Genomic DNA, 57,671 nt, shown 5'->3' with positions numbered 1-57,671 from the left:
AGCCGGTCACCGGTGCGCGCGTAGACGCGGGTCATCAGCTCCAGGTCGCCCACGCCGTCCTTGAAGCCGACGAAGTTGGGGCAGCTCTCCGCGAGTTCGGCGACCGTGGTCTCGTCGTAGACGGCGTTGGCGCGGCTGTAGACGATCACGCCGAGGCTCGTGGCGCGGCAGACCGCCTTCACATGCGCGGCCAGGCCCTCCTGGCCCGCCTCCGTCAGATACGGCGGGAAGAGCAGCAGCCCGTGCGCGCCCGCGCGCTCGGCGGCGCGGGCGAGTTCGATCGCGGTGGCCGTGCCGTAACCGGCCGGTGCGATCACCGGCATCCCCTCGGGCGCCTCGCGCACGGCGGCGGTCACGACCCGCTCGACCTCCTCGCCCGTCAGCGAGAAGAACTCGCCCGTCCCGCCTGCGGCGAACAGCCCGGCGGGGGAGAACTCGCCGAGGCGCGCGATGTTCTCGCGGTAGGCGGCCTCGTCGAAGGAGAGGTCCTCGCGGAAGTGCGTGACGGGGAAGGAGAGCAGGCCGGAGCCCAGCTTCCTGGCGACCTCTTCGGGTGAGAACTGCGGCATGGCTTCAGGGCTCCTCGGCGCGAAGGCGGATGAGGACGGGATGCGGGAGGGGCGCAGCCGCGTCGCTGGCCCGCTCGTCACCGCCTCGGTGGACGCACTGTGAGGTTAGGATCACCCATCGATCCACGTCCAACACAAATTTGGCATTCACTGATACCGGGAGAGCATCGTTGTTCACCCTCACCCAGCTCACCAACTTCGTGGCGGTCGCCGAGGAGCTGCACTTCGGCCGGGCGGCCGAGCGGCTCCAGATGACGCAGCCGCCCCTCAGCCGTCAGATCCAGTTGCTGGAGAACGATCTCCGCGTCCAGCTCCTCGACCGCACCAACCGCTCCGTGCGCCTCACCCACGCGGGGCGCGCCTTCCTCAACGAGGCCCGCCGCATCCTGCGCCAGGCCCAGCACGCCACCCTCGCCGTGCGCCAGGTCTCCACGGGCGAGGCGGGCAGCATCGCCATCGGCTTCACCGCTGCCAGCGCGTACTCGATGCTCGACACCCTCCTGGACACCGCCCGCACCGCCATGCCCGGTGTGGAGATCGTGCTGCGCGAGATGGTCACCCGCGACCAACTGGAGGCCCTCACCGAGCACAGCCTCGACCTGGGACTCGTGCGCCCGCCCGTCACCGGCTCCGATCTGCACTCGCGCCCGGCCCTGCGGGAACGGCTCCTCGCGGCCCTGCCCGCAGGGCACGCCCTCGCCTCGCGTGAAGGGCCGCTGTCCATCGCGGACTTCGACGGGCAGGACCTGCTGATGTACTCGCCGATCGAGGCCCGCTACTTCCACGAACTGCTCATCAGCGTCTTCCGCGCCGCCCGCGTCGCGCCCGTCTTCACCCAGTACCTCAGCCAGGTCCACAGCATCCTCGCGCTGGTCAACGGCGGCTGGGGTGTGGCGCTGGTGCCCGAGGCGGCGGCGCGGCTGCGCTACGAGGGGGTCGTCTTCCGGCAGGTCGAGCTGGTCGACCCCGAACCCGTCGAGCTGGCCCTGGCCTGGCGCAAGAACAACGACAACCCCGCTCTGCACGCCCTCCTCGACCGCCTCTGACGCCCCTCTGACGCTCGTCCGGCACTGCCGATGCCGCAGCGCGATGCGGGAAAGGTATCGACGCATACAAAAATCGTCATGGACGGGAATCAAAAGCGAACCTACGGTCTCTCCCAGCAACCGGCCGGTGTGGTCTGCACCACAAGCTCCAGGAGACCGATCCGTATGACAGCTCTCAACCGGCAGGACGAGCCGGTTACCGACCCGGGCCCCGCACCCGGCACCACCGCCGCCCCCACGAAGGCCGCGAAGGCCGCCAAACCCGGCCGGGTCCGGTATCTGATCCTGGCCATGCTGTTCGTGGTCACCACGGTCAACTTCGCCGACCGCTCGACCCTCTCCATCGCGGGCGACTCGATGCAGAAGGACCTGGGCATCAGCTCCGGCGAGCTGGGCATCCTCTTCTCCGCCTTCTCCTGGTCCTATCTCCTCGCCCAGATCCCCGGCGGCTGGCTGCTGGACCGGTTCGGCTCCAAGAAGGTCTACGGCGCCGCCATCTTCCTGTGGTCCGTCTTCACCATGCTCCAGGGCGCCATCGGGTTCTTCAGCGGAGCGGCCGTCGTCCTGCTCTTCCTCCTGCGCTTCATGGTCGGGCTCGCCGAGGCGCCCTCCTTCCCCGGCAACTCCCGCATCGTCGCCGCCTGGTTCCCCACCAAGGAGCGCGGCACGGCGGCGGCGCTGTTCAACTCCGCCCAGTACTTCGCGACGGTCGCCTTCGCGCCGCTCATGGGCTGGCTCGTCGTCTCCCTGGGCTGGGAGCACGTCTTCACCATCGTGGGCGGCGTCGGCGTCGTCCTCGCCCTCATCTGGACGCGGGTCATCCACCCGCCCCGCAGCCACCCCCGCGTCCAGCGGGCCGAGCTGGACCACATCGCGGCGGGCGGCGCCCTGGTCGACATGGACCGGCCGGCGGACGAGAAGGACGGGAAGGACGGAAGCGGGAGCAGCGGCCCCGCTGAGGCCACCAGCGCGCGCCAGAACGTGCGTTACGTGAAGAAGCTGCTGACCAACCGCACGATGCTCGGCGTCTTCGTCGGCCAGTACTTCATCAACACCATCACCTGGTTCTTCCTGACCTGGTTCCCCGTCTACCTGGTCCAGGAGCGCGGGATGTCCATCCTGGAGGCGGGCTTCGTCGCCTCGCTGCCCGCGCTGTGCGGGTTCGCCGGGGGCGTGCTGGGCGGCTTCCTCTCCGACTGGCTCAACCGCCGGGGCATGACCCTCACCGCCGCGCGCAAGACCCCGATCGTGGTGGGGCTGCTGCTGTCCACGTCCATCCTGGTCTGCAACTACGTGACCGCCTCATGGCTGGTCGTCGCCATCATGGCCCTTTCCTTCTTCGGCAAGGGGCTCGGGGCGCTGGGCTGGGCGGTCATGGCCGACATCTCGCCGCGCCAGATAGCGGGGCTCGCCGGAGGGGTCTTCAACGCCTTCGGTGCCGTCGCGGGCATCGTCACACCCATCGTCATCGGCTACCTCATCGACGCCACAGGATCCTTCGACCTGGCGCTCGTCTTCGTGGGCGCCTGCGCCGCCATGGCCGTCGTCAGCTACCTCGTCATCGTCAAGGACATCGTGCGCCTCGACCTGGAGGACATCGACGAGGAGGCCCGCGCCGCCGAGGCGGCACGGGCCTGAACGAAGCGGGGCGCCCGACGGACACCGGGTGCCGGGCGCCCCGCGAAGCGGTGCCTCAGCCGACCGGTGCCTCGGCGCCGACCGGTGCAGCCGTCATCCGCTCGCGCGCCGCCGCCAGCGCCTGCTCCAGGGACCGGGTACCGGTAGTGACGCACAGCGTGTACGCGACGTCCTCGAGCTGGCGGAGCAACTGCGCCGTGGGCGGCTCGGTTCCGGCCCCGGCTCGGAGGGTCTCGTAACGGGTGACAAGGTCGCGCAGGACGGCGGGGTGTGCCAGCAGCATCGTTCTGTACTCCTTGGTGAGGGCGGGTGTGGGCACGGGTGAGGCGTCTGGGCGCGCGCGACCGCTCGCTGCTCGCCGTGTGGCGGGCCACGACTGTGTGACCTTTCGGGAGAGGGGGAGGGGCCCGGGGCGTTCGGCACACGACGGCACACCGCCCGGCGGGTTCCCTCCGCTTCACGGTAAGGCAGCGCCGGGGCCCCGGCATCTCGTTGTGGCGTGCATGTACCTCGGTCGGGCGTGTGCGCGGGGCCGCACGGGTGCATGGAGCCCTGGCGGGGCAGGCCCGCGCAGCGTGCGCGGATGCGAAGTGCGCGGGTTGCCCCGACCCTGGAGGTGCGGGGGAGATGTGCCGAGGAGGGAAAGACCATGGCCATGATGGACAAGATCAAGCAGATGCTGAAGGGCCACGAGGGCCAGGCGTCGAAGGGTGTCGACAAGGCCGGGAACATGGCCGACGACAAGACCCACGGCAAGCACAGCGGCCGGATCGACTCGGCCCAGGACAAGATGAAGGACCAGTTGGGCGGAGACCAGGACAAGGGCAACCGTTAGCGCTTCGCCCCTGCGCCCGTCCCTGCCCCCTGCCCCTGCCCTGCCCCGGACCCCGGGCCGGCTCCGCGCCCGGCCGCACGGCCCGGGGTGCGGCGGCCCTGTGCGTACGCGAGACGTGCGGAGCCGCCGCACACCGGACCCCCTGGCGGGGCGCTCAGCAGCGGGCGACCCGGCCGCCGTCCTTCAGCGCGCGCAGCGCTTCGACCGCGCCGTCGAGCGTGCCGACCGGGACCAGCCGCAGCCCCCGCGGGAGTTCGGCCCGCGCCTCGGCGCAGTTGCTCTCCGGCACGAGGAAGACCCGGGCCCCGTCACGCGCGACGGCCTGCGCCTTGAGCGCGGCGCCGCTGATGGGGCCCACCGTGCCGTCGGCGGCGATCGTCCCCGTCGCGGCGACACTGCGCCCGCCGGTGAGTTCACCGCCGCCGCCGTCCCCGTCGAGCTTGTCGACGATGCCGAGCGCGAGCGGCAGTCCGGCGCTCGGGCCGCCGATGCCGGCGAGGTCCAGGGTGACCTTCACCCGCTCCGGATCCCTCTTGAGATACGCGAGGGCGGCGTCGACGGCCGTGTGCTGGGACTTCTCCATCTCGCGGAGGTTGTGGCGCTCGGCCTCCCGCACGGAGCCCCCGCCGGGGTAGACGGCGTCCGTCGGCATCACCGTGCGGTCCGTGCGGAACCAGCCGTCGAGCAGGTCGCCCAGGCCGTGCCGGACGTCGGGCGCCGTCGCGGCGATGGCCGCCATCCGCAGCTCGCCCTCGGTCTCGCGGACCGGCGCACCGCTGATGTCGACGACCTGCTGTCCGTCCCTGTCGCCCAGCACGTTCGCCGTCGGCCCCGGCCGGGCGACGGTGAAGGGGAGGGGCACGAGCAGCGCGACGAGCAGCAGGGCCACGACGGGCACGGCGCAGAGCCCGAGCGTGGCGGAACGGGAGAGGCGGACGGGGCGAGGGAGGCGGAGGGAACGGGTGGGCACGCCGTCAACCTATAGGACGCCCGCCCCACGCCGACCGGCCCCTACGTGCCCGGCCGTCCCGATCCGGCCCGTCACGGTATGTGCGGGCGCCGGACCCCGTCGCGCGGTGCCCGGCGCCCGTACCGCTGTCACGCCGTCATGCCGTCACCGCTGGGGCACCAACTGGACGAGGACGTCCTGCGGCGGGACGCCCAGTGACGGCCGGCGCTGTCCGATGACCGTCCAGCCCCAGGCCCGGTACACGGACTGGGCCATGGAGTTGTCGGGGGACACGAGTGCCGTCGCCAGGATGGAACCGCAGTTGGCGAGCAGCTCCTTGAGGATCTTCGTCGCGACGCCGGCCCGCCGGTAAGGCGGCAGGACCATCAGCTCCGTCAGCGCGTACACGCCGCCGCGCGCCGTGAGTTCGACGAGCGCGCCTGGAAGCGTGCCGACGAACCCGTCCCACCAGGCGCCGTCCCGGCTCACCCGGAACCCGTAGCCGTAGCCCTGAGCCGTGTTGCCCTCGGCCATGACGAGGTCGAACCCGGGCTCCTGGGTGTCGCGGACGAGGCGGTCGAGGAACGTCAGCCTCGCGCCGAAGTCGTTCCCGCTGTGCGTGGTGTACGCGGCGACGTGCAGATCAGCGAGGTTTTCCCGGTCGCGCTCCGCCTGCCACCGGGTCACCCTGCGCAGAAATACCTCACGCCGGTCCCCTGCGCCGAACGGCACGGCGACCGTCGACTGCAACGCCAATTCCCATGCGGCTTTCGTGGTAACTCTGTTCTCCGGGGGCTCCCCTTCGGGGAGTGGAAGAATTACTGAGGTCATGCGGGTTCTCCCCCCAATAAGGCACATCACCGAACGGTTCCGCGCAGGGCGAGCGGTGTGCGTAACGGCTTTGGATTTCATTTCGCATCCCGGCCGGACGCACCGGCGGCCGTGCCGCCCCGCGCCCGCCCAGCCGTCCGGCCCCCGGACAAGCCCCTGTTCCGCGACTTGCCCCTTGACCCCGCTCCTCGGTACTGCTCTGCCGCTGCTCCGTCCCCCCAGGGACATCGCCCGAAGCCCTCGCCACCCGCCGGGAATTCCCCCGCGAGCGCCGGAATCGTCAGCGGCAACCGTCCTCGGACCGCGTACTCACGCGGCTCCACTTCTCGCCCTGCCCGGTATTCCTTACCCCTATATTCCCTCCAATCGGGGAAAGGTGCGGCCTCTTGCTGTTGCCAGGGCATATTGGCAACACGGGCGAACGACGGACCGTGGGGGGACCATGGAGCCACAACCGGGCGGATTCGGGGCCGAGTTGCGCAGAAGGCGGCAGGCCGGAGGGCACTCGCTCAACTATCTGGCGGGCCTCGTCCACTGTAGCCGCAGCTACCTCAGCCGGATCGAGACCGGTCAGCGACGGGTGACGTACGAACTGGCCGAGCTGTGCGACATCGCGCTGGACGCCCAGGGCGAACTGCTCGCCCTCGCGCCCCCTCCCCGCACGCCGTCCCCGCCCCGGCGCGCCGGATCCGGAACCGGAACCGGCACGGGCGCCGGTGTGCGCGGGCCCCGGATGTGGGAGCCCTCGCGCGTACCGGGGGCGCACGCGGCCGACGGCGGCTCGGGCCACGGCGCCGAGTTCGACCGGCTGGTGCGGCGCGGCGACGTCCACTACATGGCGGGACGGATGGCAGAGGCGGACGACTCCTACCGCTGGGCGCACCGGCTCGGCGCCGGAAGCCCCCGGGCCCAGGCCGTGGCCGTGACGCGGCAGGCCCGGCACTGGTCCGATCCGGGGCAGGTCGACCGCGAGCTGCTGCACCTGCTCCGCGGCGCCCTCGCGGCGCTGCGGGACGACGAGGGCGCGGAGGCCGCGGGACTGCGGCTGCGGCTCGGCGCGCACCTCGCCAAGAAGCTTTCCCTGGCGGTCAGCCGGGACACCGCCCTCCCGGAGGCGGGCCCTCGGCACGGCGCCGACCTCGCCCACCGCGTCCTCACCGCGCTCGACGCGGGTGACCACGGCGACGAGGTCCGCTGCGAGGTCCTCACCGAGTGCCGCTGGGGCCTCTACGACTACGAGCCGCCCTCCGAACTGCTGCGCCTTTCCCAGCAGTTGCTGGAGGCAGCCGTCCGGCTCGGCGACCCCTATTTCCGCGGCGAGGCGCTGGTCGCCCTCGCCATCGACCAGCTCAGAGTGGGCAGGGTGCACAGCGCGTGGTCGACCGTCGATCTGCACAGGAAGCACGCGGCGCGCTCCGGCAGCGCCCTGGCCCGCTGGCAGCAGTGCACGCTGGACACCCTCTTCGACCTGTGGGGCGGGAAGTTCGAGTCGGCCGCCGACTGGATCTTCGGCGAGTCGCGGGAGGTCGTGGGAGCGCTGGAGGCGGATCTCGCCGTCCCGGCCGACACCCTCCAGCAGACCCGGCTGGGGCAGGCGTACTGGCTGCTGCGGGAGGAGGGCAGGATGGACGAGCTGTTCAGCTCGGGGCTGGCCGAGAACGTCGAGCGGCACGGCTTCTTCCCCGTATGGCGCGCGGGCATGGCGCTGGCCCTGTGCGAGACGGGGGACCTCGGCCCGGCCGCCGACCGGCTGGTCGCCTTCGCCGACGACACCGAGGGGTTCACGGCCCTGCCCCCTTACGGCTGGGCCCTGCCCGCCATGGCCCTCCTCGCCGAGGTGTGCGCGGCGCTGGACGCGCACGGCGGCTACGGGGACGCGCTGGCCCGTGTGCTGCCCGGACTGCGCAGGGCGATGGGGCGGCAGCCGGAGGGGATCGCGCTGGCGGGCTGGCCGACGGTGCTGATCGGGCCGACGGCACGCGCCCTCGGCCTGCTGGACCTGGCGGCGGGCGACACGTCGGGCGCGCTCCGGCGCTTCCGCGAGGCCGAGCGCCCGGCCGGTGACTCGCCGCCCCAGATGGCCAGGCTCCGGCTGGCCCAGGCGCGCGCCCTGATGCGCTCGGCGCCCAAGGGGCGGGGCAGAGCGGCGGCCGGACTGTTGGGCACGGCGCTCTCCGCCGCCGAGCGGTACGGCATGAAGGCGCTCGCGCGCGAGTGCCGCGTCCAACTGGAGCGCGCGCCGGGGTGAACGGCGGACCGCCGCGCGTGGCCCGTCGCGGACAAGGGGTGCGCACAAGGTGCCGAGAAGGGGGTGTGGACGATTCGGACGACAGTAGTATTCGCCGGGAGGGGCGGGCGCGGGGCCGTCGGCGGCACACGTGGGGGTGGGGTCGTGTCCAAGCAGACCGTGCGGCCAGGCGGCCGGGTGCCGCGCGCGGACCCGGACACGTCCAGCTCCGCCTGGGGCCTGGACGCGGAGGCCGGACTGCTGCTCGTCGAGGACGACGCCGGTGACGCGCTCCTGGTTACGGAGGTGCTGTCCGACTCCGGGCTGGAGATGGACATCGTCTGGCGCAAGACGCTGGCCGAGGCCCGCACGTTCCTGCGGGGCCTGATGCAGCCCATGTGCGTGCTCCTCGACCTCCATCTGCCCGACGCGCACGGCATGAGCGCGGTACGCCATGTGCTGGAGACCTCCCCCGACGCGGCCATAGTGGTGCTCACGGGGCTCGCCGAGAACGAGGCGGGGCTCACCGCCGTCGCCGAGGGCGCGCAGGACTACCTCGTCAAGGGCAGCATCGACGCGGAGTCCCTGAGCCGGGCCATCCGGTACGCGCTCCAGCGCAAGCAGGTCGAGCGCTCGGCCGTGGAACTCCAGGCCAGCAGGCTGCTCGCGCGGGAGAACTCCCGCCTGGAGCGCGGACTGCTGCCGCGCCCCCTGCTGCGCGGCGACGGCTGCTCGGTCTCCTCCCGCTACACCCCGGGCCGCGATCACGCCCTGCTGGGCGGCGACTTCTTCGACGTGGTGCAGACCGACGACGGCGCCGTGCACGCGGTCATCGGCGACGTCTCCGGGCACGGCGCGGCTGAGGCGGCGCTCGGCGTCTGTCTGCGCGTCGCCTGGCGGGCCGCCGTGCTGTCCGGCTGCGTCGGCGCCGCGCAGGCCAGGCTGCTCGACGAGATCCTGGTGGCCGAGCGTGCTGCCGACTACGTCTTCGCGACGTTCCTCAGCCTGCGCCTCGACCCCGAGCGGCGGCTGCTGCGCGTGATCCGGGCCGGGCACCCCGGTCTGCTGGTCCGCTCGGGGCGGCGCATCGAGCTGTGCGAGCCGCCCGCCGACGCCGCGCTCGGGATCCTCTCGCGCGAGGCGGCCCAGTGGAGCGAGACACTGCTGCCCCTCGCGGGCGTCACCTCCGTCACCGTCTTCACCGACGGCCTCTTCGAGGGGCAGGTCGGACCGCACGCGCGGCTCGGTGAGGAGGGGCTGGTGAGGCTGGCCAACAAGCACGCGGTGCTGCGGGGGAGGCCGTTCGTCGACGCCGTCTTCGAGGAGGTCGCCGCGCTCACCTCGCCCTACGGAGGGCTCGCCGACGACGTGGCCGTGCTGGACCTCGCCTGGGGCACGACGGCGTGAACCCCACTGACCCCGCCGCGCCCGAGAGGCACCGCGTCCGGCGTCTTTCGGCGCAGAGCTGGATCCATCTGGTGCTGGCCGTCAACACACTGCTGCTGGTGGTGTTCGCGGCGGTCGGCGGCACGCTCCAGGCGCGCACGGACGAGCGCGTCGCGGACCTGTCGGAGCGCCTGCACCCGGCCAGGACCGCCTTCTTCCAGATGGAGACGGCCCTGGTGGACCAGGAGACGGGCGTGCGCGGCTACGTACTCAGCCGTGACGCCTCCTTCCTGGAACCGTACACGGAGGGCAGGCGGGAGGAGCGGCGGCTGTACGGCGAACTGCGCCGTCTCATCGGCGACGACGCACGGCTCGGCGGGGACCTGCGCGCGATCCGGAGCGCGGTGGCCGACTGGCGGCGCGAATACGCGCGCCCGCTGATCGCCTCGGCGGGCGACCCGGCGGAACGCGTGGCCGTACTGGAGGCCAGCAAGGGGAAGTTCGACGAGGCCCGACGCCAGTTCGCCTCGCTGGAGAAGCACATCAACATGGCCAGGGCGCAGGCCCGTGCGGACGCCGCCGGGACCCGCAGCCTGCGCAACTGGGCCTTCGTCGCCATGCTCGCCGGTTTCCTCGCCAGCGCGGTCGTCCTGGCGGTGCTGCTGCACCGGATCGTGGGCCGTCCGCTGCGCGCGCTGGAGAGCGCCTCGGCGCGGGTGGGCGCGGGCGCCTTCGGGGAGACCATCAGGATCGAGGGCCCGCGCGATCTGGAGTCCGTGGCCCGGGTGGTGGAGGAGATGCGCGGCAGGATCGTCACGGAACTGTCCGCCAGCCGGGACAGGGAGGCGCTGCTCACCCGGCAGGCCGGTGAACTGGACGCCCAGACCGCCGAGTTGCGGCGCTCCAACGCCGAGCTGGAGCAGTTCGCCTACGTCGCCTCGCACGACCTCCAGGAGCCGCTGCGCAAGGTCGCCTCCTTCTGCCAGTTGCTGGAGAAGCGCTACAGCGACCAGCTCGACAACCGCGGGCGGCAGTACATCGCGTTCGCCGTCGACGGTGCCAAGCGCATGCAGGGCCTCATCAACGACCTGCTGACCTTCTCCCGCATCGGCCGCTACGGCTCCGAGTCGCGGCCCGTACTCCTCGACGAGGTGCTGGACCGCGCCCTCGCCAACCTCGCGCTCGCCATCGAGGAGACCGGCGCCGTCGTGGAGCGGCCGGGGGTGCTGCCGACGGTCGAGGGAGACCCGACCGCGCTCACCATGCTGTGGCAGAACCTCATCGGCAACGCCGTCAAGTTCCGCCACCCGGACCGCCCGCCCCGGATCATCGTCACCTGCGAGGCGGAGGGGGACGTGTGGAGCGTGCTCGTGGCCGACAACGGGATCGGGGTGCCGCCCGAGTTCTCCGAGAAGGTCTTCGTCATCTTCCAGCGTCTGCACAGCCGCGAGGAGTACGAGGGGACGGGCATCGGGCTCGCCCTGTGCCGCAAGATCGTCGAGCATCACGGCGGCCACATCGGGGTGGAGGGCCCACAGGAGCGGCCAGGGGCCCCGGAGGGCGCCCGCGTGCGCTTCACCCTGCCGGCCGTCGGCGCGGCGAGCGGCACCACCACGAGCGACACCACCGAGACCACCGCCACCGAGCCCACCGCCACCGCAGCACCGGACACCGCGCAGGGAGCACTCCCGTGAAGGCGACACCCGAGCCCATCGAAGTCCTCCTTGTGGAGGACGACCCCGGCGACGAGCTGATGACGCGGGAGGCGTTCGCGGACAACAAGATCGGCAACACGCTGCACGTCGTACGGGACGGGCAGGAGGCGCTGGACTTCCTCTACTGCCGGGGCGAGCACACCGAGGCGCCGCGCCCCGACCTCATCCTGCTCGACCTCAACCTCCCCAAGTACGACGGGCGTCAGGTGCTGGAGCGCATCAAGTCCGACCCCGTGCTGGCGCACATTCCCGTCGTCGTGCTCACCACCTCCTCGGCGGAGGAGGACATCCTGCGCAGCTACCGCCTGCACGCCAACGCGTATGTGACCAAGCCGGTCGACCTCGACCAGTTCCTCTCGGTGGTCCGGCAGATCGACCACTTCTTCGTCACCGTCGTCCAGCTCCCCCGAAGCCCCTGACGCCCCCCGACGTCCCCGGGCACCCCTGGCATCCCTGACACCTGCCCGTGCACGTAACACCGCGTTCATTCCATTGACATGGCCCTGCCCCGGTCCTACTGTCCCCGGCGAATCGCTTCGACGACAGTCGTCGAAACGATTCGACTGCCCGGCGGACAGGACGGCGACCGGGCGGTGACGACCAGTGTCCGGAGCGCCCGCGCCGTGGTGGGGAGCCGTTCCGGGCCGACGCGGCACCGGGAGAGGGACGTTGGTCAGGATCACTGATGTGGCGCGGTGCGCGGGCGTCTCCCCGAGCACGGTCTCCTACGTACTCAGCGGCAAGCGCTCCATCTCCGCCGAGACCCGGCGCCGGGTGGAGGCCAGCATCCGCGAACTCGGCTACCGTCCGCACGCCGGAGCGCGGGCCCTGGCCAGCAGCAGATCCAACGTGCTGGCGCTCGTCATGCCGCTGCACAGCGGCATCCACGTACCCGTCCAGATGCGCTTCGCCGTCTCCGTCGTCACCACGGCACGCGCACACGACCACGATGTGCTGCTCCTCACCCAGGAGGAGGGCGAGGAGGGGCTGCGCCGGGTGACGGACAGCGCGCTGGCCGACGGGCTCGTGGTCATGGACGTCCAGATGCGGGACGCGCGCATCCCGTTCCTGCGCGCCCTCGACCGGCCCTCCGTGCTGATCGGCTTCCCCGCCGAGGCGGAGGGCCTGACCTGCGTTGACCTGGACTTCACGGCCACGGGTGAGGTGTGCGCCGAGCGGCTCGCGCTGCTCGGACACCGCAGCGTGGCCCTGATCGGCTCGCCGCCCGAGGTCTACGCGCGGGGCACGGGATTCGCGCAGCGGACGGCCGCCGGCTTCACGGCCGCCGCACGGCGCTACGGGCTGGCCTCCACCGTGCTGCCGTGCGCGCCCAGCGCCGACGCGGCGGGCGCGCTCGTCGAGCGGCTGCTGCGCGAACGGCCCGGGCTGAGCGGGGTCGTCGTGCACAACGAACCGGCCCTGGAACCGCTGATGGAGGCGTTCCAGCGGGCCGGGATGCGCATTCCCGAGGACCTCTCCGTCGTCGCCGTGTGTCCCGACGACCTCGCCGAGCGGGCCGCGATCCCCGTGACCTCGGTCGGCGTTCCCGCGGCCGAGGTGGGGGAGCGGGCGGTGGAGCTGCTGATGGCCAAGCAGCAGGGGCAGCGAGTGCCCGACGCCACGCTGCTGCCGCCCCGGCTGACCGAACGTGCCAGCACCGCGCCCCGCGCCGCCGCGCCCTGAGCCCGCACCTGAGCCACCCCTGACCGTCCCCGGCACGACGCACCACACTGCATCGCCCCGCACCTCGCCCCGCCTTCGCACCCTTCCGCACGGCACCACCCGCCTTCTCCATCGAAGCGCTTCGACTACAAGGAGTTCGCAGTGCCACCACAGGGCATCCCCCGCCGGAACGTGCTCGCGCTCGCCATGACACCCATGGCCACCCTCGGCCTGGCCGGGCCCGCCGTGGCCTCGACGGCCGCCGCTCCGGGAACCCCGGCGGCCCCGGCAGGGGCGGCCCTGCCCTTCCGTGACGCGGGGCTGGCCCTGTCGGCACGCGTCACGGATCTGCTGGAGCGGCTGACCACGGCGGAGAAGATCTCCCTCCTGCACCAGTACCAGCCCGCGATACCCCGGCTCGGGATGCGCGCCTTCCGCACCGGCACCGAGGCCCTGCACGGCGTCGCCTGGCTCGGCAAGGCCACCGTCTTCCCGCAGGCCGTGGGGCTGGCCAGCACCTGGAACCCGGAGCTGATCGAGCGCGTCGGCGCCGCCGTCGGCGACGAGACGCGCGGCTTCCAGCAGGAGCGGCCACAGGGCTGGGGGCTGAACGTGTGGGCCCCCGTGGTCAATCTGCTGCGCGACCCGCGCTGGGGCCGCAACGAGGAGGGCTACTCCGAGGACCCGTATCTGACGGGCGTCATCTCCACCGCCTACTGCGAGGGCCTGCGCGGCAAGGACCCCCGCCACCTCAGAACGGCGCCCACCCTCAAGCACTACCTGGCCAACAACAACGAGATCGACCGGGCCACCACCTCCTCGTCGCTGCGCCCGCGCGTGCTCAAGGAGTACGAGGAAGCCGCGTTCCGGCCCGCCATCGCGGCGGACGCGGCGACCGGTGTGATGGCCTCTTACAACCTCGTCAACGGCCGCCCCGCCACCGTCGACCCGGCGCTGAACGACACCGTGCGTTCCTGGACGGACCGCGAGCTGTTCAACGTCACCGACGCGGACGCGCCCAACAACCTGCTCCCCGCAGTGCAGGACTACTACGCGACCAGGACGGAGGGCGACGCCGCCGCGCTCAAGGCCGGTATCGACAGCTTCACGACGGACAGCGCGGAGCCCGCCAAGACCGTCGCGGCGCTCACCTCGGCGCTGGAGAAGGGACTGATCGAGGAGGCCGACCTTGACACCGCCGTACGGCACATCCTTGGCATCCGCTTCCGGCTCGGCGAGTTCGACCCCGACGGCGGCCCCTACGGCGGGACAGGAGCCTCGGTCATCGACAGCCCCGAGCACCGTGCCCTCGCCCGTGAGGCGGCCGACGAGGCCGTCGTGCTCCTCAAGAACGACTCCGGGACCCTGCCCCTGGACCCCGGCACGGTGCGCGAGGTCGCCGTCGTCGGGCCGCTGGAGAACACCCTCTACACCGACTGGTACTCCGGCTCCCTGCCGTACGGGATCACCCCGCGCGAGGGCGTCAGGCAGCGGCTCGGGGAGGGCGGCACCGTCACCTCCAGCGAGGGCGTGGACCGCGTCGCGTTCCGCAACCAGGAGACGGGCGCGTACATCACGGCGGGCGGCGGCGAGGACGGCGCACTGCTCAAGGAGGAGGCCACCAGCGCGGGGGAGACGGAGCGGTTCGACGTCTTCGACTGGGGCCAGGGCGTGGTCACCCTGCGCAGCGCGGCCAACGGCAAGTACGTCGGCCGCACCGACGAAGGCTTCCGCAACGACCAGGCACAGCCCAACGGCTGGTACGTACAGCAGCAGTTCCGCGTCGAGGAGCGGGACGGCGCACACCTGCTGCGCTACGCCGGATACGAGACGCACGAGGACTGGTTCGGCACCGACGTCTATCTGCGCGCCGGAACCGGCGGCGTCCTCACCCTCACCAGCGAGGAGAACGCCACCCGCTACACGCGCGAGGTCCTGCGCGACGGCATACGGGAGGCCGTCGAGGCGGCCAGGGGCGCCGACGCGGCCGTCGTCGTGGTCGGCAGCATGCCCTTCATCAACGGCCGCGAGGTCTTCGACCGCACCGACATGAACCTGGCCCCCGCACAGTCCGCGCTGGTCAAGGCCGTGCACGAGGCCAACCCCAGGACCGTCGTGGCGCTGGAGACCAGCTACCCCGACACCCTCACCTGGGAGCAGGAGCACATCCCCGCGATCCTGTGGACCACCCACGCGGGACAGGAGACCGGGCGCGCGCTGGCCGACGTCCTCTTCGGCGACCACAACCCGGCCGGGCGGCTCACCCAGACCTGGTACCGCTCCACGGACGACCTCCCCGGCATCCTCGACTACGACATCATCAAGTCCCGCCGCACCTACCTGTACTTCACCGGGGAACCGCTCTACCCCTTCGGGCACGGTCTCTCCTACACCTCCTTCCGCTACGGCGCACCCCGGCTGTCCTCGGACACCGTGGAGCGGGACGGGAAGGTGACGGTCTCCGTGCGTGTCACCAACACCGGTGAGCGGGACGGGCACGAGGTCGTCCAGCTCTACACCCGCCACCGCGACTCCCGCGACGCACAGCCGCTGCGGCAGTTGCGCGCCTTCGAGAAGGTGCGGCTGAGAGCGGGCGGGACACGGACCGTACGGCTGACACTGCGCGCCGCCGACCTCGGCCACTGGGACGTGACACGTGGCAGGAAGGTGGTCGAGGACGGCGTCCACGACATCATGGTCGGTGCCTCCTCGCGCGACGTGCGGGGCCGCACCTCGCTGCGGGTGCGGGGCGAGCGGATCCCGGCCCGCGACCTGTCCCGCACCACCCGCGCCACCGGCTTCGACGACTACGAGGGCGTGCGCCTGGTCGACGAGAGCAAGGTGCGCGGCGACGCGGTCGGCGCGACGGACGAGGGCGCCTGGCTCCTGTTCAGCGACGCGGACCTGGGCGCCGGAGCACGCACGTTCACGGCCCGCGCCGCCAAGGAGACCGAGGGCACCGGAAGCATCACGGTGCGGCTCGGCTCGCCCACCGGACCCGTCGCAGCGCGCGCCGACGTGCCCTCCACCGGCAGCCGCTACACCTACGTCACCACGAGCGCGAAGCTGCGCGGAGCGCGCGGCAGGCAGGACGTCTACCTCGTCTTCTCCGGCGAGGTGCGCCTGAGCACCTTCTCGCTGCGCTGACCACACACTGCCCGGCCCTCCCCGTACACCCCGCCCCCGCCCACCCCCTATCCCCCCTAGCCGCATCGAATGGAGGCACCATGCCTTCCCGTACAGGCATACCGGCCCTCGCCACGGTCATGGCGGGGGTGACGGTGGCGTTCGGTCTGACCGGGTGCGCCGCCACCCCCGACCCCGGCACCGTCACCGTCCTCAACTCGGCCACCGACACGGCCGAACACGCCAAGAACCAGAAGTTCTTCGACCGCTGCGCCCGTCCCCTGGGACTGAGCGTGGAACAGATCAGCGTGCCCGCCGACCAGGTGGCCTCCAAGGCGCTGCGCATGGCGTCCTCGCACTCCCTCCCCGACATCCTCGAACTGGACGGCTCCGAACTGCCGCAGTTCGCGCAGACCGGCGGGCTGCGGAGCCTGAAGGACATCGGTGTCGGGACCGAGGGGTTCTCGCGCAGCGCCGTCTCCCTCGGCTCCTACGACGGCACCCAGTACGGCATCGCACGCTCGGCCAACTCCCTGGCCCTCTTCTACAACCCCGACCTGCTCGAAAAAGCCGGGGTCGAGCCGCCCGCCACCTGGAACGAGCTGCGCGAGACGGCGAAGGAACTCACCGGCGACGGCACCTACGGCATGGCCTTCAGCGCCACCCCCGACGCCGACGGCGTCTACCAGTTCCTGCCGTTCTTCTGGTCGGCCGGGGGCGACGAGGCACGCCTGTCCGAGGGCGAGGGCGGCGCCGACGCGCTGCGGTTGTGGAAGGACATGGTGGGCGACGGCTCGGTCTCCAAGTCCGTCGTCAACTGGAACCAGCAGGACGTCAACGACCAGTTCCTCGCGGGCCGCGCCGCCATGATGATCAACGGTCCGTGGCAGGTGCCCGTGCTGAACGGGCAGAAGAAGGTGGACTGGGCCGTCGCCACCATCCCCGTGCCCGAGGGCAAGCGGGACGCCGTTCCCCCGATCGGCGGCACCGTCATGACCGTCCCCGAGAACGAGGACGCGTCCCGCGAGAAGAACGCGGCCAAGGTCCTCAACTGCCTCAACAGCGAGAAGAACCAGTTGGAGTGGGGCCAGGCGGTCAACAACGTCCCCACCCGCACGGCCGTCGCCAAGACCTACGGCGAGAAGAACCCGAAGCTCGCGCCCTTCGCCGAACTGGTCCTCACCGCGCGCTCGCGCACCGCGAAGGTCGGCACCCGCTGGCCCGCCGTCGGCGACGCGCTCTCCGGCGCCTTCCAGTCCGTGCTGACGGGGCGCACCAGCCCCGAGAACGCCCTGCTCCGCGCCCAGCGGCAGGCCACGAGGGAGAAGTGAGGAACCGGACATGAGCACCCTCACCCCGGCACCACCACGCGCCGCGGCCCGGCCGCCGGCCCAGGCCCCCGCGGGCTCCCGCCACCGGCAGACACTCTTCCGCTGGCTGTTCGTCGTCCCCGCGCTCGGCTACATGGCCCTCTTCTTCGGCTATCCGCTGGTCCGCAACGTCCTGATGAGCTTTCAGGAGTACACCCCGGCCACCTACTTCACCGGCGAGGCCCCCTTCAACGGTTTGGAGAACTGGCGCGCCGTCTTCAGCGACCAGCTCTTCACCGACGCGCTGTGGCACACCGCCCTCTTCACGGCAGGGTCCCTGCTGGGCCAGTTCACCATCGGCCTCGCCCTGGCCGTCTTCTTCTCCCGCCGCTTCCGCCTCGCGGGACTGGTGCGGGCCGTACTGCTGCTGCCCTGGCTGGTCCCCATGGTGGTCTCGGCCGTGGTGTGGCGCCGCATCCTCGATCAGGAGCACGGGGTGCTCAACAGTGCCCTGCGGGCCCTGGGGCTGACGGACGGGGGTGTGCCGTGGCTGAGCAGTCCCAGCGTGGCGCTGCTGGCCGCCGTCCTGGTCAACATCTGGATCGGCATCCCCTTCAACATGGTCATCCTCTACGGCGGCCTCCAGGAGATACCCCGCGAGCTGTACGAGGCCGCGTCGCTCGACGGGGCCGGGCCCTGGCGGACGTTCCGCAGCGTCACGCTGCCCATGCTGCGACCCGTGATCACCGTCGTGCTCGTCCTCGGCTTCATGTCCACCGTGAAGATCCTCGACCTGATCCTCGCGCTGACCGACGGGGGCCCGGCCGACGCCACCCAGACCCTGGGCACCGTCACCTACCAGCTCTCCTTCCTCAACCTCGACTTCGGCCAGGGCGCCGTCGTCGGCAACGTCCTCATCCTCGTCAGCGCGGTCTTCGCCGTGCTGTACCTGCGGGCCAACCGCAGCGACTTCGCGCCAGGGAAGTGACCGCCATGACCTCCGCACACCCAGCGGCCCCGACACCGGCACGAAGCCACCCAGCGCGCCCAGCCCGTCCCGGCCGACGTGGTGGCGCGCGCGGCGCCTGGAACACCACCGCCGCACTGCTGATCCTCGCCGTCCTGCTCTTCCCGGTCTACTGGATGCTCAACACCGCGCTTCAGCCCGACAGCGGGATCGCCGCCGTCACCTGGCTGCCCACCGCGCCGCGCCTGGAGAGCTTCCAGGCCGCGCTGGAGAGCCAGGGCGGCTCGCTGCTCACGAGCCTCGCCGTCGCGCTGGGCGCCGTGGCCGTGTGCCTCGCGCTGGCCGCGCCCGCCGCCTACGGGCTGGCGCAGTCCGGGCTGCGCGGCGGCCGTGCCGTCGTCTTCACCACGCTGATCACCCAGATGGTCCCCGGCATCGTCATCGCCAATGCCCTCTACAGCGCGTACGCCGAACTCGGCCTGGTCAACTCCTACTTGGGCCTCATCCTCGCCGACGCCTCCCTCGGCCTGCCCTTCTCCGTCGTGCTGCTGCGCGCGTTCATGGTGTCCATCCCCGGTGAGGTGGTGGAGGCGGCGCTGGTCGACGGGGCCAACAGGTTCACCGCGTTCGTCCGCGTCGTCCTGCCCATGAGCCGCAACGCCCTGATCACCGCGGGGCTGTTCACGTTCCTGTTCGCGTGGTCGGACTTCATGTTCGCGCTGACCCTCAACACCACGGACGACGTCAAGCCGATCACGCTCGGCATCTACCAGTTCGTCGGCGCCCACGTCAGCGACTGGGGCGCGGTGATGGCCACCGCCGTGATGTCCGCCGTTCCGGCGGCGGTCCTGCTCGTCGTCGCGCAGAAGTACGTCGCCGCCGGGATCACCGGCGGCTCCGTCAAATAGCCCCGCCACAGCTCCCGAACCACAGCTCCCGCACCACAGCACCCGCACCGTCAGCCCAGCCCCCCACCGCGAGAGGACACCCCGCACCGTATGAAGTTCACCGACGGCTACTGGCTCATGCGCGGCGGCGTCGAGGCGTCGTACGCCACGGAGATCGCCGACGTCCACGCCGACGACGACAGGTTCACGCTCTACGCACCCGTGCGCCAGGTCCGCCACCGAGGCAACACACTCAACAGCCCCCTGCTGACGGTCGAGTGCTTCACACCCGCCGAAGGCGTCATCGGCGTCCGCGTCACCCACCACGCCGGTGCCCCCGACCCAGGGCCCTCCTTCGCGCTGCACGGCGCGCGGGACACGGGCGAGGCGAGCCCGGGGAAGGTCGTACGGGAGGGCACCTGGCTCGAACTCGCCAGCGGGGAACTGTCGGTGAGGGTGGACACCGCGGCGCCCTACCGGCTCGACTTCATGGCCGAGGGCCGTGTCCTCACCTCCGCCGAGTCCCGCGGCACCGGCTTCGCCACCACCCCCGACGGCGCGCACCACAGCCTTGCCCAGCTCTCCCTGGGCGTCGGCGAACTCGTCTACGGGCTCGGCGAGCGCTTCACCCCCTTCACCCGCAACGGGCAGAGCGTGGACATCTGGCAGGCCGACGGCGGTACGGCCAGCGAGCAGGCGTACAAGAACGTGCCCTTCCACCTCACCAACCGGGGCTACGGCGTCTTCGTCAACCACCCCGGCAAGGTGTCCTACGAGGTGGGCTCCGAGGCCGTCGGGCAGGTGCAGTTCAGCGTCGAGGACCAGACGCTGGAGTACTACGTCATCCACGGCCCCCGGCCCAAGGACGTGCTGGAGCGCTATACCGCGCTCACCGGGCGCCCGGCCCTGCCGCCCGCCTGGTCGTTCGGGCTGTGGCTCTCCACCTCCTTCACCACCGACTACGACGAGGAGACCGTCAGCCACTTCGTCCAGGGCATGGCCGAGCGCGGCATCCCGCTGGGCGTCTTCCACTTCGACTGCTTCTGGATGCGCGCCTACCAGTGGTGCGACTTCACCTGGGACCCGGAGGTCTTCCCCGACCCCGAGGGCATGCTGCGCCGCCTCAAGGAGCGCGGACTGCGCGTCTCGGTGTGGATCAACCCGTACATCGCCCAGAAGTCCCCCCTGTTCGCCGAGGCCATGAGCCTGGGCCACCTCGTGCGCACCCCGGACGGCGGTGTGTGGCAGTGGGACATGTGGCAGGCGGGCATGGCACTGGTCGACTTCACCAGCCCGGCGGCCCGCGAGTGGTACGCGGAGAAGCTGCGGGGCCTGCTGCGCCAGGGTGTCGACTGCTTCAAGACCGACTTCGGCGAGCGGATACCCACCGAGGTCGTCTGGCACGACGGCTCCGACCCGCGCCGCATGCACAACTACTACACGCACCTCTACAACGACACGGTCTTCCAGGTGCTGCGCGAGGAACGCGGCGAGGGCGAGGCGGTCCTCTTCGCGCGCTCCGCCACCGCCGGGGGCCAGCAGTTCCCCGTCCACTGGGGCGGCGACTGCGAGTCGACGTATCCGGCGATGGCCGAGTCGCTGCGCGGCGGCCTCTCCCTCGGGCTGTCCGGGTTCGGCTTCTGGAGCCACGACATCGGCGGCTTCGAGGGCACACCCTCACCCGCGCTCTTCAAGCGGTGGGTGCAGTTCGGGCTGCTCTCCTCGCACAGCAGGCTGCACGGCAGCAGCTCCTACCGGGTGCCGTGGAACTACGACGAGGAGGCCGTGACCGTCACCCGCGACTTCACCCGCCTCAAGCACCGCCTCATGCCCTACCTCTACCGCGCGGCCCAGCAGGCGGCCGAGCACGGCACCCCCGTGATGCGCCCGATGCTGCTCGACTTCCCCGAGGACCCGGCCTGCCACACGCTCGACCGCCAGTACATGCTGGGCGACGACCTCCTCGTCGCCCCCGTGTTCACCGAGGACGGCACCGTCGACTACTACCTGCCGCACGGCACCTGGACCCACCTGCTGACGGGCGAACGTCTCCAGGGGCCCGGCTGGCGCAGCGAACGCCACGGCTTCGACAGCCTCCCCCTGCTGGCACGCCCCGGCTCGGTGATCCCCTTCGCGGCGGACGACGAGACCGCCGTGAGCGACTGGGCGGACGGGGTGACTTTGCGCGTGCACCCCCGCGAGGACGGCGCGACGACGGTCACACATGTCCCGTCACCCGACGGTTCGCCCGGCGCCGTCTTCCGCACCCGCCAGGACGCGGACGGACACGTCACGGTCGAGTCCGAGGGCGCCCCCGACGGCTGGCGGGTGCTGCTGGCGGGGGTACGGACCGTCGACGGCACGGAGGGCACCGTCGGCGCGCCCGAGAGCACACCTCTCGGGGTGCTGCTGACAGCGGCGGCGGGCGCGGAGAGGGTGACGGTGGTGCCGGTGGAGTGACTCGGCGGCGGGGCGGCGGTGCGGGCGGCCACCCCGCACGGTGCGGGCCACCTGGTGGCGGGTCCTACGTCCGCGCACTCAGCGGCAGGAACCGCACCGAGGGCCGCCCCTGCCCCGCGTCGGCCGTGACCACCGCGCGCACCCCGTACACGTCGGCGATCAGCTCCTCCGTCAGCACCTGCGACGGTGTGCCCGCCGCGACGACGTGGCCGCGCCGCAGCACCACCAGGTGGTCGCAGTACATCGCGGCCAGGTTCAGATCGTGCAGGGCGATGACACTCGTCACCGGGGTACGCACCACCAGCTCCAGCAGCTCCAACTGGTGCTGGATGTCGAGGTGGTTGGTGGGCTCGTCCAGGAGCAGTTCGCCCGGCTCCTGGGCGAGCGCGCGGGCTATCTGGACGCGCTGGCGCTCCCCGCCGGACAGCGTGTGCCAGGACTGGCCGAGCTTGTCCTCCAGCCGGGTGTGCTCCACCGCCGAGCGCACCGCCGCCTCGTCCGCCGCCGTCGAGCCCGACCAGGGCCCGCGGTGCGGGATGCGGCCGAGGCGGACGACGTCGCCGACGGTCAGGTCCACCCCCGTCTCGGCGTGCTGCTCCACGACGGCCACCCGGCGGGCGACGTCCTTGCGGCTCAGCCGCGGCAGCGGCACGTCGTCCAGGGTGATCACCCCGGCCGAGGCGGCCCGTATTCCGGCCAGCAGCCGCAGCAGCGTCGACTTGCCCGAACCGTTGGGCCCCAGCAGCCCCACCGTCTCGCCGGGGCGCGGCGACAGGCTGACCCCTTCGAGGATCAGCTTGCCGTCGGCACGCCAGGCCACATCACGCGCGCGCAGACTCATCCCCGTCCCCCTCCGGTCTCCCGTGCCCCGTGTTCCGTCGCGCCCGCCGTCACCGGGACCTCCTCGTGCGGTGCAGGATCACGACGAACGCGGGCACCCCGATCAGCGAGGTCGCCACGCCGACGGGAAGTTCCTGCGGGTCCAGCACGGTCCGCGCCAGCGTGTCCACCCAGACCAGGAACACCGCGCCCACCAGCGCCGTGGTGGGCAGCAGCCGCCGGTGCCCCGGACCCGTCAGCACGCGTGCGGCGTGCGGCAGGACGAGCCCGACGAAGCCGATCGCGCCCGCCGCGCTGACCAGCACCGCCGTCAACAGTGCCGTCACCAGCAGCAGAAGCATCCGCACCCGCTGGACCGCCACGCCCAGGGCCGCCGCCGCCTCCTGCCCGAAGGCGAACGCGTCCAGCGTGTTGGCCCGCGTCAGACACACGGCGAGCACCAGCACCAGCGCACCCGCGCACAGGGCCACGTCCGTCCAGCCGGCGCTGCTCAGCGACCCCAGCAGCCAGAACAGCACCCCGCGTGTCTGCTCCGCGTCGGCGGAGGTGAAGACGATGAACGAGGTGAGCGCAGAGAAGAGCTGCATGGCGGCGATGCCCGACAGCAGCACTCGGTCCGTCGTCCCGCCCGAGGTGTAGGCGAGCAGCAGCACGAGCCCGAAGGAGACGACCGCGCCCACGAAGGCGCCCGCCGAGAGGGACACGGCCCCGCCGCCGACGCCCAGCACCGCCACGGCCACCGCGCCGGTCGAGGCGCCCGAGGACACACCGAGGACGAACGGGTCGGCCAGCGGGTTGCGCAGCAGCGACTGGAGCACGGCGCCGCACACCCCCAGGCCCGCACCGCACACCGCGGCGAGCAGGGTGCGCGGCAGCCGCAGCTCCCACACGATGCCCTCGCGGATCGGCGTCAGACCGGCCTCGGCGCCACCGAGGCGCTCGGCCACCACCCGCCACACATCGCCGACGCCCAGTGCCGCGGGCCCGATGGTGATGGCCACCGCGACGGACAGTGCGAGGAGCAGCACACCCGCGGCCCACAGCACCGCCGCGCCGGTCCCGGTGCGCGCGGCCCGTACGCTCCACGATCGCGCGGCACGTAGGCGCGCGGCGAGCATCGGCCCGTCGGCGGCGCCGTCCCGTGCGGGTGCGTCGTCCTGTGTGGCCGGTGCGGGCGCGGCCGGCGTGGTGGGTGTGCGTTCGCGCGGCGTACTCAACCGGCGAGCCCGAACGTCCGCAGGCCCTTCGCGACCTTCTCGATGCCCTCGACGGTGCGGATCGACGGATTCATCGCGGCGCCGCTCAGCAGCACATACCGCTTCTTCTCCACGGCCTTCATATGGCGGGTGACCGGGTTGGACTCCAGCCACTTGATCTTCGCGGCGGCGGTCTCGGCCGTCTCGCTCTTACGGCTCAGATCGCCGAGGACGATCACGTCGGGATCGCGGTCCGCGACCCGCTCCCAGTTGATCTGCGGCCACTCGTCGTGTGTGTCGTCGAAGACGTTCGTAGCGCCGACGGCACGCGTGATGATGCCCGGCGCACCGCAGCACCCGGCCAGATACGGCGACTCGGAGTTGGCGAACCAGTACATCAGCCGGGTGTCCGACGCTTCGACGTCCTCCGTCGCCTTCGCGGTGCGTGCCTTCAGCTCGGCGACGAGCTTCTCGCCGCGCTTCTCCACGCCGAACACCTCGGCCAGGTCCCTGACCTCGCCGTAGACGTCGTCCATGCGCAGCGGCTCCGCGCGCTCGCCGTCGCCGCTCCCGCCGTTGTCCTTGGCGCAGTCGGTGGGAGAGAGGTACGTCGGCACGCCCAGCTTCTCGAAGTCCCCGCGCGGGGCCACCCCGCCCTTGCCGAGCGCCGACTCGAAGGACGCCGCCACGAAGTCCGGCTCCTCGTCCAGCACGCGTTCGAAGGAGGGCGCGTTGTCCGCGAGACGTTCGACCTTGGCGTTCTCCTCGCCCAGGCCCTTGGCGACGGGGTCGGTCCAGGTGGCGGTGCCCGCCATGCGGTCGGCGAGGCCGAGGGAGAGCAGGATCTCCGTCGTGCCCTGGTTCAGCGAGACGGCCCGCCTGGGCGGGGAGTCGACGGTGACCTTCTCGCCGCAGTTCTCCAGCGTGCGCGGATAGCCCCCGGACGCCGTGGACTTCCCGGAGCCCTCACCCCCGCCCCCGGAGCCCGAGCCGGAGCCCTTTGTGCCGCAGGCCGCCGTCAGCGCCATCAGCGAGGTGAGGAGTACGGCCGCGATGCGGGTACGGCGTGAGGTCGCCACCACAGTTCCCATCCGTCAGAGGCCCAGTCGCGAGGCCCGGCGTCCTTCCGCCCCGGTGCCGGGGCGGACCGCCAGCAGGTCTTCGGACTCGGGACTCCCACGGGCCGAGCGCCTTCCCGGACTCCTCCAGTGGCCTCTGCTCGCCCGCCCTGTCCCTCACCGCTGCGCGTCAGTTCCGGGTTCGCACCGGATTCCCTGACCCCATCAGGGGTTCGACTGGCGTCGGCAAGCTATCACACGGACCTGGGCGGTTCGCCCGGCGGCCGATGCGCTGAGCTGCGAGGACGGGGCGCGGAGAGGTGGTGTGCCGGGCCGTCAGGACATCAAGGGCGGTTGACGCCTTACACGTCGGGTAGAAGCGCCACCGAGTCCCAAGGGCCAGCCGCGGCACACGCGGCTCACCGAGCAGAGGGCCGAGAGGACAGAGCAGAGGGAGGCACCATGCGCACCCGTACCCGCCGCACGCCGACCACCGCAGCCCTGCGCAGAGTCGCCCTGCGCGCCGTCAGAAGGATCGCGCACCCCGCGCGCGCCCGCTCCGGCACGGGCCACCCGCACCGCGACCTGAACCGTCCGCGCCCCGGTGCCCACACCCTGCGCCCGTACCAGGTGACACCCCACGACGCGCTCCAGCGCCGGGGCCCCACCACACTCTGAGGGGCCGCTGAGAGGCCGTTGAGGGGCCGTTCCCGCGCGCCCCGCCCGTCCGCGTCCGTCCCCCGGTCTTTACCTGCCACCGTCGCACCACCCAGGATCGGATCATCGTCGAGCGAAGGAGCGCCGGGATGGCGACGGTGGTACTGGTCGGGACCCTGGACACCAAGGGCGCGGAGTACGCCTGGCTGAGCGCGCGGTTACGGGAGCTGGGCTGCGAGGTGGTACTCGTCGACGCCGGGGTGCGACGTGTCCCGCCGGGCGCACCGGCCGCCGACGTGTCGGGCGAGGCCGTCGCACGCGCCGCCGGCCACGGCCTGGAGCGACTGCGCGCGACGGGCGACCGCAACACGGCGGTGACGGCCATGGCGGAGGGCGCCGAGCACGTCGTGCGGGACCTGTACGAGGCGGGCCGCCTGCACGCACTGCTGGCGGTCGGCGGCAGCGGCGGCTCGTTCATCGCGGCCCGCGCGATGCGCGCGCTCCCCATCGGGGTGCCCAAGCTGCTGGTGAGCACCATGGCGGGCGGGGACGTGGGCCCGTACGTGGGCAGCGGCGATGTCACGCTGATGCACAGCGTGGTGGACATCGCCGGGATCAACTCCGTCTCGCGGCTCGTACTCGGCAACGCGGCAGCCGCCGCGGCCGGTATGGCCGCGCACCGGGCACGCGCCGTGGCGGAGCCCGGGCCGCGGGGGCGCAAGGTCATCGGCGCGACGATGTTCGGTGTCACCACGCCCGCGGTGGACGCGGCACGGGCGCGCCTGGAGGAACTGGGCTACGAGGTGCTGGTCTTCCACGCCACGGGCGTGGGCGGCCGGGCCCTGGAGAGGCTCGCCGCCGACGGCCAGCTGGACGGTGTGCTGGATCTGACGACGACCGAGCTGGCCGACGACCTCGTCGGCGGTGTGCTCAGCGCGGGCCCCGACCGGCTCACGGCGGCGGGCGCCGCTGCGCTCCCGCAGGTCGTCGCGCCGGGCGCCCTGGACATGGTCAACTTCGGCCCCGAGGCCACCGTCCCCGAGCGTTTCGCCGCGCGGCGCCTGCTCGTCCACAACCCCACCGTCACCCTCATGCGGACCAGCGCCGAGGAGATGGCGGCCCTCGGCACGGCACTGGGCACGAAGCTCGCCGCGGCGAAGGGGCCCGTCTCCGTCTTCTGGCCGCTGCGCGGGGTGTCGGCGGTGGACGCGCCGGACGGACCGTTCGAGGACCGGACGGCGGACGGCGCGTGTCTCGACGCACTGCGCGCGGCGGTGGAGGACACCGCTGTCCGCCTGCACGTCGTGGACGCACACCTCAACGACACCGTCTTCGCGACGGCCGCTGCCGACCACCTGCACGAGCTGATCGTGCGACGCGACCACGTTCCGGCGGGCACCCCCGCCGTCTGACGGGTGGTCATGCCCACCGGCACGGCCGCCAGCACGGCCACCACCACTGCCACCGCCACCGAGCGAACGGAGAGACGAGAGATGGACCGTACCGAGGCCCTCGCACGCCTGCGTGCCCAGGCGGACGCCGGACGGCCGGTGATCGGCGCGGGAGCGGGCACGGGCCTGTCCGCCAAGTGCGCCGAGGCGGGCGGCGCCGACCTGCTCATCATCTACAACTCGGGCCGCTACCGCATGGCGGGCCGCGGCTCGCTCGCCGGGCTCCTGCCCTACGGGGACGCCAACGCCATCGTCGTGGACATGGCCGGTGAGGTGCTGCCCGTCGTACGGGACACACCGGTGCTCGCGGGCGTGTGCGGCTCCGACCCCTTCCGCGTCATGGGGCACTTCCTCGACCAGCTCAAGGCCATGGGCTTCACCGGGGTGCAGAACTTCCCCACGGTCGGGCTCTACGACGGCGTCTTCCGGGCCAACCTGGAGGAGACCGGTATGGGCTTCGGTCTGGAGATCGACATGATCCGGCAGGCACACGAACGCGACCTCCTCACCGCGCCGTACGCCTTCGACCCCGACCAGGCCGCCGAGCTGGCCGGGGCGGGTGCCGACGTCCTGGTGCCCCACGTCGGGCTCACCACCAAGGGCTCCATCGGCGCGGCCACCTCCATGACGCTCGATCAGGCGGCCCGCGCCGTACAGGAGATGCACGACGCGGCGAAGCGGGTCTCCCCGGACATCCTCGTCCTGTGCCACGGTGGCCCGATCGCCGAGCCCGAGGACGCCCGCTACGTCCTGGAGCACACCTCGGGCGTCGTGGGCTTCTTCGGCGCCTCGTCGATGGAACGGCTCCCCACCGAACGCGCCATCACGGAGCAGGCCCGCGCCTTCAAGTCGCTGCCCCTGGACTGATGAAGGCGCCGGTTTTGGTGCGCGCATTTCCCGTTCTCGGTCGCTCATCCCAATTTACGGGGATGGTGTGCGTTGAATTTCGTGAAAGGCGGTTGCGGTGTTCTGCGGAGCCTGTGGACCGACTGGTTCCGTACGTTGTGCTGCTCTGCCTCCGAATTCCCGCTGCTGGTGCGGATTCCGCGCGGAAAAATATGATGATGGGCACCGGTGCAGGTAGGTGGACCACGCTGTGACGTGATGCGGAGCGCGTGGCGTGTAGCCGGTGGAACTCCCGTGGGGGCGGGGTGCTTTATCGCTCCGGAAATTTGTTGTGGTGTCAGCCGATAGGAGTAAGCGGCCCTTTCCCTTTTCCTGGGCGGCATTTAGCGTGGCGTTCATGACGGAGAAGAGCCAGGCAACGGAAAAGGGCAATCGTTCGGCTGAGCATCTGCTCGCCGAATTGGAACCCGCGGTGGTGCGGCAGTTGGAGCGCCATCTGGAGACGGCACGTGAATGGTTTCCCCACGAGTACGTTCCGTGGAGCGAGGGGGAGAACTTCGACGGGCCCCTGGGCGGACGGCCCTGGGAGCCCAAGCAGAGCCGCCTGGCGCCCGCCGTCCGTACGGCACTGATCGTCAACCTCCTCACCGAGGACAACCTCCCCATCTATCACCACCGGGCAGGGGCCAACATCGGCCGTGAAGGCGCCTGGGGGGAGTGGCTGCACCGCTGGACGGCGGAGGAGGACCGGCACGCGACGGCGATCCGCGGCTTTCTCCACACGACGCGCGCGGTGGACCCCGTCGCCCTGGAACGCACGCGCATGCAGCACATGAGCGCCGAGTGGGACCCCGGAACCCCCTCCGGGCTGCACGCCATCGCCTATGTGACGGTGCAGGAGCTGGCCACGCGGGTCGCCCACCGCAACACCGGGAAGGTCAGCGAGGACGAGGACTGCGTGCGCCTGCTGAGCCGTATCGCGCTCGACGAGAACCTGCACATGGTCTTCTACCGCGAGGTCTTCCGGGACGCGCTGGAACTCGCCCCGGCCCAGGCACTGGCCGCCTTCGCGGACACCCTGGAGAACTTCGCCATGCCGGGCAGCAACGCGCCGGGCTTCCCCCGCATGGCCGCGGAGATCGCCCGCGCGGGCATCTACAACCTGCGCGTCCACCACGACGAGGTCGTCACGCCGCTGCTGCGCTCGCTGGGCGTGCTCGACATGACGGGGCTCGACGCGGAGGGCACGCACGCCCAGCAGCGCATCGCGGCACACGCCGCAGGACTCGACGCCAAGGCGCGGCGGTTCGACGAACTCTGGGCGGAGCGGGAGGAGATCGCGCGGCGCGCGCCGCACCCGCGCCAGGGCGGTTAGCGCCGCACGTCCGGCGAACAGCGAACGCACCACTGCGCGACGCACCACGAGACGCCACCACGAGACGTACAGCGAGAGGAACGCGCCATGTCCCAACCCGCACCCACCCACACCGCGGCGCCCCGCGCGCCCGCCCACGCGCACGCGCAGGTGCTGTCCCTCGGCGAGTACCGGCCACGGCGGGCCGTCTCCAACGAGGAGCTGATCCAGGAGCGCGGGCTCAGCACCACCGACGACTGGGTCCGCCAGCGCACCGGGATCACCTCGCGCCGGCTGGCGGAGGAGCACGAGTCGCTGCCCTACATGGGCGCGCGGGCCGCCGAAGAGGCCCTGCGGCGCGGCGGGTTCGCGCCCCAGGACGTCGACTGCGTCCTCGCCGCCTCGATGAGCAACCTGGCGGGCGGCTCCCCGCTGGCCAGGAAGATCGCCGAGGAGTTGGGCGCACGGCCCCGGACGGCACTGGACGTCTCCGCCGCCTGCGCGGGCTTCTGCGTCTGCCTCGAGGTGGCCCGCGGCATGGTGACCGCGCACGGGTACCGGCGCGTTCTGATCGTCGGCGCCGAGCGGATGACGGACATCGTCGACCCGTACGACAGGACCACCAGCGTGATCTTCGCGGACGGCGCCGGCGCGGCGCTGGTGACCCCGGCCGACGAGCCAGCCATCGGCGCCGTCTCCTGGCGGACCGACGGCGAACGGCGCGATCTGCTCAGCCGCTCGGGCACGCCTCCGGAGCGGGACCGAGCCGCGCTCGCGGGCGCGACGACGACGATGGCGGCGGCGACGCCGACACCCGCATCGGCCGCGCCCACCTCAGCCGCCTCCGCATCGGCCGCGCCCCGGCCCTCCGCGTCCCGCACAGCGCACGCGCCGGTGCCCATCGGGCCCGGCGAGTCGGCCGAGCCCGCCGAGGGGGCGCGGCACGGGTATCTGCGGATGCGTGGGCCCGAGCTGTACCGCTGGGTCATGGCCCATGTGCCAGGCGCGGCACGGACCGCCGTCGACAGGGCCGGGGTGTCCATGGAAGACCTGCGCGCCTTCGTCCCGCACCAGGCCAACGACCGCATCACCACCGGGCTGTGCACGGCGCTCGGTATCCAGGAGGACACCGTCGTCGCCCGCGACGTGGTCTCGACGGGCAACACCTCCGCCGCCTCCGTCCCCATGGCCACGGCACGGCTGCTGCGTGAACGCCCTGACCTCGCCGGTGAACTGGCCCTGCTCGTCGGATTCGGCGCGGGCGTCACCGTCGCCGCGCAGGTCGTCCGCCTGCCCTGACCCGGTCTGTCTGTCCCCTCACCCCCCAGGAGTTCAGCATCATGGGTTCCTTCCTTTGCGGCGCCCGCCGCGCCAAGCACCGCAAACCCACGACCGCGTCCCTCGCCAGGACCGTCACCAGGTCGCTCGGCCGCGCCTACGCGCGCACCGTCCTGCGGCCCCTGCTGCACATCGACCCGCGTGCCGCCCTCGACGCCAGCGGCCTCTACGGCGCCCCGGGTCCCGGCCCCCGGCCGCAGGACCGCACCACCCGGCTCGCCGTCGTCGGCGACTCCGGTGCGCTCGGTCTGGGCGTCGAGAAGCGCGAGCAGACGCCCGGCGCCCTGCTGGCCGGGTCCCTCGCGCGCGCCCTCGACCACCCCGTACAGCTCAAGGTGTGCGGGGCCGTCGGCGCCAGCACGCACGGGATGTCCCGCTGCGTCGCCAGGGCCCGTAAGCACAGCCCCCAGTTCGTCGTGATCATCATCGGCGGGAACGACACACTGCTGCCCCGCCCGGTGCGCTGGGCGGCGCGGCGGCTGGGCCGCTACGTGGAACAGCTCGTCATCCAGGGGGCGTCCGTCGTGGTCGCCACCGCGCCCGACACGGGCAGCTGCCCCCTCTTCCCCGGCCCGGTGCGCAGGCTGCTGAGCTGGCGTTCGCGCAGGATGGGCGAGTTCCAGGCCCTGCACGCGGTACGGAGCGGGGCCCGTGTGGTCTCGCTCAGCGACACCGTCTTCCGCGAGCGCCCGGACGAGATGCTGGGCCGGGACGGCTTCCACCCGTCCCCCGCGGGCTACGCGCTCCAGTGCGCCCGGCTGGGCCTCGCCGTCGTCGCTGCGGCGGGCGGCCCCGCGCCCGAGGAGGAGCCGTTCGGGCCCGACGAAGGCGAACTCCCGCTGCGCGACGCGGCCCGCGCGGCGGCGCGCACCCGCGACGCGCATCTGGCCCCCGCACCCTCCCCCGAGCACGCCCTGCTGTGCGTGCGGCCCCCCGAGGCCGGGAGGCGCGGGGCCAGGGGACACGCCTCGCGCGGCGGTCCCGGTGGCCGCTCCGGCCCCGGCGCACCCGGCCCCGTCACGGCGGTCTGCGGCGGCCCCCTCGTCGGGACGGGCAGGACACCGCGCGCACGGTACGCCGGTTACGCGCACGACCCGTACGGGCCGTACGGGCCCGGCCGGTACGCGCCGGTCCGGCGCGGCGGCCACCTTCGCTGACCACCCCTCACCACCCCCTCAAGGAGCACGCCATGACCTCCCGCACCCCCACACCCCGCACTCCCACATCCGCCGACTCGTCGCCCTCCGCCGCTCCCGTCCCCGCCCCCGTCCAGCCCCCGGCGTATACGGGCCCGGAGGAGGAGGCAGAGCCCGAGGCGGGGCGGTGCGGGCTCTACGGGCCGACGTCCGCCGAACTCGTCCACGCCTTCACCACGCGGCTGCACGACGGACTCCGGCGCAGCCGTTCCGCCCGCGTGCGGGCAGCCCGCCGCCACGGATCAGCGGTCAGGGCCGCCGGAGGCGCGGGCAGGGTTCCCCGCGCCGCGCGGCCTGTGCCGCCCGGCCGCCGCGCCCCGAAGGGAGGCGACGACCGGTGAGCGGCCATGACGTCGCCGTGACCGGCCTCGGCCTGCTGACGCCCGCCGGCATCGGCGTCGGGGAAACCTGGGAGGGGGTGCGGGCCGGGCGCTCCACCGCCACCGCCGACCCCGAACTCGCCGGGCTGCCCGTCGAGTTCTCCTGCCGGCTGCCCGACGTGGACATCGACGCGCGGCTCGGCCGACGGCTGAGCAGGCGCGTCGACCGCTTCAGCGCGATGGCCCTGATCGCCGCGCGCGAGGCGGTCGCCGACGCCGGGCTGGGCGAGCCGTGGCAGGCGGAGTCCGAGGGGCGGGAGGCGGACTGGGACCCGGACCGTGTGGCAGTGCTGCTCGGCGTCGGGAGCAACAGCCTCGCCACGTACCCCGAGGAGTTCGGGCGCCTCAACGAGGAACGCCCTGACCGGGTCTCCCCGCTCGCCCTGCCCCGCAGCGTCCCCAACTTCGCGGCGAGCGAGGTGAGTACGGACCTGGGGGCCGCCGGGCCCAGCATGGCCATCAGCACGGCGTGCTCCTCCGGCGCCATGGCCCTGGGCACGGCCCGCAGCCTGATCGAGAGCGGCGCCTGCGACGTCGTGATCGCGGGCGGCAGCGAGTCGGCGCGCGCGGCCATGACGGCGGCCTGCTTCGCGCAGATGCGGGCCCTGTCCCAGCGCGGCGACGAACCGGAGCGCGCCTCGCGCCCCTTCGACGCGGAACGGGACGGCTTCGTGCTGGGGGAGGGCGCGGGCATCCTCGTGCTGGAACGCGCCGAGCACGCCCGCGCCCGCTCGGCGCGGGTCTACGCCCGCCTCACCGGGTTCGGCGCTTCCTGCGACGCCTACCACGTCGTCGCGCCCCGCCCGGACGGCGAGGGCATCGTGGGGGCCACCCGCGCGGCGCTGGCCGACTCCGGCTGGGAGCCGCAGGACGTGGGGCACATCAACGCGCACGCCACCTCGACGCGCCTCAACGACCGTGCCGAGGCACACGCCCTGCACCGGCTGTTCGGCACACCGCCGCCGGTCACCGCCACCAAGAGCGTGATCGGCCACTCGCTGGGCGCGGCCGGGGCCATCGAGGCGGCGACGACGGTGCTCAGCGTCCACTACGGCACCATCCCGCCGACCGCCAACCTGGACACGCTGGACGAGGGCATCGACCTGGACGTGGTCACGGGCAAGGAGCGCGGCACATGGGCGCCCACCGCGCTGTCCAACTCCTTCGGCTTCGGCGGCCAGAACGCGGTCCTCGCCTTCGAGGGGCCCTGAGCGGTTCGCGGGCTCTCAGCGAGCGGGCCCGTGCGAAACCTCCGTGCCGGGGGAAACGTCCGTGCCGGGGGGAGAGGAAGGGGCGGCGGCGCCGAAAACCGGTTGCCGCCGCCCCGCCGCTTCCGCTGAACTGCCTCGCGCACCGGCCGTCCCACCCATCCCGCCAGGAGGAGCGAAGAATGCGCACACCCTTCATGTCCACCAGGAATCGAAACGTCACTCGTTCGAAGGACATGGCAGGCAGTGCGTACGCTGAACTTGGGAATCCTGGCGCATGTCGACGCCGGTAAGACGAGCCTGACCGAGCGGCTTCTCCACACCGCCGGAGTCATCGACGAGATCGGCAGCGTGGACGCCGGAAGCACGCTGACCGACTCCCTCGCGCTGGAGCGGCGGCGCGGCATCACCATCAAGTCCGCCGTGGCCTCCTTCGCCCTCGGCGATGTGACCGTCAACCTCATCGACACCCCGGGCCACCCGGACTTCATCGCCGAGGTGGAGCGCGTGCTGCACGTGCTCGACGGCGCCGTGCTCGTCGTCTCGGCCGTCGAGGGCGTGCAGTCGCAGACCCGCGTGCTGATGCGGGCCCTCCGGCGGCTGCGCATCCCCACCCTGGTCTTCGTGAACAAGACCGACCGGCGCGGCGCGCGGTACGGGCCGCTCCTGCGCGACCTCGCGACGAAGCTCACCCCCGGTGTCCTCGCCATGGGCACGGTGCACGGGCTGGGCACCCCCGGCGCCGCGTGGCTGCCCTACGGCCCACGCGACGCCGCGTTCCGCTCAGCGGCGGCCGAACTGCTCGCCGAGCACGACGACGCGCTGCTCGCCGCCTACGTCGAGGACGAGACGTCGCTCTCCTACGGCGTGCTCCGCGACCGGCTCGCCGGACAGAGCGCGCGAGCGCTGGCGCACCCGGTCTTCTTCGGCTCGGCGATCACGGGCGCCGGCGTCGGCGGCGACGGCGGCGGGCTGGCCGGGGGCATCACGCGACTGCTGCCCGCACGGGCCGCGGACACCGGAGCGCCCGTCTCCGGAACCGTGTTCAAGGTCGAGCGCGGCCCCTCGGGGGAGAAGGCCGCCTACGTCCGCCTGTTCTCCGGCACCCTGCGCACACGGGACCGCGTGCGCTTCGGCCACGGCGGCTGCGAGGGCAAGGTGACGGCGCTCAGCGTCTTCGACCGGGGGACGGAAACGCGTGCCGCCGCACTGCCCGCAGGACGGATCGGCAAGGTGTGGGGCCTCGCGGAGGTGCGGGTCGGCGACGCGATCGGCCCGCCGCGCACGGTGGCGGAGGACGGGCCCGGGGCCGCCGGGCCCGTGAACGGAGACCGCTTCGCCGACGGACACCACTTCGCGCCGCCCACGCTGGAGACCGTCACGGTGCCCCGTCGCGCAGCGGACAGGGGCGCCCTGCACACGGCACTCACCCAACTGGCCGAGCAGGACCCGCTGATCAACCTGCGGCAGGACGACATCCGCCAGGAGATCTCCGTATCGCTCTACGGAGAGGTGCAGAAGGAGGTCATCCAGGCGACGCTGGCCGAGGAATACGGGATCGAGGCCGGCTTCCGCGAGACGACGACGATCTGCCTGGAGCGGCCGGTGGGCACGGGCGCGGCCGTCGAATTCCTCAAGAAGGACCCCAACCCGTTCCTCGCCACCGTCGGCCTCCGCGTCGACCCGGCCCCTGTCGGCAGCGGGGTGGACTTCCGGCTGGACGTCGAACCGGGCTCCATGCCGTACGCGTTCCTCAAGGCCGTCGAGGAGACCGTGGCGCGGACGCTGTCCCAGGGGCTGCACGGGTGGCGGGTCACCGACTGCGTCGTCACCATGACGCACTCCGGCTACGCGGCACGGCAGAGCCACGCGCACGCGGTCTTCGACAAGAGCATGTCCAGCACGGCGGGCGACTTCAGGAACCTCACCCCGCTGGTCCTGATGAGCGCGCTGACGGAGGCGGGCACGCGGGTCCACGAGCCGGTGCACCGCTTCCGCCTGGACATCCCGGCCGACGCGTTCGGCGCCGTGCTCCCCGTGCTGACCCGGCTGGAAGCGGTGCCCCGCACCTCGCACACGAGCGGGACCACGTGCGTGCTGGAGGGCGACATCCCCGCCGCGCGGGTGCACGCGCTGGAGCGGCGGCTGCCGACGCTGACCAGCGGAGAGGGCGTCCTGGAGGCTGCCTTCGACCACTACAGGCCCGTGCGGGGCGAGATCCCGTCCAGGCCCCGCACGGACCACAACCCCCTCGACCGCAAGGAGTATCTGCTGCACGTGATGCGCCGGGTCTGAGCCACGAGGTGCCCGCCTCGCCCCGCCCCGGTTCAGCAGGTGGGCGCGGCGGGCTTGCCCGCGACCCGGTCCTTCAGGAAGGCGAGCACGTCCGCGTTGCCCCGGTACACCAGCGAGAGGTGCCCCATCTCGTACGGCTTCCAGGTGAGCGGCACACCCCGCTCGCACAGGCGCTGGTGGAGGCGGTCCGCCTGGGAGTACGCGACGAGTTCGTCCTGCGCCGCGTGGTACTGGAAGACGGGCACATGGATGCCCTGTGACGACTCGCCGAGCTTGTTCTCCGCGACCCGCTGGAGCCACGGCGGGTCCAGGAACGGGGAGCGCTCCAGATAGTCACTGGTCTGCTTGCCCGCGTAGTCCACCAGCAGCTCCACCGTGCACGCCGACTCCTCCATCGCGGCGAAGGCCGCGCGGCCCGCCTCGTTGAAGTAGGAGTCGAGCTTCAGCTCGGGGTAGGCGTGGTCGAGGCCGATCAGCGCATAGGCGAGGACACCGAAGCCGCTCTTGCCGTCCAGCGGCAGCGCGACCTGCGTCAGATCGGCGGGCACCCCTCCGGCGGCGACGCCGACCAGGTCCAGTTCCGGCGCGTACGCGGGCTGCGTCTGCGCCGCCCACATCGCGGCGCCGCCGCCCTGCGAGTAGCCGCGGAACAGCACCTTGGCGTCCGCGGACAGCCGTGCCTCGGGAAGCCGCTGCGCCGCGCGGACCGCGTCGACGAGGGCCGGGCCCATGGACCTGCCGACGACGTACGTCGTCCGCGGCTCGGGCCGGTAGCCCTCGTAGTCGGTGACGGCGACCGCGTAGCCGCTCCTGAGCAGGTCGTTGAGCGCCGGCTGCTCGTAGAAGGCACCTCCGTCGATCATGCGGGAGGGTGCGCAGCGGAACGCGGGACCGTGGGTGCCGGGCGCGAAGCCGACGACGGGAGCTTGCGCCGGATCCGCGGCCTTGGGGACCAGGACGGTGCCGGTGACGGCGGTGGGCGCGCCCTGTGCGTCGGTGGACAGGTACATCACCTGCCACGCGTCCGCCAGCGCGACCGCGCCCGGCGGGCCTGCCTTGGCCGGGCGCGACCTGATGACGTCGCCTGGCTCGCCCTGGGGGAGGGGGTCTGGCGGGGTGTAGAAGGCGTCGTCGGCGGCGGACCCGGCCGCTGTCTGCGACTGTGCCGGGTCCTGGGCGTGCGAGGCGGAGGCGGTGGGCGTCCACACGAGGAGCGCCGCGAGGACCGCCAGCGTGCTGAGGAGCACCAGCAGCGGGAGCGTGACGCCACCGCGGCTGCCGGTGCTGCTGCCGCTGCCGCCCGCGAGGGGGTGTGCGCGAGCGGGCGAGGTAGGAGAGTGCCGGTACCGCACGGGTCAACCTCCGGTGAGGGACTGGGAAGGGGGAGCGGGGGTGGCAGCGCGTGACGGGGTGTCCGGGGCCTGCGGGGTGGTGTCCGCGGGTGTGTCCGCGAGCACGGGACCGGGTGCCGCTGCCTCGGCGCGCCGACGGGTCCGCCGCGCCGCACGCCCGTCGAACCGGCGCAGCAGCGACGAGGGCAGGAACACCGCGTCCGCCGCGATCATCGCGAGCGAGAAGAACGGCAGCCCGAGGACGACGGCGATGGCGGCGTGCTCGGCCATCATCGCGGCGAGCAGCACGTTCTTGACGCGCCGGTTGAAGAGGGTGAAGGGGAAGGCGACCTGGACCGCGACCGTCCCGTACGTCAGCAGGAGCACCATCATGCCGCTGCCGCCGAGGAGCCCGGAGAGCGCGGGCCAGGGGGAGAAGTAGTCCAGGTGCAGCGGGTAGTGCAGCGCGGTCCCGTCCTGCCAGCGCCCACCCTGGATCTTGTACCAGCCCGCGGTGGCGTAGACGAGGCAGACCTGGCCCATGATCACCAGCAGCGCCGCGTTGTGTGTGAGGTTGGCCAGCGCGTCCAGTACGGCGTGCGCGGGCGAACCGTGCGCGCGACCGGCCACCGCCCACCACACCGCGTGGGTGAGCCACAGCCCCCACAGGAACGCCAGCCATACGGGCCCGAGTTCGCCGGTCAGCGTGCCCCCGGCCAGGCCGAGGCCGCACACCGCCCACAGCACGGGCCCCGTGACGCGGCCCGCTCCACGGGGTGCGAGACGTGCGCGGTGTGTGCGGTGTGCGCGACGCGCGTCCAGGGACCAGACCCGTCCGCAGCGGGTGAGGACCAGATACATCGCGATCAGATGGACGATGTTGTCCCCGCCGTCGCCCATGAAGACACTGCGGTTCTGGAGCGACAGCACACCGAGCATGAACAGCACCGACATGGCCCGCGTGTGCCACCCCACGAGCAGCAGCGCGGAGGCGGCGACGGCCAGCGCGTACACGGCCTCGAACCACGGCTGACCGTCGGACCACATCAGGGCCGTGAAGGCGTGGTTGTCGTCGATGAGCCGACGCGCGAGACCCCAGCTCCACGGCCCGTCGGGGCCGTACAGCTCCTGCCGGTGCGGCCACTCGCGCAGCAGGAACGCCAGCCAGGTGAACGCGAAGCCGATACGGACGACGGCCGTCTGGTACGGGCCGAACGCCGTGCCGGCCGCGCGCGCCAGGGCGGCAGAGGGGCGGTGGGTGCTCGTGGGCATCAGTGCCTCGCCTCCGTGGACTTCGTGGGCCGCGCGGCCTCCGTCGAACCGTCCGCCGTCACATCGCCGGGTGCCGCGGGCCACCAGGGCAGCACCCTCTGACCCCGCTCGACCGCCCCACGGGTCCCGGCGCTCCACGACGGTGGTGCGACGGGTGTGGTCACGGCCTTGATCTGCACACGGTGGACGGTGCCGAGGGGATGGCGGTCGTCGAGCCGTGCCAGCACGATCCGCTTGAGATACATCTCGGAGAGCGCGCCGCGCGTGCCCGTCGAGCGGTTGCGGGCGTCGTGGGAACCGTGGAAGAAGTCCCAGGCGCGGCGCAGTTCGTTCTGCCGCGTATGGCTCGGCGCCGGGTTGCCCCTGATGGCCTCGCGGTCCCCGGCCGTCAGATCGGTCCAGCCGGTGCGCCGCGTGCCGCCGTCAGGAGTGAGCAGTTCGAGCCGTGCGTGGACGTGGATGTTGGCCTGGAGCGGGTCGGGTGCGAAGAGCTTCCAGTTCTGCTCGAACTCCGGCTCCACGTACGCGGCGATCTCCCGCCCGTACTGCCGGGACGCGGTGTTCGGCGGCGCCAGATGCAGGAAGGCCATGAGCAGATGCAGTGCCGCGGCGCACGCCAGCACCACCGCAGCCGAGGCCACCAGCACCCACGAGGAGCGGGACAGCGCGACGGCGGGTAACGGCGGGCCGCCGTGGCCCCTCGACGCACCGGACTCCATCCGCCCCACCCCGTCCTGATCGGTCGCGCATGGTCCCGGCATGGCCCGTCGACGGTCCGTTGACGGCTCACTCGATGTCCCGTCGACGGCGGGAAAGTGGAACGGGGCCCGTGCGGCGGCCGGGTTTCGCCGCGCGGGCCCCAACGGCACGTGCCGGGAGCGTCAGTTGGCTCCCGTGCTCGCGCCGCGTGCGGGGATGCGCGGGAGCAGGCGGAACAGGAAGAGGCCCGTACCGATGGCCAGTCCCGCGATCACCAGCATCCAGCCGGTGCCCGTCGCACCGGTCAGGGCGAGCCCGTCGCCGCTGTCCGACGAGCTGCCGCCCGCGGAGCCGGTGGAGCCGGTGGAGCCGGTGGAGGACCCGCCGGCGTCACCGCCGGTGCTTCCCGTGCTTCCGGTGCTGCCGGTGTCCCCGCCCGCCGATCCGGTGGTGCCGCCGGTGTCGCCCGCGGTGTCGCCACCCGTGTCGCCGCCGGAGGAGCCGGTGTCTCCGCCGGTGTCACCACCCGTGTCTCCGCCGGTGTCACCACCCGTCGTGCCGGTGGTGCCCGTGTCGCCTCCGGTGTCGCCCCCGGTGGTGCCCGCGCTCGTGGCGCCGCCGTCGTCACCGCCGCCCTTGCCGATGGTCACCTTCGCCAGGACGTTGTCCTGCCCCTCGTTCTGCTTGCAGGCGGAGTCGAAGGTGCCCAGGCTCGTCTCCTTGCCGTCCTTGTCCTTCGGCGTCAGGGTCAGCAGGATGTCGCCGACGGTGATGGTGGCCGTGCCGTCCTTGTCGAACGTCAGCGACGGTGCCTTGCCCTTCGCGTTCACCGTGAAGGAGCCCTCGGCCGGAACGTCGGCCTTCTCCACGGTGTTCGGGACGGTGACGGGCAGATCCACACCCGGCGCCTGCACATGGGCCTTGGCCTCGGCCTTGCCCTCCAGGGTCTTGGCGCCGACCAGGTTGAGGCCCTGGGTGGCGGTGGGCGGCACCGTGGTCACGGTGGTGATGTCGAACTCCTCCGTCGGCTCGCCGACCGCCACTGACGACGGGATGTCCGCGCTGATCTCCATGGTGAACTTCTGCTCACCGATCAGGGGCATCGGACAGGTGTAGTCGAGCTTCAGGGAGACCGGCTCGGCCGAGGCGGTGTCGGGTCCCGCGACGATCAGCGCACCCCCCGCGGCGAAACTGGTGACGGCCACAGCGGCCATGACCTTCCCTGATTTCCTTCTGGCCCGCATGCGTTCCCTCTCGTCACTGGAGAAACTCGTCACTGGTGAAATCGAGGCGACGACCACAATGCCAATGTGATGCACGTCGCGCTTGGGAGCCGCAAACTACTCACGCGTAATACGGGGGTCAAGGTGTGAACTGCGGATATCCCGGGGTTCTGCGGGGGAGTGGAGAAGGGGTCGCTTTTTCTCATCACAAGGTGAGTGTTTCTCGCGCGATCTTCATCGTTTCCGCAGTGTGATCGCGGGATGCGGGGTGCCCCTCCGGGCTGCGCGTCCGGTGATGAAAACGCCGCTCACGATGCGCGAGGCGTCACAAAAAATCGGCGCGGAATACGGGCTTGGAAGGACTCGACTGGCATGGGAATTACTTCCCTTGACCGTGAGGGTACCGGCCAGTAGTTTACGGCACCGAAACGCTTTCATCTTCTCTTCGGAACCTGCCTGTTTCGTACGGGAGAAGCGTAGTCCAAGCGTTTCGGGAGCGTAAGCACTTCGCACGGCGGGGGTGATGCATTCCACCGAGCGCGTAGCTCGTGTCAGTTTTTCGGCAACACGAGAGGTGCATCAATGAAAGCCAGAGCAATATCGGGGAAGGTGCGGGCCGCACTGGTCGCGACGGCCGTCGCGGCAGGCGGCATGATCGGCCTCGGCACGATGGGCTCGGCCTCGGCCGACCCCGTCACGCTGGACCTCAACTACACCTGTCCCTTCCCCCTCATCGGCAGCCAGCCGTTGAAGGTGCAGATCAGCGCGGACATCCCGACGACCGTCCCCGTGGGCCAGCCGGTTCCGGCCTTCGACATCAACACCGTGTCGACGGTCAACGCCACGACCACGCAGGGCCTGAACCTGGTCGGTGCCAAGACCCTCGAGGGCAGCGCGGCGGCGAAGGCCACCGTGGCGGCGCCGGAGGCGACGCTCCCGGTCACCGTGCCCAACACCCTGGAGAAGACCGAGATCCCGGCCGAGGGCGGCTTCGACATCAAGGCCAACGGCAAGACGCCCTCGCTGACCTTCACCAAGGCGGGCACCGCCACCATCACCGTCGGCGACATCCTGCTGACCCTCACCCCGCGCGACGCCGCGGGCAACGAGACCGGGCTCGGCACCTTCGAGTCCGCCTGCACGCAGGACGCGGGACAGGACAACAAGCTGGCCGAGGTGGAGATCACCGACGGCGGCGGCACGACGGGAACCACGGGCACGACCGGAACGACCGGCACCACGGGCACGACCGGAACGACCGGAACCACCGGTGGTGACACGGGCGGCGACACCGGTGGTGACACGGGCGGTACCACCGGCACGACCGGCACCACCGGTACGACGGGTGGTGACACTGGCGGCGATTCCGGCACGTCTGGAGGGGATTCCGGAACCACGGGCGGTGACTCCGGCACGACCGGCACCACCGGCGGTGACTCCGGGACCACCGGTACCACCGGCACGACGGGAACCTCCGGAACCACAGGGACGACGGGTTCCACCGGCAGCTCCGGCTCCACCGGCGGCCCCATCGAGCTGGGCTTCGGCCTGAGCGGCAAGTCCACGATCAAGGCCGCCAACGGCGATGTCGCGCTCAACGGCGACATCGACACGGAGTTCGACCTCGCCTCCGGCAAGTTCGAGGCGGACCTGAACCTGAACCCGACCTCGGGCAAGTTCAAGGTGCTCGGGTTCCTCCCGACCACCGCGAAGGTCGAGTTCGCTCAGGAGGGCCGCACCACCGGCACGCTGTCGAACGACGGCAACCTCAAGTCCAGCTCGAAGATGTACGTCGCGCTTCCCGAGGTGGCCGTGTTCGGGTTCCCGATCGGTGGCGGTGAGGAGTGCAAGACCAGCTCGCCGACCGAAGTGAACCTCGCGTCCGAGGGCCGGTTCGACCCGTTCAAGGGCGGCACGCTCAAGGGCGAGTACGAGCTGCCCGAGCTGAAGGACTGCGGTGTCCTGAACGGCATCGTGAGCCTCTTCACCGCGGGACCGGGCAACACCATCAGCCTGGCCCTGGCCCCCGAGGCCGCCGCCAAGTAGCCGCACCCCTGGCAGCACCGTACGGACGCCGTCCGTACGCCGCCCCCGAGGAACAGCGCGCGGTACTCCGCACGATGGCCCCCACCGCCCGAGCGGCGGTGGGGGCCATCGTGTGCCTCGGTGCGCGACGGCTCAGTGGTCCCGGGCCGCCGCCGCGTCCGCGCCGACGCCCTCGATCTTCTTGCAGGAGCCGGCCTTCTCGAAGGCGGGGCTCAGCTCCGGGTTGGACTTGAAGTCCTTGGCGGGGCCCTCGTAGGCGTTGAAGTCCGCCATCGCCTTCCCGGCCTTGGCGAGCGCCTTCTGGAGGGAGGCGGTGTCCTCGACCTTCGCCCGGCGCAGTGTCTCCGACGCGTCCGTGACCGCGCCGCGCGTGTTGCCGAGGGTCTTCAGGACGCGGTGGTAGGTGGCCTCGCCCCCGCTGACCGGCGGCTTGCCCTCCTTCTTGATGCCTTTGCCCAGCCGTAACAGCTCGCCGGACAGCGCGTCGAGGAACTGGAGCGCCCCCTCCTTCACCTCTTCGGGCTTCTTGCCCTGGCTCGCCGGGAGCTTGAGGTTCTGCGCACCGTCGCCGACGTGCGAACAGACCCGTCCGGCCCAGGCGACCTCGGGGCCGTCCTTCTCGCCCGAACCGCAGCCGGCCAGGGCGAGGCCCGTGCCCGCCAGGGTGACCAGCGCCAGCGCCTTCACCGCCTTGATGTCCCGCGTGCCCTTCATGACTCTCATCGTGCTCATGCCCCTCATGACCTTCCTCGGCCGAACGTGTCGATACGGGTGATCTTCCAGACGCCGTCCCTGAACACCGTGTCGACGGCGAACATGGCCGGTGCGTACGTCGGTCCGGCGGCTTCGTCCTTGCCGCCCTTGCCCGACGTGCGGGTGTGCCGCTGGTCGGCGTAGACGAGGACGCGGGCCCGGTCGCCTTCGAGCAGCTCGACGCCGCTGTCGGTGACCGTCGTTGTCAGCACGGACTTCTGCCCGGGGCCCTTCTCCCTGACCCCGGCGAGCATCTTCCGGTGCTGTTCGACCGCCTTGCCCGTCAGCAGCGTCCGCGCGGCCTTCTCCGTACGGGCGGCGTCGGTGTGGTCGTAGGAGAAGAGCGCGCCGACGGACCTGCTGATCTCGCCCTTGAGCTTGCTGGTGCGTGCGGTGTCGGTGAGCGCGGTGTTGCGTACGGAGGCGTCCTCGCGCAGTGCGCGCGCCTCGTCGCCCGCCCATACGCCGAAGCCGCCCAGCAGCACGGTGACCACGCCCAGCACGGCGGGCAGCGGGACGCTCCGGCGCCGTCGCCCCGTGGCGTCCCGCGCCTCGCGGGCGGGATCGGGCCGCTGCGGGACCTGGGGGGCCTGTGGGACGGTCCTGGGCCGCGGCCTCGGGCCGGGTTTCGGCCGTCGTGCGACGTCGGTGTCGCGGGGCGGCTGCTCCCGTACGGGCGATGCGGCGCTCGTAAGGCTCTCCAGCCGCCTTCTGCGGTTGATGAGATGGCGCGTGGTGGACATGCGGACCGCTCCTCTCGCTCGTCACTCGCCGTCGGCGGGGCTGCCATCGCCGTCCTCGTCGCCGTCCCCGCTGCCGCCGTCGTCGCTCCCGTCGTCCTGGGCCGCGCTGTCGCCGAAGGGCGCCTGGCCCAGGCCGCTGAGCTTCCAGCCGTGCGCCGTGCGCGTCAGCTCGGCCAGCAGGCGGTTCTCCTTGTCGACGGGCTCCGCCTTGGGGGCGTTCACCGTGACGCGGAGGGCGACCATCACGCCCGCCTTGCCCGCGCGTTCGTCCAGCTCGGTGACCGCGCCGGACAGCACCGTCGCCGTCGTCACGGTCTTCGCCTCGCGCACCTGCTTCTCGAACGCGGACCTGCCCTCGCGCAACTGCTCGCGCAGCGCGCCCGTCGTGGACTCCTCCCAGGTGTCCAGCCCGCGCCGCAGGTCGCGGTGGTCCAGCGTGTTGAGGTTCTGCGCCCCCTGCTCGCCGGCGGCGCGTACGAGGTCGCGCTCGTGCGCGAAGTCCGCCGTACCGTCGTGCGCCGCCGCGTACCAGGACGTGCCGGACCACAGTGCGAGCGCGGCGGCGCTCGCGGCCAGCGCGGACGCCGCCGTCAGCAGCGGGTTCCTCCTGAGCGGCGCCGCGGCCCGCGAGGCGGTGCGGGGGAGCGCGCGGAACGCCGCGCGCGGGAGCTGTGCCATCGCGATGTGTCTCCTTCACCTCACGGAACTTGTCGGGCCTCGGCTGGGCCGCCCGGTGGTCAGCGGGACTTCAGGTCGGTGATCCTCCAGTGCTCACCGCGCGGTTCGGCGGTGACCGCGAGCTGTGCCGCGGCCTTGCCCGGCTTGTCGCCCTCGCGCTCGGTGACCTGGTCGAGGAAGACGAGGAGGCGTGCTTCGCGCTCCGTGAGCCGGACGACTCCGGTGCGTACGACGGTGGTGGTGAGCGTCAGCTTCTGCTCGGCCACCTTCCGCTCGACCTTGGCGAACAGCGCCTCGTACTGCTTCTCGGCCCTGCCGTCGAACACCTCGCGCGCCGCGTCGGCCGTCGCGCGGGTGTTCTTGGGCGTGTACGAGAAGGCGCGGGTGAGCGCCGTGGCGACCTCTTCGCCGACCCGGGCCGTCGCGTCGGTGTCGGTGAGCGCCCGGTTCTCGACGGCCGGGTCGCCCGCCAACTGCGCGGTGCGGACGAGCAGTACGCCGCTCGTCAGCAGCGCGACGGCACACAGCGCGACGACGACGGTCCTCCCCCGTCCTCGCGCCCACCGGCCGGGCCCGCGCCCGGAACGGCCGTCCGCCGTGTCGTCCACGGAACCGGGCGCCGCGATCTCCTCCTCCACCACCACCGCCCGCTCCCGGGCCCCGAGCCGCGTCACGGCGCACCCACGGGAAGCGCGGTGAGCGCGTCGATCTTCCAGCCGTCCGACGTGCGGGCGAGACCGGCCTCGAAGCGCTTACGGTCGGTCGTCGCTTCGCCCTCTCGCGGGGTGGCCTCGACCCGCAGCGCGGCGATCAGCGTCGCCGTCCCCGCGCGGGTGTCCAGCGCGGTGACCGCCGCCTCGGTGACCGTGGCGCGGGTGGAGGTGCCGTCCTGCTGGAGCACCTTGCCGCTCCGCTCGCCGGTGCGTTTCAGCTCGTCCAGGAGCGGGCCCGTGGCAGCGGCGCGCCACTCGCGCAGGCCCTCGCGCACCTGGGTGCCGTCGATGCTGTTGAGCCGGGCGACGTGTGCGCTGCCCTGCTCCAGCACGGTGTCGCGGGCCTTCCCGTAGGCCAGGTCCTCCTCGGCCGCAGCGCGTGCGTACGACCAGCCGGACCACCCCGTCAGCGCCAGTGCCGCCACGGCACCCACGCCGCCGAGGAGGACGGCGGACCGGCCTCGCCCCCGCACTCGCTCCCGGTCCCGTGGTGCCTTCTCCGTCCCGCTCACGCGTGCACTCCCTCGCCCTCGCACTCTCCCTCTCACCGTCCGCCTCCCAGCCCCAGCAGCCCGCTCATGCCCGACCGTTCGCCGCCCGGCAGCCCCGGTGACCCCACGGCGCCGCGCCCGTCGTCCGGGGCACCGCCGCGTGCCCGTGGCGACCCCGGCACGGCGGGCGCGGGCAGGGCGCCGCCGCCCGGCGCGTTGGCCGAGCCGCGCACGTTCTTGCCGCTGCCCGGCGACGAGGCGCACCGCGCCCCTGTGTTGGCGGGCGGAGCGGGCGAGGTGTCCAGGCCGTTGCGGTAGGTGGTGCCGCCGTACCCCGAAGTGCAGGGCAGCGGCTCGAAGAAGGTGGCGGCGAGGCCCATCCGCAGCTTGCCCTCGGAGACCACGCTCGCCCCGGCCGCCGCGACCTCCGGCACCCGCACCAGCAGCTCGTCCATGCCGCGCTGCCGGGTGTGCAGCAGCTCCGACGTGGTGGTCAGGTTCGCCAGCAGCACACTGACGTCGGGGTCCAGGTCGTTCAGCACCCCGCGCACCTGGTCGGCCGCGCCCGGCGCGTCGGAGATGACGCGCTCCACGTCGGCGTCCGAGTCGGCGAGCTGCCGAGCCAGTTCCCTCGTCCCGCTCGCGAAGGACCGCAGCGCCTCGCCCTCCTCGTTCTGTGTGCGCAGCACCGTCTCCGCGTCCACCAGCAGCTCCGTCGTCTCGGGTGCGGCCTCGTCGGCCGCCTCGATGAACTCGCTGCTGGTGTCCAGCAGCTTCTGGAGGTTCTCGCCCTGCCCGTTGAAGGCGAGCCCCAGCTCGTCGACGGTCGTGCGCAGGGAGTCCAGCGGTACGGAGGAGGCCAGGTCGTCGACGCTGGTCAGCATCTCCGTGACCGGTTCGGGCGTCGTCGTGGCCTGCCGGGGGACGACCGAGCCGTCTTCGAGGTAGGGCCCCTCGTCGGTCCTGGGCAGCAGGTCGATGTACTGCTCTCCGACGGCCGAGAGGCTGGCGACCCGCGCCGTCAGATCGGCGGGCACGGGCGGCGCCGAGTTGTCGATGTGCAGCTCGGCCTCGACACCGTGCGACGTGAGTTCCAGCGGACCGACGCGCCCGACGTCCACGCCCCGGTAGGTGACGTTGGCGTTGGTGAACAGGCCCCCGGTGCGGCCCAGTTCGACGCGCACGCGGTAGTAGTCGCGGACGCCGACGTAGCGTCCGAGATCGGCGTAGGTTACCCCGAGATAGCCGAGCACGAGGACGCCGAGGACGAGGAAGACGAGGTTCTTGACGTGGACGCCGAGGGTGAGCATCAGCCGTTCCCCCCGTCGGCAGGGGGCAGCGGCAGCGCGCTGTCGCCGCCGCTATCACTGCGGCTGTTGGTGGCACCGTCGCTCAGCGGCGGGATGACCTCGGTGCCAGGCCGCGCGGTGGTGCGGAGGTAGACGTTGAGGTAGTCGCCCTTGACCCCGCTCAGTACCTCGTCGGTGAACGGGTAAGTGGCCAGTACCTCAAGGGAGTTGGGCAGCGCGCTGCCCGCCTCGCCGAGCTTGCGAAGGGTGGGCGCGAGCGCCTTCAGATCGGCGACGAGGTCCTCCTTGGTCCGCTCGACGGTGCCGACGGCGACCTCGGAGAGGGCGTCCAGCGAGCGCAGCATCGTCACGAGGGAGGCGCGCTGGTCCTTGAGCACGTCGAGACCCGGTTCGAGGTCGTCCAGCACGGCGCCGATCTTCCGATCGCGTGCGGCGAGGCGGGAGGAGAGCTTGTCCACGCCGTCGATGGCGTCGGTGATGCTCTCCTTGTTGTCGTCGAGGCTGGTGGTGAGCTTGTTGACGCGGCGCAGCATGGAGCGGACCTCGGTCTCGTTGCCGGAGAGCGCGGTGTTCAGCTCGCGGGTGATGTCGCGGAGCTGGGCCACCCCGCCGCCGTTGAGCAGCATGGACAGGGCGCCGAAGACCTCCTCGACCTCGGGGTAGCGGTTGGTGCGGGAGCGGGGGATGACGGAACCGTCGCGCAGCCGCCCCCGGGGCGCCTCGGACGCGGTGGCCGAGGCGGCCTTCTCCCCGGCGTCCCCGGCGTCCCCGGCGTCCCCGGTGTCCCCGGTGTCTGCGGTGTCCGCGGTGCCGACGCCCTCGTGCCCGCCCGCGTCACCCGCCGTCCCCGTGCCGCCCGGCGCGACGAGCTGCACATACTTCTCGCCGAGCAGACTGGACTGTTCCAGGTTGGCGTAGACGTTCGCGGGGAGGCGGACGTCACCGTTGACGCGCATCGTGACCTCGGCCTGCCAGCCGTTGTCGGCCAGCTCGATGCCGGTCACCTCGCCCACGGACACGTCGTTGACCTTGACCGCTGACTGCGGGAAGAGGCTGAGCACGTCCCGGAACTCGGCGGTGATCTCGTAGGGCCGGTCGCCCAGTCGGGCCCCTCCGGGCAGCGGCACGTCCTCGACACCGTCGAAGGTGGGGGAGAGGGAGCCCCCGGCGACCATGGTGAGACCGGTCAGCACACAGAGCGCCGAGGCCAGCCCGGTAACGGCCGTGATGACACGTCTCACCGCTCCGCCCCCTTACCGGCCTTGCCGCCGCGTGCGCTGTGCGGGGTCCCCGAGGCGGGCAGGGGCAGCATGCTCAGCTCGTTGATGTCGGCGCGCCCGTCGATGGTGCCGGTGCGCGGGTTGTAGGCGCGGGTCGTGTTGTCCGCTGCCAGGGGCGCGGTGTCCAGGGCCTCGGCCAGGGAGGCGCGCTGCTCGACGAGCGCGTCGGTGACCTTCGCCAGGCGCCCGACGCCGGTCTTCAGCTCGCCCCTGTTGTCCCTGATGAAGTCCTTGACCTTGCCGAGCGCCCCGCCCAACTGCTTCAGCGCGGCGGCCAGGTTCTCCTTGTCGTCGGCGAGGAAGGTGGCGACCTGGGAGAGCTGCCGCTCCGACTTCCTGACCTTGCCGTCGTTCTTCTTCAGCAGCGCGGTGAACTTCTGAAGCTCCTCGATCGTCCCCGTCAGGTCGCCCTTGCTGCCCGCGAGGGCCTTGGAGGCGGAGCCGAGCTGTTCGACGGTGTCGCCGAGCGCCTTGCCGTTCCCGTCCAGGTTGCGGGCTCCGGTGCCGATCAGGTCCGAGAGCGCCCCGTCCTTGTTGGCGCCCCCGGGCCCGAGCGCTTCGCTGAGACCGGTGAGGCTGTCCACCAGCTCGTCCACTTCCAGCGGGGTGGCGTTGCGCTCGGCGGGGAGGACCGCGCCGTCCTGGATCTGGGCGCCCTTGGTCCAGGCGGGCGCGAGCTGCACATAGCGCCCCGAGACGACGCTCGGCGCGACGACAACCGCCCGCGCGTTCGCCGGGACCTTCACACCCTCGTCGAGGTGCAGGGTGACCTCGACACGTCTGCCGCGCGGCCGTACGGACTCCACGCTCCCCGTCCTGACGCCCAGCACCCGCACGTCGGAGCCCTCGTGCACGCTGACGGCCCGGTCGAAGTACGCGGTGATCCGCTTGCCGTCGCCGCCGAGGCCCAGCCCGGCGCCGACGTCCTCGGCGACGGGCAGCCCGGCGGCGCCCGCCGCCGTCACCCCGAGCAGCGCGAGTGCCACGCCGAGCGCGGCCAGCCGCAGCCGCCGCACGCGCCGCGGCCGTCGCGGCCGTGGCGGGTGTGCCCGCTGCCCGGAGGCCGTCGTCGATGTCCGCTTCGCCATCAGCGTCCTCCTCCGGAACCGGCCTTCGGCGGCATGCACCCCTCGTCGGGCGGTGTGTCCTCGGGCAGGTAGTTGTCGGGCACGAGCCCGCACACGTAGGCGTCCATCCAGCGGCCGTTGCCGAGGGTGTTGCCCATGAGGCGGTAGTACGGGCCGGCCGCCGCGAGGGTCTTGTCGAGCTGGTCGCGGTTCTCGGCGAGGACGCCGGTGACCCGGTTCAGGGCCCGCAGCGCCGGACGCAACTGGGCCTCGTTGTCGGCGACGACACCCTTGAGTTCGGTGCCGAGGTCGCGGGCGCCGGTCAGGAGCCGGTGGATGGCGCCGCGCCGCTTGCGCACCTCGGCGAGCAGCAGGTTGCCGTCCTCCAGCAGAGCCTCGAAGTTGCCGCTCTGGCTGTTGAGGGTCCTGCCGATCCGGTGGGTGCCCTTGAGCAGCTCGCTCAGCTCGGCGTCCCTGCTGGAGACGGTGCGGGAGAGGTCGGTGAGGCCCTTCGCCGCCTTGCGCACATCGCCCGGTGTGTTCTCGAAGGTGTCCGAGATGGCCTCGAAGCTCTCCGCCAGCTTGGCCGAGTCCAGCTCGCCCGCCGTCTCACCGAGGCCTTCGAAGGCGTCCACGACGTCGAACGGCGAGGTGGTGCGCCCGGCAGGGATCGTGCGGTCCGGGTCCTGCGCTGCGGCGCCGTGCGGGTCGACGGCGAGGTACTTGGCGCCCAGCAGCGTCTTGAGCGCGATGCTCACGGTGCTGCGGTCCCCGACCCACGCGTCCTCCACCGTGAAGGCCACCCGCACCCTGGCACCGTCGAGGGCCACCGAGTCCACCGCGCCGACCTTGACCCCGGCGACACGCACCTCGTCGCCCTCGTTCAGCCCGGCCGACTCGGTGAACTCGGCCGTGTAGGTGGTGCCCACGCCCACGAGGGGCAGCGAGTCGGCACGGTAGGCGCCGAGCCCTGCCAGGGACATCAGGAGCAGCCCGGCCAGCGCGACGGCGAGCGGGTTGCGCTCCCGCACGGGCTTGAACCAGGGCCGCCGCAGCCGCGACTTCCCTCTGCTCAAGGTCTTCTCCCGCGGCTTCCTCCGGAGCCCCCTCACCGCTCGCACCGCCCTTCCGTGACGGGCAGTCCCGTGGGCGGGCCGCTGCCGTCGGAGGTGGACACCCCGGAGACACGTGCCTCACAGAGGTAGAGGTTCAGCCACGAACCGTAGGAACTCATCCGGGTGAGCGCGTCCATCTTCGTGGGTGTCTTCTCCAGGAAGCGCTCCACCTCGGGTGTGCTCGCGGCCAGGGTGCCGGAGACCTGCCCGAGTCCTTCGACGCTCTCCTTGAGCGGGCGGCGCCCGTCGTGGAAGAGGTCCGCCGTGGTCGTCGTCAGCTCTGACATGGCGCCGACCGACTCGCCGACGGCCTCGCGGTCGCGGGAGAAGCCGCTGACGAGCTTTCGCAGGGTGCCGATGAGGGTGGTGAACTTCTTCTCGCGGGTGTTGACCGTGTCCAGCACGGTGTTGAGGTTGTCGATGATCGCGCCGATGGCCTTGTCCTTCTTGGCGAGCGTGGTGGTCAGCGAGCCGATCGAGGCGACCAGGCTCTCGACGGTGCCGCCCTCGCCCTGGAGCACCTGAACGATCTCCCCGGCGAGTTTGTTGGTCTCGTGCGGCGACAGCCCCTGGAACAGCGGCTGGAACCCGTTGAAGAGCTGGGTGAGGTCCAGCGCCGGGGTGGTGTTCCGCAGCGGGATGGTGTCGCCGGGGCGCAGCACCTCGCCCACGGGGCCGGCCCCGCGCTGGAGCGAGATGTAGCGCTGGCCCACCATGTTGAGGTACTTGACGGTGGCCGTCGTGGACGCGGGCAGGGTGCGGCCCTTGCGCAGGGAGAACTCCACCCGCGCGAAGCGCTTGTCCACCACCTCGATGGACTCGACCTCGCCCACCTTCACCCCCGCGACACGCACACTGTCGCCCTCGATGAGCCCGGTGGTGTCGGTGAAGCGGGCGCTGTAGCGCTCGGTCTCGCCCACACCCTCGTTGGCGATGCTGACGGCCAGCACGGCGGTGGCCAGTACCGTGACCAGGATGAACAGGGCCGACTTGACCAGGGGCCCGGTGAGGCTGCCGCGGTTCACTTGAGCCTCACCTCCGTGCCGCGCAGCACGGGCCCGGCCAGCAGGCTGGACCAGTCGGGCAGCGCCCCGGCCCCCACCCGCTCGGTCCCGGTGTCGCCGGTGTCTCTGGTGGACCCGGTGTCACCCTCGCCACCGGCCGCGGCCAGCACCTCGTTCACCAGGGCGTTCTCCTGCGGCGAGTTGGGCACCCCCAGGCCGTCCTGGACGGTGGAGAGCACACCCGCCAAGGCCGTACGCGCTGACCCGCCACCCCCGCCACCCCCATTGCCTCCGCCACCACTCGTGCCACCGCGCCCCGCGTACGGCACCGGATAGCAGCCGGACCCCGAGCCCCCGTCCCCGGTCCCGTAGACGGGGGTGTCCCGGCCCGGCTCGTAGGCGCCGCGCGACGGCACGTTCCGCACATCCACGTGCAGCCCCGGCTCGTCGGTGCCCTTGCCGAGCGCGCGGTCCATCGCGGGCACGAAGCGCTCCAGGGTGCGCAGGGTGCAGGGGAAGGAAGCGGAGTGCTCGGCCAGGGTCTCCAGCGTGGAGCGGCTCGCCGCTGTGAGCCGGATGAGGTTGGCCCGCTCCTGCCGCAGGAAGGTGGTCGTATCGCGCGAGGCGCTGGTGACGGAAGCGTAGAGGGAGCCGAGGGTGGCGCGCTGCTCGGCGAGGGTGGCACTGGTGACGGTGGCGTCGCGCAGCGCGTCCGTCAGCTCGGGCGCGGCGTCCGCGTACAGCTCGCTCGCCTTCGCCAGCTCCTTGATGTCCCGGTTCAGGGCGGGCAGTTCGGGGTTGAGCTTCTTCAGATACGCGTCGAGCGTGACCATGGTGTCCCCGAGCTTCTTGCCGCGCCCGTCGAGTGCCGTCGCCACCGCGGTGAGTGTCGCGGACAGCTTCTCGGGCTGTACGGCGGTCAGCAGCGGCTGGAGGTGGTCGAACGCCTGCTCCAGCTCGACGGCGTTGCGGCTGCGGTCCTGCGGGACGACACCGCCGGAGGCGAGGGTGTGTTCCGAGGGCCGTTCCGGCGGTACGAGTGCCACGTAGCGCATCCCGAAGAGCGTGGTGGGCAGCATCCGCGCTTCGACGTTCGCCGGTATCCGTGCCATCTTGTCCGGCTGCATGGCGAGGGTGAGGCGGGCGCCGTCGCCGTCGGTGTCGATGGAGCGCACCTCCCCGACGACGACACCCCGCAGCTTCACATCGGCGTGCGGATGCATCTCGTTGCCGACGTCGTCCGTCTCGACCGTCACGGTGGCCGTCTCGGTGAAGTCCTTGTCGTAGACGGCGAGGGAGAGCCACACCAGCAGCGCGGGCACCAGCAGATAGGCGACCCCGGCGAGGCGGCGCGTGCGCGTGCGGGAGCGGTCGGTGCGGCGGTACCTGGGTGGTCTCACGTGATGTCCGAGGGCTCTCATCCGGCCACCTTCACGGTCGTGGTGGCGCCCCACAGCGCCAGGCTGAGGAAGAAGTCCGTGACGGAGATCAGCACGATCGCGGTGCGCACGGACCGGCCGACGGCGACGCCGACCCCCGCGGGGCCGCCCGAGGCGCGGTAGCCGTAGTAGCAGTGCGCGAGGATCACCAGCACGCTGAAGAGCAGCACCTTCAGGAAGGAGAGCACCACGTCCGTGGGGGAGAGGAAGAGCTGGAAGTAGTGGTCGTAGGTGCCGGTGGACTGGTCGTTGAAGAGGACGGTGACCGCGCGCGAGGCCACGTACGAGCCGAGCAGCCCGATCCCGTACAGCGGGACGATGGCCGCCACCCCCGCGACGACCCGGGTGCTCACGAGGTACGGCATGCTGCGCACACCCATGCTCTCCAGCGCGTCCACCTCCTCGTTGACGCGCATCGCGCCCAGTTGCGCGGTGAACCCGGCGCCGACGGTGGTGGACAGGGAGAGTCCGGCGACGAGCGGGGCGATCTCGCGGGTGTTGAAATACGCGGAGATGAACCCGGTGAAGGCGTCGGTGCCGATCTGGTTGAGCGCCGCGTAGCCCTGGAGTCCGACGACGGTGCCGGTGAAGACGGTGATGCCGATCATCACGCCGACGGTGCCGCCGATGACGCTCAGCCCGCCGCTGCCGAAGGACACCTCGGCCAGCAGCCGCTGCACCTCCTTGGGGTAGCGGCGCAGCGCGCGCGGCACCCACAGCAGGGCGCGCAGATAGAAGAGGAGTTCGTCGCCGGGGCGGTCCAGCCAGGTCAGGGGACGGCGGACGGCGCGGGTGACGGCGGAGCCGCGCGGGCCCCGCTCTCCCGGCCGGTGGCCGCCGTCCGCGCCGTCTCCGGTGTCGCCGGTGCGACGGTGTGCCCGTCCGCCGGGACGCTGTGCTTCGGTGCCGCTCGGGCCGAGCAGGGTCATGGGTCACAGCCCCTTCGGCGGCACGGTCTGGAGATAGATCGCGGTGAAGATCATGTTGACGAAGAAGAGGAGCAGGAAGGTGAAGACGACGGACTGGTTGACCGCGTCGCCCACCCCCTTCGGGCCGCCCTTCGGGTTGAGGCCGCGGTACGCGGCGACGACCCCGGCGATGAACCCGAAGACCAGCGCCTTGAACTCCCCGATCCACAGGTCCGGCAGCTGCGCCAGCGCGGAGAAGCTGGAGAGGTAGGCGCCCGGGGTGCCGTTCTGCATCACGACGTTGAAGAAGTAGCCGCCCATGGTGCCGATGACCGAGACGAGACCGTTGAGCAGCACCCCCACCAGCATCACCGCCAGCACCCTCGGCACCACGAGGCGCTGGACGGGGGAGACACCCATGACCTCCATGGCGTCCAGCTCCTCGCGGATCGTGCGCGAGCCGAGGTCGGCGCAGATGGCCGAACCGGCGATCCCGGAGATCAGCAGCGACACGATCAGCGGGCTCGCCTGCTGGATGATGACCAGCACGCTGGCGCCCCCGGTGAAGGACTGCGCGCCGAACTGCTCGATGAGCGAGCCCACTTGGAGCGCGATGACGGCACCGAAGGGGATCGTCACCAGCATCGCGGGCAGGATCGTGACGCTCGCGATGAACCAGAACTGCTCGACGAACTCGCGCACTTGGAAGGGCCGCCGGAACGTCATCCTGACGACGGTGACGGCGAGCGCGAACAGCCTCCCCGTCTCCCGCAGCGCGCCGAGCCCCGGCAGCGGCGCGCGCCGCCCGGGCGCACCCGTGGGCGCGCTCACGGCCGCACCTCCGTGCGCGCTTCGAAGGGGCCGCTGCCCGCGAGGGTCGTCCGACCGCCGCGCCCGCCTCGGGCGCTCCTGGGGCCACGGGCGCCGAGGGTGGCCTCGACGGCCCGCCGCGCTGCGGCGGGCAGCGTGTCGAGCATGCTCAGGACACGCTCCTCGCGCCGCGAGACCGCGCGGCGCACCGGCATGCCGGGACTCGGCTCCAACTGGGGTTCCACGGTGCGCGGTCCGTCGTCGCGGTCGAGCGCGCCGGAGAGCCGTTCCCGGTCGGCGGTGGCCTGGTCCTTCTCCTCCGCCATGCCGATGGGACCCTCCCTGCGACCGCTCAGGAACTGCTCGACGGCGGGCTCGTCGCTGGTGAGCAGCACCTCGCGGGGCCCGAAGGTGACCAGCTCGCGCCGGAAGAGCATCCCCATGTTGTCGGGCACGGTGCGGGCGATGTCGAGGTTGTGGGTGACGATGAGCATCGTCGCGTCGATCTGCGCGTTCAGGTCGATCAGCAACTGCGAGATGAACGAGGTGCGCACCGGGTCGAGGCCCGAATCCGGCTCGTCGCACAGGATGATCTGCGGATCGAGGACGAGCGCGCGGGCGAGCCCGGCCCGCTTGCGCATGCCGCCGGATATCTCCCCCGGCAGCTTCTCCTCGGAGCCGAGGAGCCCCACCATCTCGATCCGCTCCATCACGATGCGGCGGATCTCCGACTCCTTCTTGCGGGTGTGCTCGCGCAGCGGGAAGGCGATGTTGTCGTAGAGGTTCATCGAGCCGAACAGCGCGCCGTCCTGGAACATCAGCCCGAACAGCTTCCGCGTCTCGTACACCTCGCGCTCGGAACTGCCCGCCATGTCGACACCGTCGATGAGGACCCGGCCGCGCTCCGGCCGCAGCAGGCCGATGAGGGACTTCAGGAAGACGGTCTTCCCCGTGCCCGAGGGCCCCAGCATCACGCTGACCTCGCCGGGCGGCAGGGTGAGCGTCACGTCCTGCCAGATGTTCTGCCTGCCGAAGGACTTGGTCAGGCCCTCGACGGCGACTTCGATTCCCATGACACCTCCCGGTGGGTGATGGACGGCTCTCAGAGCTTGGGCAGGTCGGGTACCGTCGCCGCGCAGTCGGGCGAGGTGTAGCAGACGGCTCCCTGCTGGATGCGGATCCGGTTCTTGGTGCCCGCGATGCTCGCGTTGAGCAGCGGGTCCAGGTCCTCGCCGCCGCTGCCGCACCCTTCGAACGGCGGAATGGTGATCTCGCCCTCCAGCAGACCGCCGCCGAGGATGTCGTACTCGCCCTCCAGCACGGTGTCGGCGCGCCCGCTGCGGCAGCGCGGTCCGACGTCCAGTGGGGTGCCGTTGAGGGTGACGTCGTACAGGCGCAGCCGCTGGTAGTAGCCGATGGTCGTCGTGTTGCGGCCGTCCTGGGAGACCGTCGTGACCGTGACCGGCTCGGTCTGGAACTCGACCTTCGCCGTCGTCGGCTGGAAACCGAAGGTGAGGAAGGTGGACTCGGCGTCGGGCAGGTGGAGTTCGCCCACGGAGTTCTGCTCGACGTAGCCGCCGGGCGCGGTGACCATCCGCTCGATGATCCGGAGCTGCATCGGACCCGGCTTCTTCTCCGGATCGTTGATCATCATGGACCCGTCGAGCTTGTGCACGCTCGCGTAGCCGGCGGCGACGACACAGCCCGGAGTGGCCAGCCCCTTCTGCTCGGTGGCTCCGGCGGGGGGCTCGGGCAGCCGGTCCGGGTCCAGTTCGGCGTCGGTGGGTTCCTCGGGGCAGCGCACGGTGGAGGCCGCGCGGGTGCTCTCGCCGGGGCCGACCATGATGCCGTCGTTCCCTTTGTTCCCGTCGTCCTCAGCGCCGCCCCGGCCGCTGTCCGTCGCGCCGGGGGAGGAGGCACCCCCGCTGTCGGTGCCCGTGGTGTCGCCGGACGCGGGCGGGGCAGGGCCGTCGCCCGGCCGGCCCGTGGCGCTCACCGTCGCGAGAGGGGACCCGTCACCGTCGCGCGGGGAGCAGGACACGTTCAGTTCCTCCTGCGCGGGGAGGGGAGTGCTGGCGTCCCCCTCAGCCGTCGCCTCGCGCACGGGCAGCAACCGGAGCGTGAGGTCGCCCGCCGTGAAGGTGACATCGCCGGGGTGGGCCACGGTCACCGGCGGCACGTTCCCCGAGTGACCGAGGACGACGCCCGCGCCCCCGGTCACGCGGGTGGCGGGCGCGTCGAGTCCCGTCCAACGGGCCTTCGCCGTCTCGCCGTTCTGGGAGACCTCGGCCGTCAGCGTCGCCGTACCGCTGACGGAGCGGGTGCCGGAGGGGAACAGCGCGTCGGCCGTCTCCGGGGGCAGGGTCACCCCGGCCCGCAGCGGTCCGGGGCGGATGGGGACGCCGACCGCGCCGGTGCGGGGGAAGGTGCCGGTGAGCTCGGCCGTCACCGGCTGCCGCCCGCCGCCGGGCAGGCGGCACAGGTAGTCGGCGCCGACGCGGGCCTCCTGCTCGTCACGCTCGGGCGCGGCCGACCCCGAGCCCGGCAGCAGCAGGGCCGCGAGCAGCCCGCCCATCGCGGCGACGGCGATGACCGCGGTGCGCAGCGTGCGCGCCCGGCGCCTCGCACCGTCCCGGCGTCCCGCACCGCCGACGCGTCGCACGGACCCCGGCGACCCCGGCGATCCCGGCCTCTCTGACGGTCCCGTGGACCCCGGCCACCTCATGTGTTCCGCTCCCCGTGCGACGGAGCCCTGTGGGACGGGGCCCCGTGGCCCATGGGGGGCCGGGCCACGGGACCCGGGGCCGGGGAACCGGCGGCCGGGGGAGGAGTGGGCCGCGGGTGCCCCAGGATGAGGGCTACGTGCCGGGGCGGGGTGCCGGTGCCCCTGGCTCGGGTGCTGAGACGCCGTCGCACGCGCTTTTCCTCCTCGGGAAGTCGGCCGGTTTTCCTTGGCCCCGCGCATTCCGCCGCCCCGCCGCACGCGGCTCACGACAGGAATGCGAGGTGCCGACGCGCGGAATTGCGGCGCGTATTGTTGCTGGCGAGCGCCCGGTGAGTGCCTGGCGGAACTGCACGTTACGTACGGGTAACCGGGCCGCGCAATGACCCTTTCCCAACTTCCCGCTACGGCCTCCCGGCAGGGGAATTCCTTGTCAGCGTGTCAGCAGCCGCGCCGGTCCTTTCATCGGGAGGTGAGCATTTCCCGCGCGGCGTCCCGGTGGAGCGTGCGTCGTCTTGACGACGAGAGAGGGGGGGGGGGGGCCCCGGGCGGCCCCCGCCCGCGGGGCGCGGCGCCCCCCCGGCGGGCCGCGCCCGCGCGCGGGCCGCCCCCCCCCCCCCCGCCGACATTGAAAAAAACA

The 57,671-nt window shown here is 72.2% G+C and carries 49 protein-coding genes and 1 riboswitch (1 of these 50 running past the window's edge); of the genes, 23 read left to right on the top strand and 26 right to left on the bottom strand.

Going from position 1 to position 57,671, the window contains the following annotated elements:
- Positions 1-569 carry the 5' portion of a 5-dehydro-4-deoxyglucarate dehydratase gene (gene kdgD, locus ACWGJ2_RS21345; protein ID WP_453347729.1) on the bottom strand. 346 nt of this gene lie to the left of the window's left edge, so 569 of the gene's 915 nt are visible here — the first part of the coding sequence; its start codon is at positions 567-569; its stop codon lies off the left edge, out of view.
- Between the two features lie 170 nt (positions 570-739).
- Here kdgD and ACWGJ2_RS21340 point away from each other — a divergent pair, with 170 nt between their 5' ends.
- The gene (locus tag ACWGJ2_RS21340; protein WP_453347728.1) at positions 740-1,615 is read left to right on the top strand and encodes a LysR substrate-binding domain-containing protein; all 876 of its coding nucleotides are present in this window, start codon (positions 740-742) and stop codon (positions 1,613-1,615) included.
- Positions 1,616-1,780: 165 nt separating this feature from the next.
- On the top strand, positions 1,781-3,253 hold the full coding sequence (locus ACWGJ2_RS21335; RefSeq protein ID WP_453347727.1) for an MFS transporter: 1,473 nt from the start codon (positions 1,781-1,783) through the stop codon (positions 3,251-3,253).
- A 55-nt stretch (positions 3,254-3,308) separates the two neighbouring features.
- Here the strand turns inward: ACWGJ2_RS21335 and ACWGJ2_RS21330 are convergent, their stop codons facing one another.
- Positions 3,309-3,572, bottom strand: a complete 264-nt coding sequence (locus ACWGJ2_RS21330) for a DUF5133 domain-containing protein (RefSeq protein WP_453347726.1) — start codon at positions 3,570-3,572, stop codon at positions 3,309-3,311.
- A gap of 330 nt (positions 3,573-3,902) precedes the next feature.
- Here ACWGJ2_RS21330 and ACWGJ2_RS21325 point away from each other — a divergent pair, with 330 nt between their 5' ends.
- On the top strand, positions 3,903-4,088 hold the full coding sequence (locus ACWGJ2_RS21325; protein ID WP_453347725.1) for an antitoxin: 186 nt from the start codon (positions 3,903-3,905) through the stop codon (positions 4,086-4,088).
- Positions 4,089-4,242: 154 nt separating this feature from the next.
- On the opposite strand, the gene ACWGJ2_RS21320 is transcribed toward ACWGJ2_RS21325, so the two are convergent.
- Together ACWGJ2_RS21320 and ACWGJ2_RS21315 are read right to left on the bottom strand one after the other, a co-directional pair.
- Entirely contained in the window at positions 4,243-5,058 is an 816-nt protein-coding gene (locus tag ACWGJ2_RS21320) for a S16 family serine protease (protein ID WP_453347724.1), read from the bottom strand.
- 144 nt (positions 5,059-5,202) lie between these two features.
- Positions 5,203-5,787: a GNAT family N-acetyltransferase gene (locus ACWGJ2_RS21315; RefSeq protein ID WP_453347723.1), complete on the bottom strand. Its 585-nt coding sequence runs from the start codon at positions 5,785-5,787 to the stop codon at positions 5,203-5,205.
- Positions 5,788-6,310: 523 nt separating this feature from the next.
- Here ACWGJ2_RS21315 and ACWGJ2_RS21310 point away from each other — a divergent pair.
- From ACWGJ2_RS21310 to yicI, 10 genes are all read left to right on the top strand, one after another.
- On the top strand, positions 6,311-8,116 hold the full coding sequence (locus ACWGJ2_RS21310) for a helix-turn-helix domain-containing protein (protein WP_453347722.1): 1,806 nt from the start codon (positions 6,311-6,313) through the stop codon (positions 8,114-8,116).
- A 144-nt stretch (positions 8,117-8,260) separates the two neighbouring features.
- Positions 8,261-9,502 carry a PP2C family protein-serine/threonine phosphatase gene (locus ACWGJ2_RS21305; RefSeq protein WP_453347721.1) on the top strand — a complete coding sequence of 414 codons (1,242 nt, stop codon included), beginning with the start codon at positions 8,261-8,263 and terminating at the stop codon, positions 9,500-9,502.
- A complete protein-coding gene (locus tag ACWGJ2_RS21300) occupies positions 9,499-11,175 on the top strand; it encodes a sensor histidine kinase (RefSeq protein WP_453347720.1) in 1,677 nt (558 codons plus the stop codon). Before ACWGJ2_RS21305 ends, ACWGJ2_RS21300 begins: the two co-directional genes overlap by 4 nt.
- Complete coding sequence (locus ACWGJ2_RS21295) at positions 11,172-11,615, top strand: response regulator (RefSeq protein WP_453347719.1); 444 nt, start codon at positions 11,172-11,174, stop codon at positions 11,613-11,615. Before ACWGJ2_RS21300 ends, ACWGJ2_RS21295 begins: the two co-directional genes overlap by 4 nt.
- 250 nt (positions 11,616-11,865) lie before the next feature.
- The gene (locus tag ACWGJ2_RS21290) at positions 11,866-12,879 is read left to right on the top strand and encodes a LacI family DNA-binding transcriptional regulator (protein ID WP_453347718.1); all 1,014 of its coding nucleotides are present in this window, start codon (positions 11,866-11,868) and stop codon (positions 12,877-12,879) included.
- Between the two features lie 141 nt (positions 12,880-13,020).
- Positions 13,021-16,005, top strand: coding sequence for a glycoside hydrolase family 3 C-terminal domain-containing protein (locus tag ACWGJ2_RS21285; RefSeq protein ID WP_453347717.1), 2,985 nt, complete (start codon positions 13,021-13,023; stop codon positions 16,003-16,005).
- An 80-nt stretch (positions 16,006-16,085) separates the two neighbouring features.
- On the top strand, positions 16,086-17,315 hold the full coding sequence (locus tag ACWGJ2_RS21280; RefSeq protein WP_453347716.1) for a sugar ABC transporter substrate-binding protein: 1,230 nt from the start codon (positions 16,086-16,088) through the stop codon (positions 17,313-17,315).
- 10 nt (positions 17,316-17,325) lie between these two features.
- Positions 17,326-18,282 (top strand): carbohydrate ABC transporter permease, encoded by a 957-nt coding sequence (locus ACWGJ2_RS21275; protein ID WP_453347715.1) that lies wholly within the window; start codon positions 17,326-17,328, stop codon positions 18,280-18,282.
- A gap of 5 nt (positions 18,283-18,287) precedes the next feature.
- The gene (locus tag ACWGJ2_RS21270) at positions 18,288-19,169 is read left to right on the top strand and encodes a carbohydrate ABC transporter permease (protein ID WP_453347714.1); all 882 of its coding nucleotides are present in this window, start codon (positions 18,288-18,290) and stop codon (positions 19,167-19,169) included.
- Between the two features lie 90 nt (positions 19,170-19,259).
- Positions 19,260-21,608: an alpha-xylosidase gene (gene yicI / locus ACWGJ2_RS21265; RefSeq protein WP_453347713.1), complete on the top strand. Its 2,349-nt coding sequence runs from the start codon at positions 19,260-19,262 to the stop codon at positions 21,606-21,608.
- Positions 21,609-21,672: 64 nt separating this feature from the next.
- Here the strand turns inward: yicI and ACWGJ2_RS21260 are convergent, their stop codons facing one another.
- The 3 genes from ACWGJ2_RS21260 to ACWGJ2_RS21250 form a co-directional block, all read right to left on the bottom strand.
- Entirely contained in the window at positions 21,673-22,449 is a 777-nt protein-coding gene (locus ACWGJ2_RS21260; protein WP_453347712.1) for an ABC transporter ATP-binding protein, read from the bottom strand.
- Positions 22,450-22,498: 49 nt separating this feature from the next.
- Positions 22,499-23,566 (bottom strand): FecCD family ABC transporter permease, encoded by a 1,068-nt coding sequence (locus ACWGJ2_RS21255; RefSeq protein WP_453347789.1) that lies wholly within the window; start codon positions 23,564-23,566, stop codon positions 22,499-22,501.
- 95 nt (positions 23,567-23,661) lie between these two features.
- Positions 23,662-24,735 carry an ABC transporter substrate-binding protein gene (locus tag ACWGJ2_RS21250; protein WP_453347711.1) on the bottom strand — a complete coding sequence of 358 codons (1,074 nt, stop codon included), beginning with the start codon at positions 24,733-24,735 and terminating at the stop codon, positions 23,662-23,664.
- Between the two features lie 44 nt (positions 24,736-24,779).
- Positions 24,780-24,959: riboswitch (cobalamin riboswitch) on the bottom strand.
- A 205-nt stretch (positions 24,960-25,164) separates the two neighbouring features.
- On the opposite strand from ACWGJ2_RS21250, the gene ACWGJ2_RS21245 reads away from it, so the two are divergent.
- From ACWGJ2_RS21245 to ACWGJ2_RS21205, 9 genes are all read left to right on the top strand, one after another.
- Positions 25,165-25,380, top strand: a complete 216-nt coding sequence (locus ACWGJ2_RS21245) for a hypothetical protein (protein ID WP_453347710.1) — start codon at positions 25,165-25,167, stop codon at positions 25,378-25,380.
- Between the two features lie 128 nt (positions 25,381-25,508).
- Entirely contained in the window at positions 25,509-26,771 is a 1,263-nt protein-coding gene (locus ACWGJ2_RS21240; protein WP_453347709.1) for a Tm-1-like ATP-binding domain-containing protein, read from the top strand.
- A gap of 81 nt (positions 26,772-26,852) precedes the next feature.
- On the top strand, positions 26,853-27,677 hold the full coding sequence (locus tag ACWGJ2_RS21235) for a phosphoenolpyruvate hydrolase family protein (RefSeq protein WP_453347708.1): 825 nt from the start codon (positions 26,853-26,855) through the stop codon (positions 27,675-27,677).
- A gap of 376 nt (positions 27,678-28,053) precedes the next feature.
- Entirely contained in the window at positions 28,054-29,031 is a 978-nt protein-coding gene (locus ACWGJ2_RS21230) for an acyl-ACP desaturase (protein ID WP_453347707.1), read from the top strand.
- Between the two features lie 87 nt (positions 29,032-29,118).
- Positions 29,119-30,309, top strand: coding sequence for a 3-oxoacyl-[acyl-carrier-protein] synthase III C-terminal domain-containing protein (locus ACWGJ2_RS21225; RefSeq protein ID WP_453347706.1), 1,191 nt, complete (start codon positions 29,119-29,121; stop codon positions 30,307-30,309).
- 41 nt (positions 30,310-30,350) lie between these two features.
- Entirely contained in the window at positions 30,351-31,505 is a 1,155-nt protein-coding gene (locus ACWGJ2_RS21220; protein WP_453347705.1) for a GDSL-type esterase/lipase family protein, read from the top strand.
- Between the two features lie 32 nt (positions 31,506-31,537).
- On the top strand, positions 31,538-31,885 hold the full coding sequence (locus ACWGJ2_RS21215) for a hypothetical protein (protein WP_453347704.1): 348 nt from the start codon (positions 31,538-31,540) through the stop codon (positions 31,883-31,885).
- Positions 31,882-33,135, top strand: a complete 1,254-nt coding sequence (locus ACWGJ2_RS21210) for a beta-ketoacyl-[acyl-carrier-protein] synthase family protein (RefSeq protein ID WP_453347703.1) — start codon at positions 31,882-31,884, stop codon at positions 33,133-33,135. Before ACWGJ2_RS21215 ends, ACWGJ2_RS21210 begins: the two co-directional genes overlap by 4 nt.
- Positions 33,136-33,378: 243 nt before the next feature.
- On the top strand, positions 33,379-35,427 hold the full coding sequence (locus ACWGJ2_RS21205; protein ID WP_453347702.1) for a GTP-binding protein: 2,049 nt from the start codon (positions 33,379-33,381) through the stop codon (positions 35,425-35,427).
- A gap of 32 nt (positions 35,428-35,459) precedes the next feature.
- Here the strand turns inward: ACWGJ2_RS21205 and ACWGJ2_RS21200 are convergent, their stop codons facing one another.
- From ACWGJ2_RS21200 to ACWGJ2_RS21185, 4 genes are all read right to left on the bottom strand, one after another.
- Positions 35,460-36,779 (bottom strand): lipase family protein, encoded by a 1,320-nt coding sequence (locus ACWGJ2_RS21200; RefSeq protein ID WP_453347701.1) that lies wholly within the window; start codon positions 36,777-36,779, stop codon positions 35,460-35,462.
- 3 nt (positions 36,780-36,782) lie between these two features.
- Positions 36,783-38,030 (bottom strand): HTTM domain-containing protein, encoded by a 1,248-nt coding sequence (locus ACWGJ2_RS21195; RefSeq protein ID WP_453347700.1) that lies wholly within the window; start codon positions 38,028-38,030, stop codon positions 36,783-36,785.
- On the bottom strand, positions 38,030-38,791 hold the full coding sequence (locus tag ACWGJ2_RS21190) for a DUF5819 family protein (RefSeq protein ID WP_453347699.1): 762 nt from the start codon (positions 38,789-38,791) through the stop codon (positions 38,030-38,032). The genes ACWGJ2_RS21195 and ACWGJ2_RS21190 overlap by 1 nt, the downstream gene beginning before the upstream one ends.
- Positions 38,792-38,911: 120 nt before the next feature.
- A complete protein-coding gene (locus tag ACWGJ2_RS21185) occupies positions 38,912-39,943 on the bottom strand; it encodes a DUF6801 domain-containing protein (RefSeq protein ID WP_453347698.1) in 1,032 nt (343 codons plus the stop codon).
- 591 nt (positions 39,944-40,534) lie between these two features.
- On the opposite strand from ACWGJ2_RS21185, the gene ACWGJ2_RS21180 reads away from it, so the two are divergent.
- The gene (locus ACWGJ2_RS21180) at positions 40,535-41,998 is read left to right on the top strand and encodes a DUF6801 domain-containing protein (RefSeq protein WP_453347697.1); all 1,464 of its coding nucleotides are present in this window, start codon (positions 40,535-40,537) and stop codon (positions 41,996-41,998) included.
- A gap of 132 nt (positions 41,999-42,130) precedes the next feature.
- On the opposite strand, the gene ACWGJ2_RS21175 is transcribed toward ACWGJ2_RS21180, so the two are convergent.
- The 15 genes from ACWGJ2_RS21175 to ACWGJ2_RS21105 all read right to left on the bottom strand — a co-directional run bounded on the left by ACWGJ2_RS21175 (position 42,131) and on the right by ACWGJ2_RS21105 (position 56,971).
- A complete protein-coding gene (locus ACWGJ2_RS21175) occupies positions 42,131-42,730 on the bottom strand; it encodes a hypothetical protein (protein WP_453347696.1) in 600 nt (199 codons plus the stop codon).
- Positions 42,731-42,735: 5 nt separating this feature from the next.
- The gene (locus tag ACWGJ2_RS21170; RefSeq protein ID WP_453347695.1) at positions 42,736-43,494 is read right to left on the bottom strand and encodes a hypothetical protein; all 759 of its coding nucleotides are present in this window, start codon (positions 43,492-43,494) and stop codon (positions 42,736-42,738) included.
- Between the two features lie 21 nt (positions 43,495-43,515).
- Entirely contained in the window at positions 43,516-44,172 is a 657-nt protein-coding gene (locus ACWGJ2_RS21165) for a hypothetical protein (RefSeq protein ID WP_453347694.1), read from the bottom strand.
- 59 nt (positions 44,173-44,231) lie between these two features.
- On the bottom strand, positions 44,232-44,846 hold the full coding sequence (locus ACWGJ2_RS21160) for a hypothetical protein (protein ID WP_453347693.1): 615 nt from the start codon (positions 44,844-44,846) through the stop codon (positions 44,232-44,234).
- Entirely contained in the window at positions 44,843-45,397 is a 555-nt protein-coding gene (locus ACWGJ2_RS21155) for a hypothetical protein (RefSeq protein ID WP_453347692.1), read from the bottom strand. Before ACWGJ2_RS21155 ends, ACWGJ2_RS21160 begins: the two co-directional genes overlap by 4 nt.
- 32 nt (positions 45,398-45,429) lie before the next feature.
- On the bottom strand, positions 45,430-46,686 hold the full coding sequence (locus ACWGJ2_RS21150) for an MCE family protein (RefSeq protein ID WP_453347691.1): 1,257 nt from the start codon (positions 46,684-46,686) through the stop codon (positions 45,430-45,432).
- Positions 46,686-47,861: an MlaD family protein gene (locus ACWGJ2_RS21145; RefSeq protein ID WP_453347788.1), complete on the bottom strand. Its 1,176-nt coding sequence runs from the start codon at positions 47,859-47,861 to the stop codon at positions 46,686-46,688. Before ACWGJ2_RS21145 ends, ACWGJ2_RS21150 begins: the two co-directional genes overlap by 1 nt.
- A gap of 62 nt (positions 47,862-47,923) precedes the next feature.
- Positions 47,924-49,054 carry an MCE family protein gene (locus tag ACWGJ2_RS21140; protein WP_453347690.1) on the bottom strand — a complete coding sequence of 377 codons (1,131 nt, stop codon included), beginning with the start codon at positions 49,052-49,054 and terminating at the stop codon, positions 47,924-47,926.
- The gene (locus ACWGJ2_RS21135; protein WP_453347787.1) at positions 49,054-50,016 is read right to left on the bottom strand and encodes an MCE family protein; all 963 of its coding nucleotides are present in this window, start codon (positions 50,014-50,016) and stop codon (positions 49,054-49,056) included. Before ACWGJ2_RS21135 ends, ACWGJ2_RS21140 begins: the two co-directional genes overlap by 1 nt.
- Positions 50,017-50,141: 125 nt before the next feature.
- Complete coding sequence (locus ACWGJ2_RS21130) at positions 50,142-51,173, bottom strand: MCE family protein (protein WP_453347689.1); 1,032 nt, start codon at positions 51,171-51,173, stop codon at positions 50,142-50,144.
- Complete coding sequence (locus ACWGJ2_RS21125) at positions 51,170-52,552, bottom strand: MCE family protein (RefSeq protein ID WP_453347688.1); 1,383 nt, start codon at positions 52,550-52,552, stop codon at positions 51,170-51,172. Before ACWGJ2_RS21125 ends, ACWGJ2_RS21130 begins: the two co-directional genes overlap by 4 nt.
- Positions 52,553-52,569: 17 nt before the next feature.
- A complete protein-coding gene (locus ACWGJ2_RS21120) occupies positions 52,570-53,520 on the bottom strand; it encodes an MlaE family ABC transporter permease (protein ID WP_453347687.1) in 951 nt (316 codons plus the stop codon).
- Between the two features lie 3 nt (positions 53,521-53,523).
- The gene (locus ACWGJ2_RS21115) at positions 53,524-54,330 is read right to left on the bottom strand and encodes an MlaE family ABC transporter permease (RefSeq protein WP_453347686.1); all 807 of its coding nucleotides are present in this window, start codon (positions 54,328-54,330) and stop codon (positions 53,524-53,526) included.
- Positions 54,327-55,382 (bottom strand): ABC transporter ATP-binding protein, encoded by a 1,056-nt coding sequence (locus ACWGJ2_RS21110; protein WP_453347685.1) that lies wholly within the window; start codon positions 55,380-55,382, stop codon positions 54,327-54,329. The genes ACWGJ2_RS21115 and ACWGJ2_RS21110 overlap by 4 nt, the downstream gene beginning before the upstream one ends.
- Positions 55,383-55,411: 29 nt before the next feature.
- Complete coding sequence (locus tag ACWGJ2_RS21105; RefSeq protein ID WP_453347684.1) at positions 55,412-56,971, bottom strand: DUF6801 domain-containing protein; 1,560 nt, start codon at positions 56,969-56,971, stop codon at positions 55,412-55,414.
- Positions 56,972-57,671 lie beyond the last annotated feature (700 nt).

It is taken from the genome of Streptomyces sp. NPDC054796 (assembly GCF_053611545.1).
Note: the sequence above shows the minus strand (reverse complement) of the source record. Positions and strands in the feature narration are given on the sequence as shown.

Bases quoted from the DNA above. Each gene is read 5' to 3' on its own strand.
- ACWGJ2_RS21180 (WP_453347697.1), top strand. From the start codon at position 40,535: ATGAAAGCCAGAGCAATATCGGGGAAGGTGCGGGCCGCACTGGTCGCG.
- ACWGJ2_RS21220 (WP_453347705.1), top strand. From the start codon at position 30,351: ATGGGTTCCTTCCTTTGCGGCGCCCGCCGCGCCAAGCACCGCAAACCC.
- ACWGJ2_RS21275 (WP_453347715.1), top strand. From the start codon at position 17,326: ATGAGCACCCTCACCCCGGCACCACCACGCGCCGCGGCCCGGCCGCCG.
- ACWGJ2_RS21250 (WP_453347711.1), bottom strand. From the start codon at position 24,735: ATGGGAACTGTGGTGGCGACCTCACGCCGTACCCGCATCGCGGCCGTA.
- ACWGJ2_RS21240 (WP_453347709.1), top strand. From the start codon at position 25,509: ATGGCGACGGTGGTACTGGTCGGGACCCTGGACACCAAGGGCGCGGAG.
- ACWGJ2_RS21120 (WP_453347687.1), bottom strand. From the start codon at position 53,520: ATGACCCTGCTCGGCCCGAGCGGCACCGAAGCACAGCGTCCCGGCGGA.
- ACWGJ2_RS21140 (WP_453347690.1), bottom strand. From the start codon at position 49,054: ATGGCGAAGCGGACATCGACGACGGCCTCCGGGCAGCGGGCACACCCG.
- ACWGJ2_RS21110 (WP_453347685.1), bottom strand. From the start codon at position 55,382: ATGGGAATCGAAGTCGCCGTCGAGGGCCTGACCAAGTCCTTCGGCAGG.
- ACWGJ2_RS21245 (WP_453347710.1), top strand. From the start codon at position 25,165: ATGCGCACCCGTACCCGCCGCACGCCGACCACCGCAGCCCTGCGCAGA.
- ACWGJ2_RS21260 (WP_453347712.1), bottom strand. From the start codon at position 22,449: ATGAGTCTGCGCGCGCGTGATGTGGCCTGGCGTGCCGACGGCAAGCTG.
- ACWGJ2_RS21170 (WP_453347695.1), bottom strand. From the start codon at position 43,494: ATGTCCACCACGCGCCATCTCATCAACCGCAGAAGGCGGCTGGAGAGC.
- ACWGJ2_RS21190 (WP_453347699.1), bottom strand. From the start codon at position 38,791: ATGCCGGGACCATGCGCGACCGATCAGGACGGGGTGGGGCGGATGGAG.
- ACWGJ2_RS21280 (WP_453347716.1), top strand. From the start codon at position 16,086: ATGCCTTCCCGTACAGGCATACCGGCCCTCGCCACGGTCATGGCGGGG.
- ACWGJ2_RS21255 (WP_453347789.1), bottom strand. From the start codon at position 23,566: ATGCTCGCCGCGCGCCTACGTGCCGCGCGATCGTGGAGCGTACGGGCC.
- yicI (WP_453347713.1), top strand. From the start codon at position 19,260: ATGAAGTTCACCGACGGCTACTGGCTCATGCGCGGCGGCGTCGAGGCG.
- ACWGJ2_RS21230 (WP_453347707.1), top strand. From the start codon at position 28,054: ATGACGGAGAAGAGCCAGGCAACGGAAAAGGGCAATCGTTCGGCTGAG.
- ACWGJ2_RS21270 (WP_453347714.1), top strand. From the start codon at position 18,288: ATGACCTCCGCACACCCAGCGGCCCCGACACCGGCACGAAGCCACCCA.
- ACWGJ2_RS21135 (WP_453347787.1), bottom strand. From the start codon at position 50,016: ATGTCCCTGGCAGGGCTCGGCGCCTACCGTGCCGACTCGCTGCCCCTC.
- ACWGJ2_RS21165 (WP_453347694.1), bottom strand. From the start codon at position 44,172: ATGGCACAGCTCCCGCGCGCGGCGTTCCGCGCGCTCCCCCGCACCGCC.
- ACWGJ2_RS21310 (WP_453347722.1), top strand. From the start codon at position 6,311: ATGGAGCCACAACCGGGCGGATTCGGGGCCGAGTTGCGCAGAAGGCGG.
- ACWGJ2_RS21145 (WP_453347788.1), bottom strand. From the start codon at position 47,861: ATGGTCGCCGGGGGCTCCCTCTCCCCCACCTTCGACGGTGTCGAGGAC.
- ACWGJ2_RS21195 (WP_453347700.1), bottom strand. From the start codon at position 38,030: ATGCCCACGAGCACCCACCGCCCCTCTGCCGCCCTGGCGCGCGCGGCC.
- ACWGJ2_RS21235 (WP_453347708.1), top strand. From the start codon at position 26,853: ATGGACCGTACCGAGGCCCTCGCACGCCTGCGTGCCCAGGCGGACGCC.
- ACWGJ2_RS21215 (WP_453347704.1), top strand. From the start codon at position 31,538: ATGACCTCCCGCACCCCCACACCCCGCACTCCCACATCCGCCGACTCG.
- ACWGJ2_RS21185 (WP_453347698.1), bottom strand. From the start codon at position 39,943: ATGGCCGCTGTGGCCGTCACCAGTTTCGCCGCGGGGGGTGCGCTGATC.
- ACWGJ2_RS21335 (WP_453347727.1), top strand. From the start codon at position 1,781: ATGACAGCTCTCAACCGGCAGGACGAGCCGGTTACCGACCCGGGCCCC.
- ACWGJ2_RS21175 (WP_453347696.1), bottom strand. From the start codon at position 42,730: ATGAGCACGATGAGAGTCATGAAGGGCACGCGGGACATCAAGGCGGTG.
- ACWGJ2_RS21150 (WP_453347691.1), bottom strand. From the start codon at position 46,686: ATGCTCACCCTCGGCGTCCACGTCAAGAACCTCGTCTTCCTCGTCCTC.
- ACWGJ2_RS21225 (WP_453347706.1), top strand. From the start codon at position 29,119: ATGTCCCAACCCGCACCCACCCACACCGCGGCGCCCCGCGCGCCCGCC.
- ACWGJ2_RS21325 (WP_453347725.1), top strand. From the start codon at position 3,903: ATGGCCATGATGGACAAGATCAAGCAGATGCTGAAGGGCCACGAGGGC.